General features: G+C 74.5%; 49 protein-coding genes and 1 pseudogene (2 of these 50 only partly in view). 21 read left to right on the top strand and 29 right to left on the bottom strand.

Features of this window, described 5'->3' with window-relative positions:
* The 6 genes from ACZ7LB_RS21495 to ACZ7LB_RS21470 form a co-directional block, all read right to left on the bottom strand.
* Positions 1–480: the start of a helix-turn-helix domain-containing protein gene (locus ACZ7LB_RS21495; RefSeq protein ID WP_471470338.1), read on the bottom strand. Its footprint begins 624 nt before the window's first position; only the first 480 of its 1,104 coding nucleotides appear in the window; it begins with the start codon at positions 478–480; the stop codon falls past the left edge of the window.
* Positions 366–647 (bottom strand): hypothetical protein, encoded by a 282-nt coding sequence (locus ACZ7LB_RS21490; RefSeq protein WP_471470337.1) that lies wholly within the window; start codon positions 645–647, stop codon positions 366–368. Before ACZ7LB_RS21490 ends, ACZ7LB_RS21495 begins: the two co-directional genes overlap by 115 nt.
* The gene (locus ACZ7LB_RS21485; RefSeq protein WP_471470336.1) at positions 644–1,156 is read right to left on the bottom strand and encodes an HNH endonuclease family protein; all 513 of its coding nucleotides are present in this window, start codon (positions 1,154–1,156) and stop codon (positions 644–646) included. Before ACZ7LB_RS21485 ends, ACZ7LB_RS21490 begins: the two co-directional genes overlap by 4 nt.
* A gap of 212 nt (positions 1,157–1,368) precedes the next feature.
* Complete coding sequence (locus ACZ7LB_RS21480) at positions 1,369–2,019, bottom strand: fasciclin domain-containing protein (RefSeq protein WP_471470335.1); 651 nt, start codon at positions 2,017–2,019, stop codon at positions 1,369–1,371.
* 89 nt (positions 2,020–2,108) lie between these two features.
* A complete protein-coding gene (locus tag ACZ7LB_RS21475) occupies positions 2,109–3,701 on the bottom strand; it encodes a sulfite oxidase (protein ID WP_471470399.1) in 1,593 nt (530 codons plus the stop codon).
* Positions 3,702–3,767: 66 nt separating this feature from the next.
* The gene (locus ACZ7LB_RS21470) at positions 3,768–5,828 is read right to left on the bottom strand and encodes an MMPL family transporter (RefSeq protein ID WP_471470333.1); all 2,061 of its coding nucleotides are present in this window, start codon (positions 5,826–5,828) and stop codon (positions 3,768–3,770) included.
* Positions 5,829–6,224: 396 nt separating this feature from the next.
* Here ACZ7LB_RS21470 and ACZ7LB_RS21465 point away from each other — a divergent pair, with 396 nt between their 5' ends.
* Positions 6,225–6,503 carry a hypothetical protein gene (locus tag ACZ7LB_RS21465; protein ID WP_471470331.1) on the top strand — a complete coding sequence of 93 codons (279 nt, stop codon included), beginning with the start codon at positions 6,225–6,227 and terminating at the stop codon, positions 6,501–6,503.
* A 108-nt stretch (positions 6,504–6,611) separates the two neighbouring features.
* Positions 6,612–7,028: an ATP-binding protein gene (locus ACZ7LB_RS21460; RefSeq protein WP_471470330.1), complete on the top strand. Its 417-nt coding sequence runs from the start codon at positions 6,612–6,614 to the stop codon at positions 7,026–7,028.
* A 175-nt stretch (positions 7,029–7,203) separates the two neighbouring features.
* Here the strand turns inward: ACZ7LB_RS21460 and ACZ7LB_RS21455 are convergent, their stop codons facing one another.
* On the bottom strand, positions 7,204–7,443 hold the full coding sequence (locus ACZ7LB_RS21455) for a chaplin (protein WP_471470329.1): 240 nt from the start codon (positions 7,441–7,443) through the stop codon (positions 7,204–7,206).
* A gap of 376 nt (positions 7,444–7,819) precedes the next feature.
* Between ACZ7LB_RS21455 and sigK the strand changes: the two genes are divergently transcribed.
* On the top strand, positions 7,820–8,413 hold the full coding sequence (gene sigK / locus ACZ7LB_RS21450; protein WP_471470327.1) for an ECF RNA polymerase sigma factor SigK: 594 nt from the start codon (positions 7,820–7,822) through the stop codon (positions 8,411–8,413).
* Positions 8,410–9,162, top strand: a complete 753-nt coding sequence (locus ACZ7LB_RS21445) for an anti-sigma factor (protein WP_471470325.1) — start codon at positions 8,410–8,412, stop codon at positions 9,160–9,162. The genes sigK and ACZ7LB_RS21445 overlap by 4 nt, the downstream gene beginning before the upstream one ends.
* Positions 9,163–9,434: 272 nt before the next feature.
* Here the strand turns inward: ACZ7LB_RS21445 and ACZ7LB_RS21440 are convergent, their stop codons facing one another.
* Entirely contained in the window at positions 9,435–10,781 is a 1,347-nt protein-coding gene (locus ACZ7LB_RS21440) for a hypothetical protein (protein ID WP_471470323.1), read from the bottom strand.
* Positions 10,782–11,666: 885 nt separating this feature from the next.
* Here ACZ7LB_RS21440 and ACZ7LB_RS21435 point away from each other — a divergent pair.
* The gene (locus tag ACZ7LB_RS21435) at positions 11,667–13,103 is read left to right on the top strand and encodes a TolB family protein (RefSeq protein ID WP_471470321.1); all 1,437 of its coding nucleotides are present in this window, start codon (positions 11,667–11,669) and stop codon (positions 13,101–13,103) included.
* A gap of 69 nt (positions 13,104–13,172) precedes the next feature.
* Positions 13,173–13,660: pseudogene (locus ACZ7LB_RS21430) on the top strand (transposase); the annotation flags it as partial.
* Between the two features lie 202 nt (positions 13,661–13,862).
* Here the strand turns inward: ACZ7LB_RS21430 and ACZ7LB_RS21425 are convergent.
* On the bottom strand, positions 13,863–14,738 hold the full coding sequence (locus ACZ7LB_RS21425; RefSeq protein WP_471470319.1) for an undecaprenyl-diphosphate phosphatase: 876 nt from the start codon (positions 14,736–14,738) through the stop codon (positions 13,863–13,865).
* Positions 14,739–14,934: 196 nt separating this feature from the next.
* On the bottom strand, positions 14,935–15,786 hold the full coding sequence (locus ACZ7LB_RS21420; RefSeq protein ID WP_471470317.1) for a TVP38/TMEM64 family protein: 852 nt from the start codon (positions 15,784–15,786) through the stop codon (positions 14,935–14,937).
* Between the two features lie 188 nt (positions 15,787–15,974).
* On the opposite strand from ACZ7LB_RS21420, the gene ACZ7LB_RS21415 reads away from it, so the two are divergent.
* Positions 15,975–16,820 (top strand): spermidine synthase, encoded by an 846-nt coding sequence (locus tag ACZ7LB_RS21415; protein ID WP_471470315.1) that lies wholly within the window; start codon positions 15,975–15,977, stop codon positions 16,818–16,820.
* Between the two features lie 113 nt (positions 16,821–16,933).
* Here the strand turns inward: ACZ7LB_RS21415 and ACZ7LB_RS21410 are convergent, their stop codons facing one another.
* Both ACZ7LB_RS21410 and ACZ7LB_RS21405 read right to left on the bottom strand, forming a co-directional pair.
* Complete coding sequence (locus ACZ7LB_RS21410; RefSeq protein ID WP_471470313.1) at positions 16,934–18,010, bottom strand: DUF8017 domain-containing protein; 1,077 nt, start codon at positions 18,008–18,010, stop codon at positions 16,934–16,936.
* A gap of 105 nt (positions 18,011–18,115) precedes the next feature.
* Positions 18,116–18,901, bottom strand: coding sequence for a DUF8017 domain-containing protein (locus tag ACZ7LB_RS21405; RefSeq protein WP_471470311.1), 786 nt, complete (start codon positions 18,899–18,901; stop codon positions 18,116–18,118).
* A gap of 289 nt (positions 18,902–19,190) precedes the next feature.
* Between ACZ7LB_RS21405 and ACZ7LB_RS21400 the strand changes: the two genes are divergently transcribed.
* Together ACZ7LB_RS21400 and ACZ7LB_RS21395 are read left to right on the top strand one after the other, a co-directional pair.
* Positions 19,191–19,646: a DUF4442 domain-containing protein gene (locus ACZ7LB_RS21400; protein ID WP_471470397.1), complete on the top strand. Its 456-nt coding sequence runs from the start codon at positions 19,191–19,193 to the stop codon at positions 19,644–19,646.
* A gap of 91 nt (positions 19,647–19,737) precedes the next feature.
* Positions 19,738–20,388, top strand: coding sequence for a DedA family protein (locus ACZ7LB_RS21395; protein ID WP_161226725.1), 651 nt, complete (start codon positions 19,738–19,740; stop codon positions 20,386–20,388).
* Between the two features lie 54 nt (positions 20,389–20,442).
* On the opposite strand, the gene ACZ7LB_RS21390 is transcribed toward ACZ7LB_RS21395, so the two are convergent.
* Positions 20,443–20,970, bottom strand: coding sequence for a gamma carbonic anhydrase family protein (locus ACZ7LB_RS21390; protein ID WP_471470309.1), 528 nt, complete (start codon positions 20,968–20,970; stop codon positions 20,443–20,445).
* Between the two features lie 107 nt (positions 20,971–21,077).
* On the opposite strand from ACZ7LB_RS21390, the gene ACZ7LB_RS21385 reads away from it, so the two are divergent.
* Positions 21,078–21,908, top strand: a complete 831-nt coding sequence (locus ACZ7LB_RS21385; RefSeq protein WP_471470307.1) for an acyltransferase — start codon at positions 21,078–21,080, stop codon at positions 21,906–21,908.
* A gap of 559 nt (positions 21,909–22,467) precedes the next feature.
* Positions 22,468–23,043 carry a YbaK/EbsC family protein gene (locus ACZ7LB_RS21380; RefSeq protein ID WP_471470305.1) on the top strand — a complete coding sequence of 192 codons (576 nt, stop codon included), beginning with the start codon at positions 22,468–22,470 and terminating at the stop codon, positions 23,041–23,043.
* Between the two features lie 96 nt (positions 23,044–23,139).
* Here the strand turns inward: ACZ7LB_RS21380 and ACZ7LB_RS21375 are convergent, their stop codons facing one another.
* The gene (locus tag ACZ7LB_RS21375) at positions 23,140–23,931 is read right to left on the bottom strand and encodes a DUF4232 domain-containing protein (RefSeq protein WP_471470303.1); all 792 of its coding nucleotides are present in this window, start codon (positions 23,929–23,931) and stop codon (positions 23,140–23,142) included.
* Between the two features lie 179 nt (positions 23,932–24,110).
* Here ACZ7LB_RS21375 and ACZ7LB_RS21370 point away from each other — a divergent pair, with 179 nt between their 5' ends.
* On the top strand, positions 24,111–26,399 hold the full coding sequence (locus tag ACZ7LB_RS21370) for an ATP-binding protein (RefSeq protein ID WP_471470302.1): 2,289 nt from the start codon (positions 24,111–24,113) through the stop codon (positions 26,397–26,399).
* 528 nt (positions 26,400–26,927) lie between these two features.
* Here the strand turns inward: ACZ7LB_RS21370 and ACZ7LB_RS21365 are convergent.
* Positions 26,928–27,338, bottom strand: coding sequence for a CoA-binding protein (locus tag ACZ7LB_RS21365; RefSeq protein ID WP_471470301.1), 411 nt, complete (start codon positions 27,336–27,338; stop codon positions 26,928–26,930).
* Between the two features lie 119 nt (positions 27,339–27,457).
* On the opposite strand from ACZ7LB_RS21365, the gene ACZ7LB_RS21360 reads away from it, so the two are divergent.
* The 4 genes from ACZ7LB_RS21360 (at position 27,458) to ACZ7LB_RS21345 (ending at position 33,228) form a co-directional block, all read left to right on the top strand.
* Positions 27,458–28,168, top strand: coding sequence for a hypothetical protein (locus ACZ7LB_RS21360; RefSeq protein WP_471470300.1), 711 nt, complete (start codon positions 27,458–27,460; stop codon positions 28,166–28,168).
* Between the two features lie 53 nt (positions 28,169–28,221).
* A complete protein-coding gene (locus ACZ7LB_RS21355; RefSeq protein WP_471470298.1) occupies positions 28,222–28,848 on the top strand; it encodes a YigZ family protein in 627 nt (208 codons plus the stop codon).
* A gap of 226 nt (positions 28,849–29,074) precedes the next feature.
* Complete coding sequence (locus ACZ7LB_RS21350; RefSeq protein ID WP_471470296.1) at positions 29,075–30,238, top strand: exonuclease SbcCD subunit D; 1,164 nt, start codon at positions 29,075–29,077, stop codon at positions 30,236–30,238.
* Positions 30,235–33,228, top strand: coding sequence for an AAA family ATPase (locus tag ACZ7LB_RS21345; protein ID WP_471470294.1), 2,994 nt, complete (start codon positions 30,235–30,237; stop codon positions 33,226–33,228). Before ACZ7LB_RS21350 ends, ACZ7LB_RS21345 begins: the two co-directional genes overlap by 4 nt.
* A gap of 207 nt (positions 33,229–33,435) precedes the next feature.
* Here ACZ7LB_RS21345 and ACZ7LB_RS21340 read toward each other — a convergent pair whose 3' ends face one another.
* On the bottom strand, positions 33,436–35,124 hold the full coding sequence (locus ACZ7LB_RS21340) for a DUF885 domain-containing protein (RefSeq protein ID WP_471470292.1): 1,689 nt from the start codon (positions 35,122–35,124) through the stop codon (positions 33,436–33,438).
* Positions 35,125–35,224: 100 nt separating this feature from the next.
* Positions 35,225–35,707 (bottom strand): Lrp/AsnC family transcriptional regulator, encoded by a 483-nt coding sequence (locus ACZ7LB_RS21335; protein ID WP_471470290.1) that lies wholly within the window; start codon positions 35,705–35,707, stop codon positions 35,225–35,227.
* A gap of 60 nt (positions 35,708–35,767) precedes the next feature.
* On the opposite strand from ACZ7LB_RS21335, the gene ACZ7LB_RS21330 reads away from it, so the two are divergent.
* A complete protein-coding gene (locus tag ACZ7LB_RS21330; RefSeq protein WP_471470288.1) occupies positions 35,768–37,036 on the top strand; it encodes a trans-sulfuration enzyme family protein in 1,269 nt (422 codons plus the stop codon).
* A gap of 286 nt (positions 37,037–37,322) precedes the next feature.
* Here the strand turns inward: ACZ7LB_RS21330 and ACZ7LB_RS21325 are convergent, their stop codons facing one another.
* From ACZ7LB_RS21325 to ACZ7LB_RS21310, 4 genes are all read right to left on the bottom strand, one after another.
* Positions 37,323–38,543 carry a GNAT family N-acetyltransferase gene (locus ACZ7LB_RS21325; RefSeq protein WP_471470396.1) on the bottom strand — a complete coding sequence of 407 codons (1,221 nt, stop codon included), beginning with the start codon at positions 38,541–38,543 and terminating at the stop codon, positions 37,323–37,325.
* Positions 38,544–39,125: 582 nt separating this feature from the next.
* A complete protein-coding gene (locus ACZ7LB_RS21320; protein ID WP_471470286.1) occupies positions 39,126–40,712 on the bottom strand; it encodes an alkaline phosphatase D family protein in 1,587 nt (528 codons plus the stop codon).
* A 473-nt stretch (positions 40,713–41,185) separates the two neighbouring features.
* Entirely contained in the window at positions 41,186–42,676 is a 1,491-nt protein-coding gene (gene pdxR / locus ACZ7LB_RS21315) for a MocR-like pyridoxine biosynthesis transcription factor PdxR (protein ID WP_471470284.1), read from the bottom strand.
* 518 nt (positions 42,677–43,194) lie between these two features.
* Positions 43,195–44,085, bottom strand: a complete 891-nt coding sequence (locus tag ACZ7LB_RS21310; protein WP_471470283.1) for an alpha/beta fold hydrolase — start codon at positions 44,083–44,085, stop codon at positions 43,195–43,197.
* A 314-nt stretch (positions 44,086–44,399) separates the two neighbouring features.
* Between ACZ7LB_RS21310 and ACZ7LB_RS21305 the strand changes: the two genes are divergently transcribed.
* Positions 44,400–45,161 (top strand): GntR family transcriptional regulator, encoded by a 762-nt coding sequence (locus tag ACZ7LB_RS21305; RefSeq protein WP_471470281.1) that lies wholly within the window; start codon positions 44,400–44,402, stop codon positions 45,159–45,161.
* Positions 45,162–46,677: 1,516 nt separating this feature from the next.
* Here ACZ7LB_RS21305 and ACZ7LB_RS21300 read toward each other — a convergent pair.
* From ACZ7LB_RS21300 to ACZ7LB_RS21290, 3 genes are all read right to left on the bottom strand, one after another.
* On the bottom strand, positions 46,678–47,832 hold the full coding sequence (locus ACZ7LB_RS21300; protein ID WP_161226742.1) for an ROK family transcriptional regulator: 1,155 nt from the start codon (positions 47,830–47,832) through the stop codon (positions 46,678–46,680).
* A gap of 101 nt (positions 47,833–47,933) precedes the next feature.
* Positions 47,934–48,596, bottom strand: coding sequence for a response regulator transcription factor (locus tag ACZ7LB_RS21295; RefSeq protein WP_161226743.1), 663 nt, complete (start codon positions 48,594–48,596; stop codon positions 47,934–47,936).
* A gap of 14 nt (positions 48,597–48,610) precedes the next feature.
* Positions 48,611–49,780 (bottom strand): sensor histidine kinase, encoded by a 1,170-nt coding sequence (locus ACZ7LB_RS21290; protein WP_471470279.1) that lies wholly within the window; start codon positions 49,778–49,780, stop codon positions 48,611–48,613.
* Positions 49,781–49,888: 108 nt separating this feature from the next.
* On the opposite strand from ACZ7LB_RS21290, the gene ACZ7LB_RS21285 reads away from it, so the two are divergent.
* The 3 genes from ACZ7LB_RS21285 to ACZ7LB_RS21275 all read left to right on the top strand — a co-directional run bounded on the left by ACZ7LB_RS21285 (position 49,889) and on the right by ACZ7LB_RS21275 (position 52,052).
* The gene (locus tag ACZ7LB_RS21285) at positions 49,889–50,809 is read left to right on the top strand and encodes an ABC transporter ATP-binding protein (RefSeq protein ID WP_471470277.1); all 921 of its coding nucleotides are present in this window, start codon (positions 49,889–49,891) and stop codon (positions 50,807–50,809) included.
* Between the two features lie 2 nt (positions 50,810–50,811).
* Positions 50,812–51,537 (top strand): ABC transporter permease, encoded by a 726-nt coding sequence (locus ACZ7LB_RS21280; protein ID WP_471470275.1) that lies wholly within the window; start codon positions 50,812–50,814, stop codon positions 51,535–51,537.
* A 68-nt stretch (positions 51,538–51,605) separates the two neighbouring features.
* Positions 51,606–52,052 (top strand): hypothetical protein, encoded by a 447-nt coding sequence (locus ACZ7LB_RS21275; RefSeq protein WP_471470394.1) that lies wholly within the window; start codon positions 51,606–51,608, stop codon positions 52,050–52,052.
* Between the two features lie 62 nt (positions 52,053–52,114).
* Here ACZ7LB_RS21275 and mug read toward each other — a convergent pair whose 3' ends face one another.
* The 5 genes from mug to ACZ7LB_RS21250 all read right to left on the bottom strand — a co-directional run.
* Positions 52,115–52,666, bottom strand: coding sequence for a G/U mismatch-specific DNA glycosylase (mug, locus tag ACZ7LB_RS21270; protein WP_471470392.1), 552 nt, complete (start codon positions 52,664–52,666; stop codon positions 52,115–52,117).
* On the bottom strand, positions 52,663–54,105 hold the full coding sequence (purB, locus tag ACZ7LB_RS21265) for an adenylosuccinate lyase (protein ID WP_471470273.1): 1,443 nt from the start codon (positions 54,103–54,105) through the stop codon (positions 52,663–52,665). The genes mug and purB overlap by 4 nt, the downstream gene beginning before the upstream one ends.
* 511 nt (positions 54,106–54,616) lie before the next feature.
* Entirely contained in the window at positions 54,617–55,399 is a 783-nt protein-coding gene (locus ACZ7LB_RS21260; protein ID WP_471470271.1) for an SGNH/GDSL hydrolase family protein, read from the bottom strand.
* 557 nt (positions 55,400–55,956) lie between these two features.
* Entirely contained in the window at positions 55,957–56,970 is a 1,014-nt protein-coding gene (locus ACZ7LB_RS21255) for a hemolysin family protein (RefSeq protein ID WP_471470269.1), read from the bottom strand.
* Positions 56,967–56,981 carry the final stretch of a hemolysin family protein gene (locus ACZ7LB_RS21250; RefSeq protein ID WP_471470267.1) on the bottom strand. Its footprint extends 1,515 nt past the window's final position, so the window shows 15 of its 1,530 coding nt (coding positions 1,516–1,530); its start codon lies off the right edge, out of view; its stop codon occupies positions 56,967–56,969. Before ACZ7LB_RS21250 ends, ACZ7LB_RS21255 begins: the two co-directional genes overlap by 4 nt.

Below are 56,981 nucleotides of genomic sequence, written 5' to 3'. Positions count from 1 at the left end.
CCCGGCGCCGTCCGCCGCGTTGGCCGCCCGCGGCGGGGGCAGGAGTTCCGCCGCCGCGCCGCCGCCGGGGGCGCCACCCGGCGCAGGGCGGCGGCCGCGGCCTCGTTCTGGGCGCGGAGGACTGCGTCGGGGGCGCCGACCGGCCACGCGTCGAGGATCGCCCGCCGCACCATGGCGGGTGGAAGTTGTGGACGGCGGCCTCCACGTCCCCCGGCCGCCGCCGCTCCGGGCGGCGCGGCGTGCCGCGAAGTACCTCGTCCAGAAGCCGCGCAGCCCGACCGCGCGGTTGGCCGCGACGCACTGGGGGACTTCCTGCCCGGGCGCGGGAACCAGGAGGACGGGGGAGGCCCCCGTGGGCTTGTGAATCAGCGGGGGGCTTCGGCTCCGCCGCCCTGGCGCACCAGGTCCAGGACGTGTGCGTGCAGGGCAGGCAGCCCCTCGGCGGGGACGGGCACGGGGCTGCCGGTGAGGCAATACCATTCGTCGGCTTCGGTGTACTGGATCGAAACGTCCGCCTGGCCGTCGGCGCGCAGGGTGGTGGCGAGGGTGAGGTCGCCGGTGATGACGCCGACGTCGTCGGTCATCGCTCCGCCGGGGCCCGCTGTGACCTCGTCCACCAGCCGCGCAGGGGTATCAGGGGTGCTCATGAGGCACAGGTTCTCAGCATGTCGCCGAGTGCGCTCTTCTCCTCCGGCGTCACCGACAGGCCGTAGCCGGCCTTCACGCCGGTCCAGGCCCGGGCGTAGACGCACCAGGTCTCCACGGCCGGCGGTTTCCAGGACTCGGTGCCCGGGTCCCCTCTGGAGCGATTCGTCGCCGCGGACACCGCCAGGAGCTGGGGACCTTCCAGGTCATTGGCGAACTTCTTCCGCTTCTCCTGGTCCCAGTCACCGGCCCCCGACCGCCAGGCATTCGCGAGGGGCACCATGTGATCGATGTCCAGGTCACCGGCCTTCGTGAACGTCTTCCCGTCGTAGAGGCTGACCCACTTCCCGGCCACGGCCCGGCACTCGGCATCCCGCTCCACATCCGTGCCCTCACGCCCCAGCACGGTCTCCCGCGTGTCACACCGCTCACCCTGCTGCGCCCAGTGCGGAAATCGGGCGTGGCTGTAGCCGGCCATCGACCGCTGCTGGGCGACCGTCAGACCGGCCAAGTCGGTGCGGGCCTGGTCTGCTGTGGGCAGGCCCGGCAGGGTCGCTCCACCGGCGGCGGGCTCACCGCCGGCGGCTCCGGGTGTCTGCGGGGCTGAAGCGGCCGGCTTGGCGTCTGGCGACCCGCCGGACTCCTCTTCCGCGGTGAGCTCGTCGCCCTTCAGGGAAGGGCGCGGGGCCACCGGCCGTTGCGGGATGACGTCCCTGGTGCGGGTTACTTGGGCATCAGGACGGTGTCGACGATGTAGACGTTGGCGTTGGCGGTCTTGACGTTGCCGCACACCACGTTGGACGTGTCGTTGACCTTGTACGCCTCGCCGGAGCCCTTCGTGGTGACCGTGCCCTTCTCCAGTGTCTCGAAGGAGCCGTTCTCCAACTGCTTGGGGGTGAGCTTCTGGCCCACGACGTGGTAGGTGAGGATCTTCGTCAGGGTGGCCTTGTCGGCGAGGACCTTGTCGAGGTCGGCCTTCGGGATCTTCGCGAAGGCGTCGTTGGTCGGGGCGAAGACGGTGATGTCCTTGGCGTTGTTCAGGGTGTCGACCAGGCCGGCCTGCTTGACCGCGGCGACCAGGGTGGACAGGGCCGGGTTGTTGGAGGCGGCGGTGGCGACCGGGTCCTTGGCCATGCCGTCGAAGGAACCGGCACCCTCCTTGGGCACCCCGGCACAGGCCGGGCCGAAGGGCTGGTCGCCGGTCATCGAGTCGCCCGCGGGGGTGCTCTCTCCGGTCTTGGCCTGGTCGCCAGCGGCTGCGGTGGGGGCGGCCTTGGTGTCGCTGCCGGAGTCGGAGCACGCGGCCAGGGAGAAGGGCAGCAGGGCGGCTGCGGCGACGGCGATCGCGGTACGGCGGATCTTCATGCTGTTCATGATCGATTGCTCCTTGGGGGCTTTTCCATAAAGGGATTGCAGGAAGCTGGTTGTGCTGCCGGAGTCGCCCTGGGGGCCGGTCCGGTGGTCTAGGGGACGGTGACGAAGACGCTGTGCCAGCCGCTCGCTCCGTCGGGGATGGTCCGTGTGCGCTGTTCGGTCTGGATCTGGCCGGTGCCGTCGGTGGCGCGGACGGTGATCGTGTGGCCGCCGGGGGCGGCATTCCAGGGGTAGGACCACTGGCGCCAGGTGTCGATGCCTGCCTGCGGGGCGAGGCCGGCGTCCTGCCACGGGCCGTCGTCGATACGGACTTCGACGCGGGTGATGCCGCGGTGTTGGGCCCAGGCGACACCTGCGATGGTGACGGTGCCGGCGGCGGGGCGGGCGAACGGCTTGGGGGTGTCGATCCGGGCCTGGGTCTTGATCGGTGCCTTCCGCGCCCACTTGCGCTTGACCCAGTACGGGTCGTAGGCGTCGAAGGTGGTGAGCTCGATGTCGGTGACCCATTTGCAGGCCGACACGTACCCGTACAGGCCGGGTACGAGCATGCGGACCGGGAAGCCGTGATCGAAGGGCAGGGGTTCGCCGTTCATGCCGACGGCGAGCATCGCGTCGCGGCCGTCCATGACCTCCTCGACCGGCGATCCGAGCGTCATCCCGTCGACCGAGCGCGCCACCAGCTGATCGGCCTTGCCTCCCTTGGACGGGGGCCGTACTCCGGCCTCCTTGAGGAGGTCGGCCAGCGGCACGCCGAGCCAGCGCGCGGTGCCGATGTAGGGGCCGCCGACCTCGTTGGAGACACAGGTCAGGGTGATGTCGCGTTCGATCAGGGGTCGTGCCAGGAGCTCATCGAGGCTGAAGGTGCGGGGCCGGGTGACGCCCTTGCCGTGGATGCGCAGTCGCCATGTCCCGGCGTCGATCTTGGGGACGGTCAGGGCGGTGTCGACGCGGTAGAAGTCGGCGTTGGGGGTGGTGAAGGGGCTGATGTCGGCGACCTTGAGCTGGACGCCTGCGGGGAGTGCGGGTGCCGGGGAGGCAGGGGCGGGCAGGAGCAGGCTGTTGCGCAAGGCGGCTGCACCTTGGCCTTGGCGGCCGGTGACGTACCGGCCCAGGGCCCCGGCAGATGCCGCCGCCACCGCGGTCACGCCGGCCGCGGCGAGGAAACCGCGCCTGTTCCAACCTTCAGTGGCTTCCTGCCAGTCCGCGACGGCAAGGACCGTGGCGGGCACGGCTTTCGACGCAAGGGCATAGAGGGCGATGGCCCCTGTAAGGGCTCCGGCGATCGAGGGCAGCGCGTCGCCGATGCCGGTGGAGTCGGGTCGGCTGAGTGCTGCAGCGGAGCCGACGATTCCGAACAGCAGCACGCCTGCGGCGCCGACCCACCGGTAGGACAGGGCGAGGATGCCGAGGCCGACGGCGATGAGGGCGAGGATGGCGAGGATTCCGAGCTGCAGGACGGTCTTGTCGTTCTCTCCGAAGGTGCGGATGGCGAAGTCCTTCACCGCGGCGGGCGTCCGGTCGATCACCGCACCACCGACAACCGTCACCGGGCCGGCCGCAGGCCGCACCAGGCCGGCGACCAGCTCGGCCACGGCCAGCGCCGTGAACGCCGCCAGAAGGCCGGCCAGTGCACCCCGTGCGGCGCGGGAGAGGATGGTTCGGAAACTGCTCACACCCCGGATTCGGCAGCCCCCGACCGGAGGATTGGTCCGACCTCCGAAAGAGTGAAGAGAGCGCGGGTGTTGCCGTCACGGCACCGGTGTCGAGGCGGTGGTGAGCCCGGGTTCGCCCGTGTGCGGGGACGGGCCGATCCGGGGGCGGGAGAGGTCTGCGGGCAGGTGGGTGGGCCACCAGATGCGGGGTCCGAGGTCGAGGATGAGGGCGGGGACGAGGAAGAGGCGTACGAGGAGGGTGTCGATCAGCACGCCGATGGCGACGATGCAGCCGATTTGTGCGAGGTAGAGCAGGGGCATCACGGTCAGGGCGGAGAAGGTGGCGGCGAGGATGAGTCCGGCGGCGCTGATGACGCCGCTGGTGGTTGCCAGTGCCTGGTGCACCCCGGCGGTGGTGCCGCGGTGGAGGGCTTCGGCGCGGATGCGGTGGACGAGGAAGATGTTGTAGTCCACGCCGAGGGCGACGAGGAAGACGAAGGAGAACAGCACTACGGCCGGCTCGGTGGCGGCACTGCCGATGACCAGCTGGAGAACGAGCGCGGCGGCCCCGAACGCGGTGAGCAGGCTGATCCACGCGGCCGCGACCAGGAGCAGGGGCAGCAGCAGGCAGCGCAGCAGAACGATCAGGACGGCCAGGACGACGGCCAGCACCAGCGGCATGATCAGACGGTGGCCGCCGACGGATGCCTCGTGGAAGTCGGTGAGCTGCGCGCTCTGCCCGCCGACCAGCGCCCCGGTTCCGGCCAGCGAACCGCGCAGCCGGAGCACCGTGGCACGGGCTTGGGCGCTGTCCGGGGCGTGCGCCAGCGTCGCCACTACTTGTGTCGTCTTCTCAGGTCCGCTTTGGACGGCGGTGGCCGCAACGCCGGGCGTCGCGGCAGCCTTCTCGCGTACTTCGGGCGTGTGGGTGGCGGGCGCGATGATGATCAGGGGGCTGGGAGTTCCGGCGGGGAAGTGGCGTGCGAGGACGTGCTGCCCGGTAACGGAGGGTGAACCGGCCGGCAGGGCCTGGTGCAGGGGGACGCCGCTCTGCGCGAGGAGCGGGGCGCAGGCCGCTCCCGCGGCGAGCAGCACCAGGCAGCCCGCCCACACCCTGCGGGGCCGGCACTCGATGGCACGTCCCGCTTTCGTCCGCCGACCGTCTTCTCCCGTCTGCGACGCGGCGGGACGCAGGGCTCGCCGTCCGCACACAAGGAGGAGGGCGGGGAGGAAGGTCAGGGATACGCTGGCGCAGCAGGCCATGGCGATCGCCAGGGCCGGTCCCAGCGTCTGCTCGGCGGGCAGGTCGCTGAAGGTGAGGGTCATCATGGCGCAGGCGATGGTTGCTGCGCTGGCCAGGATCGGGGGTGCGGTGGCGCGGCATGCGGCTTTCATCGCCTGCGCGGCGTCGGGCTGTTGGGCGAGTTCTTCGCGGTGGCGGGCGGCCAGCAGGAGGGCGTAATCGGTGCTCGCGCCGATCACGAGGACGAACACGATGCCCTGCGTCTGGCCGTCGATCGCCAGCCAGCCCGGCCGGGCCAGCGCATACAGGACCGCGCAGGCTGCGGCCAGCGCCACCAGGGAGCCGGCGATCACCAGCAGCGGCATCACCAGGCTGCGGTAGACGGCGAGCAGGATCAGCAGGACCCCGGCGAGGGTGACCGCCAGCAGCATGCTGTCGGTCTTCGCGAACGCGCCGTCGAGGTCGGCCTGCGCGGCGGCCGGGCCCGCCAGATGTACGTGTGTTCCGTCGACGGTGGTGGCCGCCTGCCGGATGGCCTTCAGCTGCGTGGCCAGGTCGGACGGCCCGGCGGCGATCACGGCCGTCAGTGCCCGGCCGTCCGCAGCCAGGACCGGGACGGCGGCGGAGCTGGCCAGGCGGGTGGTGACCTGACGGACCGCCTGCCGCTGGGCGGCGGTTATCTGCTCGCCGCCCTTGCGCGGGGTCCAGATCACCGCGAGGGGCAGCGGATTGTCCTGCGCGGTCGGGTTGAGCAGGCGGGCGACCCGGGCGGACTCGGCGCCGGCCGGCAGCTGGACCGCCTGGCTGGAGGGAGCCACCTCGCCCAGACGCATGGTGTACGGGCTGGCGGCTACGGCGAGGGCCAGCCACAGCAGGAGCACGGCCAACGGGCCTGCCCGATGGAACTTCCGCACCACGGGGGCGCCTTCCGATCGCGGCGGTCGAAGTCGCCCGGCGGCCCTGCGGAAGCCCGCAGACCCCCATCCGGGACGGGTGTACGGGGGTGGTTCGACACCACGCCGGGAGGGGGATGGGGTGGGCTGCCTGATGTCACCCGACCGGGCGACTCTCACTGTTTGCGCCAAAGGCGCAATCCTTGGCCGGTTCGTCCTGAATCCTTCGCGTGAGGCTCCTGAAGGGGCCCGCAGCACACCGATTCCGCGATCGACTGGATTCAAGGGAGGTGAGTGCGATGACCGTATCCGTGAACGTGCGCAGGCTGGTGGCAGGGGCCGCGTCGGCCGGTCTGCTGGCCGGCGCGGCCGTGCTGCGTGGCCGCAACGGCTAACGCGGCACCAGCGCCGTCCGCGGTGACGTCGGCGGTCACCGGTGACCGGGACCACCGGCACGACTCGTGGGACCGCCATGAGCGGTGCGACTGGGTTAAGGGCCACTGGGCTCAGAAATGGGTCAAGGGTCACTGGGAATGGAAGTGGCACCAGGGCACCTGGCACCACGGCTACCAGGACCACCACGGTAAGTGGCACGACGGATGGTGGGGCAAGGGCTACCGGAAGCAGCGCTGGGTGCCCGGCCACTACGTCAACCACTGGGTTCCCGGCCACTGGAACTGCCACGACAAGCGGTAGCCCGTGCAGGGCCGTCGTGGGGTTCCGGAACCACCGGAACCCCACTCTGTTGCCTCCCAGCTTTCCGGCCCGCCCAGGAGCGGGTGCGGGTGTCGCCGATCGTGAGGAATGATCACGGTCACCGCAATCGCGTCCTGCGGGTGCCCGTCCACCATGCATCTCCCGCTCCCGGCGGGTGCCCCGGCTGCCCGGCACGCCCGTCAGAACGTGGCACGGATGCTGGCCCTGGAGCCGGCTGTCTGCCCGCGTGCGGTGGCCGAGGATCTTCTCCTCATCGTCTCCGAGCTGGTCACCAACGCCGTACTGCACGCGCACGGCCCCTACGCGCTCACGGTGAGCCTGGAGCCGGGACGGGCGGGCATCGCCGTCGCCGTCGCCGACGGCTCCGGCGACATGGCGGCCCGATCCCCTGATGAGGGGACGCGGCGGATCGGGCCGGGCGGCCGCGGCCTGAAGATCGTCCGTGCTCTGGGTGCGGATCTGTTCGTCAGCCGTTCGGACCGGAGGAAATGGCAGGCCCAGTGAGAGAAGAGGTACTGCGGGTGGCTGTGCCGACAGCCACCCGCGGCCGACCCGCCCGGCAGCGGTTTCGCACGCGGCGCGTACCCAGGGCCGCGCTGCGCCCGCGCCGGGGCGGGTCACCGGCCGGTGTCTTCCCGTCTTGACGGCGCCTGACCGGAGCTGTGCCCGCGGCAGACGGTCAGGTGTTGATGCAGGTGTTGCCGAAGGACGGGTTCAGCAGCCCGAGGACGCTGACGGTGTTGCCGCAGGCGTTGACCGGGATGTGGATCGGTACCTGGACGAGGTTGCCCGAGAGCACGCCCGGCGAGCCCGCGGTCAGGCCCTGCGCGCCCGCGTCGGCGGATGCCACCGACGCGCCCGCCACCACGACCGCGCCGGCCGCCAGGGCCACTGCCAGGCCTCGTCGCACACGCAGCATGTCCATGTACCTCCCGTGAGGGTGTCCGGACGCGCGGAGGTCCCGCGCGTCCGGTGAGGAAGCCCGTGAACACCTTCGGGATCCCTCACGACCGGTCTTCGCCGCCGTAGCCCGACCGGCTTGCCCGAGGGGGCCGGGTTCCCTCCAACGGGTCACTCCCGGTGCGTGGAGGTGACGAAGTGGCCTCCCATCCGCAGGCCTGTCGGCTACGAAGAACAGGCGAATCACGCACAGGTTTCCAAGGCCGGACCGCCCCCTGGGCGGTCCGGTCCCGCACCAGCGACGACACAAGGACCGGCATGCGATGGATGCCCCGCCCCCCGACGGCCGCCCCAGGCCGCCGCTTCGCCTTCTCTCCACGGCCGGAGCCCCGCAGGTGAACCAACCGATCCCCTTCAACACCGGCCGTCCCTCCGACCCTGCCCGCCGCGACCTCACCGAGACCATGCAGAAGGTCGCCCACGGCGACAAACAGGCCTTCTCCGTCCTGTACGACGCTCTGGCACCGATGGTCTTCGGAATCGTGATCAAGGTCGTCCGCGACCGTGCGCAGTCCGAGGAGGTCGCCCAAGAGGTCATGATCGACCTGTGGCGCCAAGCCGCCCGCTACCGCCCCGACGCCGGCTCCGTCACCACGTGGGCGGCCACCATCGCCCACCGGCGGGCCGTGGACCGGGTCCGCTCCGCCCAGGCCGCCACCGACCGCGAGCACGCCCAGGCGGCCCGCGAACACACCACCGCCTTCGACGAGGTCGCCGAACAGGTCGAAACACGGCTCGACTCCGAGCAGGTACGCCGCTGTCTGCGCGGCCTGACCGAACTGCAGCGTCAGGCGGTGGCCCTGGCCTACTACCAGGGGCTGACCTACCGTGAAGTCGCCGAAGCCCTGCGCACACCGCTTCCGACCATCAAGACACGCATGCGCGACGGGCTCATCCGGCTCCGCGACTGCATGGGGGTGACCACATGAACCACCACGCCACCGACGCCCACACCCTCGCCGCCGCCTACGTCCTCGGCGCACTCGAAGACGACGAACGAGCCGCTTTCGACGCCCACCTTCAAGCCTGTGAGGCATGCCGGCAGGAAGCCGCCGAACTCGAAGCGACCGCGGCACGCCTGGCCGCAGCCGTCGCACAGCCGCCACCCGCCGTGATCAAGGCGCAGGTCATGGCCGCCATCGACGGGGTCCGCCAGCTTCCGCCGCGTGTTCCCACGCACACCGCCACGCCCTCTCCCGGTGATGGCATGCTGCGGCGCAAGGCTGTGCCGCTCGCCCTGGCGGCCAGCGTGGCTGCCGCCGCACTCGGCGGCATCGCCGTGTGGCAGACGCAGAACGGACAAGACCTCAAGGCCCAGGCCCGCCAGGCCCAGCAGCGACTCGACACGATCAGCACGGTTCTGGCCGCACCCGATGCGCGCACCGTCCACGGGCGGGCCGCCAACGGCGCGCTGACCACGGTGGTCGCTTCCGACCGGCAGAACAAGGCGGTTTTCACCGCCGCCAACCTCCCCACACCAGGGGCGGGCAAGACGTACCAGCTGTGGCTCGACCACGACGGCACCATGCGCCCCGCCGGGCTCATCGACCACGACGGCACCGTCATCCTCACCGGCAACCCCGCCGACGCCGGCGCCGTCGGCCTCACCCTCGAACCCGCCGGAGGTTCCCCCCAGCCCACCACCGACCCGCTACTCCTGATGCCCCTTCCCGCCTGATCCTCCCGACCGCCGCCGTCCGCGGGCGCCCGCACCGAGCAACGAATCGAGATACCACATGGCCCACCCCCCCCAAGATCGGGGACACCGTCGGCGACTTCCAGCTGCCAGGCCACTTCCTGGTGGGCGTGGACGGCTCCTGCGGGGCAGTGGGGCACCCCGGACGGCGGTGGGTGGAACTCACCCGTGCGGAGCCGGCCAGACCCGCCTGACCTGTCACCCGGGAGCGTGCCCGGGGCGGCCAGCGAGCGGCGCAGCTGCCCGGCCGCCCGTCAGCTGTTCTTCAGGGAGCGGATGTAGACCTGCCAGTCGGAGCTCCTCCTGCCGTCCGGGACCAGGTCGGAGTTGGTGTCGCTGAACAGCACCGTCCTGCCGTTGTCGGTCACGAAGAGGCTGGCCGCGGCGCCGGCCAGCGGCGTGCCGTCGGGGGCCCCGGTGACCAGTTCGGTGCGCCCGGTCCGGAGGTTCTGCCGGTACAGGTCGAAGCGCGCCTGGCCGGCCCGGATGATCGTGTCGGAGCAGCCGCCGGCGAAGTAGATCCACCGGTCGTCGGCCGTGATGGCCGCGTCGGGCTCCCCCCAGCAGATCGCGTCCGGGTTGGTGGAGGTCCGGATGCTCTGGACCCGGTTCGTCCGCAGGTCGTTGACGAAGAGCTCGGTACGGGCCTTGCCGCCCGGCAGCGGGATCGCACTGAGGGCGTAGGCGACGTAGCGGCCGTCGGGACTGAGACGGATGGTCGGGGCCGCCGCGCCGGGCGTCCCGTCGGGGTCGAGGCCCGCGACGACGGTGGTGCCGCTGTCGAGGTCGGTGGCGTAGAGGGTGGTGAAGCGCAGCCGGGCCAGGTCGGCGGTGGCGCCGTCCGTCGCCGGCAGGAGGTTCCTGGCCTTGGAAGTGAAGCCGACCGTCCGGCCGTCGGCGCTGATCGTCGGGTGCTCCGAGTCGCCGCTGGCGGCCTGCCCGTCGGCTCCGACGCTGACCAGGCGGGTGGCGCCGGTGACGCGGTCGATGACGTAGACGTTCCGCGTGTTCGGCGCGACGGGCGCCCCCGGCACGAGATCGGTGCGGGTCGACATGAAGACGATGCGCCGGCCGTCCGCGCTGATGGCCGGCTCGTAGGAGTGGCCCGTGCCGGACGCGGTGCCGTTGGTGACGGCGCTGGTGCGGCCCTTCACCCGGTCGCGGACGTAGACGTTGTACGCCCCGTTCACCTCGGCGGAGAACACGATGTAGCGGCCGTCGCCGCTGATGCCCGCCTCATCGGGGTCCGGGGGGAACGGGGCGCCGTCGGCAGTGCGGCTGACCAGCTCGGTGCGGCCGGTCCGCAGGTCGCGGACGTACAGCCCGCGGCCGGAGGTCGCGTCCGGCACCAGGTTCGTCGCGGCCGAGTGGAACAGCGCGTAGCGGCCGTTGCCGCTGATGCCCAGGCTCATGGACTGCTGGTTCGCCCCGGCGCCGTCCACGCCGAGGTCGACCTGGGTGATGCGGCCCCACGACGGAGCGGCCTGGGCCGGTGCGGCGGTGACGGTGACGGTGACGGCGGCGGCCACGGCGAGCAGGCAGGCGGCGCGCGCCAGTCGGCGGCTGCGGGTCGTACGGGCGGTTCGGTTCGTCGGTCGCACGGTGTGCGTCCTCCCCTGACGTCGATACGGCCCGCCGCTACTCCCCGTGGGTGGGCCCCGGGGAAGAGGTAAGCGTCGGACGCCGCCCACGGTCAACGGTTCGGATGGAAACCGGCCGGGAATATACCGTGGAGCCCTGGACGGATCATCCATCCAGGGCTCCACGACTACGGCCCCAACATCACCCTGACAAGCCGAAGTCAGTGGAGGCTCCCGGCTGCGGCCCCGTCCTGCTGGACCGGGAGCCTGGCGGGTCTTGGCCGCCGCGGTGAGTGAAGAACCGCCGAAGTAGGCCATTGGGCACGGTCTTCTCGCAGCCAGGACCAGACGCTGGCGCAGGCGGGGCCCCTGGGCGCTGGTTGCGAGGACCTGTTCCGTCAGCTCGGACGTGGTGGCCCCGCAGGCCCGCAGGCTTACAGCCCGCGGGCTGCGCACCACCACGCGACGGCGGATCCCTCAGCAACTGCGCCCAGCTCCTGGCCGTCGTTCATTCCGGAGAAGAGCGGTCTCGGGGCGGTGTGCCCGGCGGGGCCGACGGCCAGGTCCCGGTGGGGCTTCTCGGCGATCCGCCGGCCGGATGACTGAGCCTCACTGCAGCTGAGACGTCACCGATGGGTCTTGAACGTCCCGGCTGAACGGGCTGCTGTCGGCTCCACTGTCGTTACGAGCGCACGCCCGAGCGCCCTCACCCTCGCCGCCATCGTGACCGGCCCACCACCTACCGGCTTCTCGTCAAGTGGAGAATTACGTACGGCCGGTGATGTCCTTTCTGGCCACTTTCGTCACCTCCGTTGACCGCTGCCGCCGCTCGCGGCTTGGCTGTCCCCCGTGCCCGCCGCCGGGGAGAGGAAGCGGCGGGCCCTTCACGAGGGGGGAATGACTGTCATGCAACCGATCACTCGAGCCGGCAGGGCCAATGGGGGCCGTCGGCTGACCGCCGCCGGAGTCGGAGCCGTCCTGGCCACCGCCGCCGTGCTCGCCCTGGCCGCCGCTCCGGCCCAGGCCGCCCCGGCGCCGCGCGGCACCACCAGCCAGGCCGACGTCGGCCTCGACGGCGCCAAACCGAACGGCGGGGGCTCGAGTCTCGGCGTCAGCGCCGACGGCCATTACGCACTGTTCACCTCGGACGCCGACAATCTGGTCGCACAGCCCTCCACGGACGAACAGGTGTACGTCCGGGACCTGCGCCACGGCCGCACCGAACGGATCAGCGTGCTCACCGACGGCACCCCAATGGGGAGCCACGACGGAGTGATCAGCGCGAACGGCCGCTACGTCGCCTTCACCAGCCTCGACCTCACCCCGGTGGACGGCCACAAGCCCATCGGGGACGCCAACATCTACGTCCGTGACCGCCGGACCGGCCGCACCGAGCTGATCAGCGCCGGCAACGGCACGGTCGACCATTCCAAGTACACGGCCGACAGCCCGTCCATCAGCGCGAACGGCCGCTACGTGGCCTTCGCCTCCACCCGCACCGACCTGCTGCCCGCCAACAAGACCCCCTCACTGAAACCGCACCCCCAGCCCTACGACATCTACGTGACCGACCGCTGGACCCACACCACCCGGATGATCAGCACCACCGCGGACGGCTCGCCCTACAACGGCAAATCCACCAACCCGACCATCAGCGCCGACGGCCGCACGATCGGCTTCAGCTCCACCGCCACCGAACTGCTCCCGGTACCCGAGGGCCCGACCGACCCGGAGGACCCGACCGACCCGACCGACCCCGAGTCCGGGCAGGACCTCACGGTGGCGCGTCTCGCCGGGTACTACGTCCGCGACCTGGCGACCGGCACCACCCGCGTCGCCGCCACCAACCCGGCCGGCGTACCCGCCCGGGCCGCCCTCGACGCCGTCATCAGCCCGGACGGGCGGACCGCCCTCTACTCGCTGTCCACGCCCAGCGCGCCACCCCGCAAGACCAACCATCTGGAGCTCTACGCCCGCAACCTGCGCACCGGCACCGTGAAGCTGGTCAGCACCCCGCTCCCCGGAACCGGCACGACCGGCGACTCCCACCAGGGCGCCATCACCGCGGACAACCGCTGGGTCTACTTCGCCTCCCGCGCCGACAACCTGGTGGCCGGCCCGCAGCAGAGCACGGACGTCTACCGCCACGACCTGCGCACCGGGCGTACCGAACGGGTGGCCACCACCCCGCGCGGCTCGATCGGCAACGGCACATCGAGCACGCCGTTCGTCGATGCCCGCGGCACCACGGTGGTCTTCGAATCCTCCAGCGGCAACCTGCTGCCCGGCAGCGACGTGGAGAACGGCCGCTACCACGTCTTCGCCCGCAACATCCGGCACTAGAAGACTCATGAAGATCTTGGGTTCTGGCCCTGCCGCGTGAGCGGTGGGGCCAGACTCCTTCTTGTGGTGATGGGGGAATGGGCCGGGGAGGCGGTCGGGCCGGATGTGTGGGAGACCTGCCGGGAGTTGATCCCGGCGGGGAGTGTGTTCGCATTCCTGGCCGAGCATCGCGGTGCGCTGTTCCCGGCGGAGACGTTCGCGGACATGTACCCGTCGGCGAACGGGCGGCCCAGCATGCCACCGCAGATTCTGGCCGCGACGATCACGTTGCAGGCCCTGCACGGGCTGTCGGACTTCGAAACGGTCCAGGAACTGCGGTGTGACCCGCGGTGGAAGGCCGCGTGCGGGCTGGGCTTTTCTATGACATGGCGTTCGCCCCGTCCCTGCTGGCCTACTTCCGCCGCCGTCTTTCCCGCTCGGTGCGGCCCAACCGGGTCTTCGAGGCGGTGCGCGAGGTGGTGAAGGCCACCGGGGTCCTCAAGGGCAAGCACCGGCGGGCGCTGGACTCCACCGTGCTGGACGACACGGTCGCCACGCAGGACACCGTCACCAGATTGTCGCCCCTCTGTACGGGAGGGCCCGCGCTGCTGCACGGGCCCTCCTGCGTCATCCCCTGCTTTGCGGACGCACACGTCCTAGTGGGGCGTATCCCGGCTCCCCAGTGGGAGATGAGTGGGAGACAAGTGGGAGATGATCATGGCGTGGTGCTGCAATCAGGCGCCAGGAAATGCTCGACAGCGCTACCTGTACGGCCCTGGTTCAGCCGCCGGATTCGCCCGCGTGCGGGCTCAGCACACCGGCTCCCACCAGCACGAACAGCAGGATGCCGAGGGCGATCCGGTACCAGACGAACGGCATGAAGCTCTTGGTGGAGATGAACTTCATGAACCACGCGATGACCGCGTACCCGGAGGCGAAGGCGACGACCGTCGCGAACAGCGTCGGTCCCCAGGACACATGGCCGCTGCCCATGGCGTCCTTCAGCTCGAACAGCCCGGAGGCGAGCACCGCGGGGATCGCCAGCAGGAACGAGTACCGGGCGGCGGCCTCGCGGCGGTACCCCATGAACAGGCCGCCGCTGATGGTCGCCCCGGAGCGGGAGACACCCGGGATCAGCGCCATCGCCTGGCAGGCGCCGTAGATCAGGCCGTCGCGCACGCCGATGTCCGTCAGCTCCTTGCGCCGACGGGGCGCGCGGTGCCGGCCGCCCTGCTCGTCGCGGGCCGCGAGCCGGTCCGCGACGCCGATGACCACACCGACGACGATCAGCATGGTCGCGGTCAGCCGCAGATCGCGGAACGGGCCCTCGATCTGGTCCTTGAGGGTCAGGCCGAGCACCCCGATCGGGATGGAGCCGACGATCACCAGCCAGCCCATCCGGGCGTCCGGGTCGCGGCGCATCGAGCGGTCGGTGAGCGAGCGCGTCCAGGCGGCGAGGATGCGCCCGATGTCCTTGCGGAAGTAGATGAGGACGGCCGCCTCGGTGCCGATCTGGGTGATGGCCGTGAAGGCCGCCCCGGGGTCGTGCCAGCCGGAGAACGCCGCGGTCAGCCGCAGGTGCGCGCTGGAGGAGACGGGAAGGAACTCGGTCAGCCCCTGGACGAGTCCGAGGACGAGGGATTCAAACCAAGACATGGAGTTAAGGAGTCCAAGTGCCGATCGAGGAACGGACGACGGGCACACCCGGACGGCGCACAAGCGTGCGTCCAGGCGTGTCGAGGGGCAGCGTAGCGCCCGAAAGTAAAGACGGGGCCACGGGGGTGAACGGGTCCCGCGGCCCCCTGCCCGGCCGGGTCACCGGCCGCCGTCCGGGGTGTGCCGGGCGCCGCCGTCAGTGCCCACGCAGCCGGTGCCGCTTGCGCCAGGCCACCGCGGCGCCGGCGATGCCCGGCAGCGCGATGCAGGCCAGCGCGATCAGGAAGGCGGGGGAGGTCGGTGTCGAGGCGCGGGACCCGGCGACCACGTAGGCGGCGGTGTTCGGTACCGAGCCGAGGGCCGTGGCCAGCAGGAACGGCGGCAGGCCCATCCGCGAGACGGCCGCGCAGTAGTTGACCGCGACGAAGGGCACGCCCGGGAAGAGCCGCGCCGCCAGTACCGAACGGAAGCCGTGTTCGCTGAGCTGCCCGTCCGCCGCTCTCAGCCACCGCCCCCGCAGCAGCGGGCGCAGCGCCTCCTGGCCCAGTACCCGGCCCAGGCAGAAGGCGGTCCCGGCGCCGAGCACCGTGCCCGCGAGCGCGGCGGCGAGGCCCAGTTGCGAGGCGAACAGCGCCCCGGCGGCCAGGTTCAGCAGCGGGCGCGGCACGAAGGCCACGGTGCACAGCCCGTACGCCAGCGCGAAGGCGAGGGCGGCGGCGGCTCCGCCGAGGTGCGGCGGCCAGCCCCGGGTCAGCATGTCCTGCGGCTGGAACAGCACCACGGCGGTGGCGGCCGACGCGAGCAGGACGACCAGCAGCGACAGCCGGGACCAAGGGGAGAGCAGCGCTCTCGTCACTCGGGCGGCCGGACCGGCGGTGGCTCCGGCGCACGGCCCGGTGACGGCGGCGGGGCCGCCCGCGGTGGCGACGGGGCTTCCGGCGGTGCCGGTCATCGTCGCCGTGATGGTGGTGGTGACGGAGAACCCCGTCCCGGCGGTCCGGGGAGAGACCGCGGCGGTGCCCCCAGAGCGGGTGGTGGCATCGAGCATCCGGTGACAGTAACCGACATCCGTGTGTGATCGCCGTATGGTGCCGCGCCGGAACCGTTCCGCCGCCCCGCCCCGCGCCCCCGCCCGGCGTCGCCCCGCTGCCCCTGCCCGGCGTGGCCCCCGCTGCCCCTGCCCGGCCTCCCTCCCCTCCCCGCCGCGCTCCCGGCCCGTCCCGGCACAATGGCCCGGTGAACGAAGCCGTGCCCGTCTCCCTCGTCACCGGACAGGGGACCGTCAAACTGATGCCCGACGTCGACCGCGAGCGGGCCTGGCTGCTCACCGTCGACGGTGCCCCGCAGTCCTACGTGGACCTGGACGACCCGGAGCACCTGGAGTTCGAGTACACCCGCCGGATCGGGCACGCCCTGGACGTCCTCGCCGCACCGGGCCGCCCGCTGGACGTGCTGCACCTCGGCGGCGGCGCGCTCACCCTGCCCCGGTACGTGGCCGCCACCCGGCCCGGCTCCCGGCAGGACGTGGTCGAGGCCGACGGAGGACTGCTCGGCCTCGTCCTGGAGCACCTGCCGCTGCCGGAGGGCGCGGGCGTCACCGCGCACGCCGCCGACGCCCGCGCCTGGCTGGAGGCGGCCCCGGACGACTCGGCCGACGTGATCGTCGCCGACGTCTTCGGCGGCTCGCGGGTACCGGCGTCGCTCGCCTCGGCCGGATACGCCCGCGCGGCGGCACGGGTGCTGCGGACCGGCGGGGTGCACCTCGCCAACCTCGCGGACCAGGCGCCGTTCGGCTTCCTGCGGGCCCAACTCGCCGGTTTCGCCCAGCTCTTCGCGGAGGTGGCGGTCGTCGCGGAACCGGGGGTGCTGCGGGGCCGCCGGTTCGGCAACGCCGTGGTCCTGGCCTCCCGGCAGCCCCTGGACACGGACGCGCTGGCCCGGCGCTGCGCCGCCGACGCCTTCCCGGCCCGGGTCGTGCACGGACCGGCCCTGCGGGAGCTGGTCGGGGGCGCCCGGCCGGTGCGGGACGAGGACGCGCGGCCCTCGCCCCCGCCGCCGGACGGCGCGTTCGGCATCGGCTGACGGGGGCGGCGGGGCCGGACGGGCGCGGGGGCGGTCCTCGCCCCCGTCGCCGGCCGGCGGCGCCCGGAGCGCCGGCCCGTGCACGACCCGGGCCGGGAACGCGCCGGGGAGGGCTATCCCTCCGTCGGGGGCTCCTCGGTCAGCCGCACCGTGCTGAGGATCTTCCGGACCGTCTCGTCCGGCACCTCGTCGGTGACGCCCTTGGCGCCGTACAGGTTCCAGGTGACGAAGTCGCCCGCGCTGTTCTTGAAGGCGAAGGTGGTGGCCTTGCCCTCGCTGTCGCACTTCCCCTTCTGGGGGGTGCCCTCGGAGTGGGCCGTGATCACACTGCCCTCGATGCCGGAGGCGGTGGTGTAGGGCTTGGCCTTGCCGTACTTGACGCTCTTCTTGTCCGGCTGGGTGTAACCGCCGTAGATCCACCACGGCACCCGGGTTTCGGCGGCCATGTCGGTGTCCTTGGCGCCGTTCTCGCCGCGGGTGCCCGCGGTGGCGAGCGCGGTGTTCTCCTTGCGGCCGTCCTTGTCCTCGTCCGTCGAGCACCACTTGGACTTGAGGTAGGCGGGCGCGGTGACGCTGGTGCGCTCCGTCTTGCCCTTCTCCTCCCACTCGAAGCCGACGCTGGTGTCGGGCGTCTCGATCTCCCAGTCGGCGGGCACGTCGAAGAGGGTGCCGAAGCGCGGGTTGGCGACGACCTTCCAGCCGGGGACGGTCGCCTCCAGCTCGCCGTCCCCGCGCTCGCTGTCGCCGCCGCGCGGGTTGCCGCCGGAGACCGGCGCGCTCGGATCCCGCGACTCCTGCGACGGGGACGCCGAGCCGGTCGCCGATCCGCTCGCGACGGGCTTCGGGTCCTTGCCGTCGTCGGCCTTGTCGTCCTTGTCGCCGCCCAGCACCAGGAAACCGGTGACGCCCGCCGCCACGACCACGGCGAGGGAGGCCACGAGGGCCACCAGCCTGGTCCGGTTCTTCCCGCCGCCACCACCGCCGTCACCGCTCCCGCCGCCGACGACGGTGGGCGGCTGAGGGGTGCCCGGAGCCTGCGGAGCGCCCCACTGCGGCTGCTGCCCGTAGGGGTTCGGCTGCTGGTAACCGGGCTGCTGGTACGGATTCGGCTGCTGGTATCCCGGCTGTTGGTACGGGTTGTTCTGCTGCGGGTTCTGCTCGCCCCCGGGCGGCTGCTGTCCTGGCCACATGCCCAGCACCCTAGTGGGGCCCGGGAAACGATTCGGTCACCGGCCCTTGTCAGGGACGTACCGAAACGGGGGCCGTGCGGGTGTGCCCGGCGGCCCCCGGCGCGGTCAGGTCTCCGACGGCGTGTACTCCCGCACGGTGGCGGCGATCCGCCGGACCGTGCCGTCGGGCACCTCGTCGCGGATCCCGGCGGCGCCGGTGAAGGACCAGGACACCAGGGCGCCGTCGCCGCTCCGGAAGGCGAAGGTCGTGGCCTTGCCCTCGGTGCCGCACCGGCCCTTCCTGGGCGCGCCCGCGGAGCGCGAGGTGGCGATGCTTCCGGTGATGCCGGAGGCGGTGGTGAAGGAGGTGACCGGGCCGGTCGTGACGGCCCCGCGGTCGGGCTGGGCGTACGAGCCGAAGACCCATTCCGAGGAGTCGTGCCGCGCGATCTCCCCGGTGGTGCGGGCGCTCTTGTTGCCGCGGGTGCCCGCCGCGGCCAGCTCCGTGTGCTCGACGCGGCCGTCGCGGTCGGCGTCCTCGCCGCACCACTTCTCCTTGAGCACCGCCGGCGCCTTCATGCCGACGAGCATCTTCTCGTCGGGGTCCTGGTCGTCCGTGACCCAGCTGACCCAGGTGACCGGCTTGAGCGCCCAGGCGGACGGCACGTCGAAGGCGATGCCGAGACCGGGGTTGACCACCGTCCTCCAGCCGTCGACCGTCGGACGCGGCCCGTCGTCGCCGTCCCGGGGGTTGCCGGCGGCGGGCGACGCCGACGCCGGCGGCTCCGGCGTCACGGGGGAGGAGGCGGGCGGGGCCGGGTCGGCCCGGTCGTCCCCGCCACCGCCCAGCAGGACGATCCCGGTCACCGAGCCGGCGACCACGACGGCCGCCGCGGCGACGGTGGCGATCACCCCCGTCCGCCCGCCTCCCGGCCGGGAGGGTCCGCCGCCCGCCGGGGGAGCGGGGGTGGCCGCGGGGGCGGCGGTGACCGTGGGAGCGTTCCAGGGGGCGGGCCCCCCTCCGGCGTGGGGAGAGGGCTGCTGCTGGTATCCGGGCTGGTGGTACGGGTTGGGCCGTCCCGGCCCCCCGGCGGACGACTGCTCTCCCGGCCACATGGGCGGCAAGCATACGGCGAACACCGGACCGCTCCGGCCGCCGCGTACTACCGATGGGTAACATGTCGTCATGAGCGCAGACCAGATGTCGATCGGCGAGCTGCTCGCCGCCACGGTGCCCATGGTGCGGACCCTGAACCTGGAGTACCTGGAGACCACCCCGGAGCGGGCGGTCCTCGCCCTGCCCGACCGGAGCGAGTACCGCAACCACGTGGGCGGCCCGCACGCCGGGGCCATGTTCACCCTCGGCGAGTCCGCCAGCGGCGCCGTCGTGCTGGCCGCCTTCGGGGACCAGCTCTCCCGGGCCGTCCCGCTGCCGGTCAGCGCCGAGATCGCGTTCAGGAGGATCGCCCTGGGCCCCGTCACCGCGACCGCCACGCTCGGCCGCCCGGCGGCCGAGGTCGTCGCGGAGCTGGACGAGGGCCGCCGCCCGGAGTTCCCGGTGCGCGTCGCGATCCGCCGCGAGGACGGCACGGTCACCGGGGAGATGACGGTGACGTGGACCCTCCGGCCCAGCGGGCGGGCCGAGGCGACCCGGTAGGCTTTCGGGGGAGACGCCCCGACCAGGGCGCACCCCGGGAAGCGGCGAGCCGCGCCCGGAGCGGAAGGCACGCGAATCGGAGGGGGCTGCGTTGCACGTCCAGGAATGGCTCGACACGGTTCCCGCGGCGGCCGTCTACGCCGTCGTCGGCCTGGTCATCGGTCTGGAGAGCCTGGGCATCCCCCTGCCGGGCGAGATCATCCTGGTCTCGGCGGCCCTCCTCTCCTCCCAGCACGGCGGGATCGACCCGTTCGTCCTGGGCGCCTGCGCCACCGCCGGCGCGATCATCGGCGACTCCATCGGCTACGCCATCGGACGCAAGGGCGGCCGGCCCCTGCTGGCCTGGCTCGGCCGGAAGTTCCCGAAACACTTCAGCGAGGGGCACATCGCCACCGCCGAGCGGTCCTTCCAGAAGTGGGGCATGTGGGCCGTCTTCTTCGGTCGCTTCGTCGCCCTGCTGCGCATCTTCGCCGGTCCGCTGGCCGGTGTGCTGCGCATGCCCTACTGGAAGTTCCTGACCGCCAACATCCTGGGCGGCATCCTCTGGGCGGGCGGCACCACGGCCGTCATCTACTACCTCGGCGTCGTCGCGGAGTCCTGGCTCAAGCGCTTCTCCTGGCTGGGCCTGGTGGCCGCGGTCGCCATCGGCATCGGCTCCATGCTGATCGTCAAGCGCAAGGCGGCGAAGGCGCAGTCCGCCCAGCGGCAGCCGGAGACGGAGCCGGTCGCGGCCGGCGACTGAACCCGGCCGTCGGCCCCTCCCGCGGGGGCCGGGTCCGGCGCACCGGCCGGAGGCTCACCCGTGGAGCGCCCGGTGCTCCCGCGCCAGTTCCCCGTAGGCCGTGCCGTTGCGCGTGATCCCCTCGCGCTCCTCGGCGGTCAGCTCCCGGCGGACCTTGGCGGGCACCCCGGCCACCAGCGACCCCGGTGGCACCCGCATCCCCTGCGGCACCAGCGCCTGCGCCGCGACCAGCGAGCCCGCCCCGATCTCCGCGCCGTTGAGCACCGTGGCGCCCATGCCGATCAGGCAGTCGTCCCCGACGGACGCGCCGTGCACCACCGCGTTGTGCCCGATCGACACCCGCTCCCCGACCGTCACCGGGAAACCGGGATCGGCGTGCAGGGTGCAGTTGTCCTGCACGTTGCTGTCCGCGCCGACGGAGATCCGCTCCGTGTCGCCCCGCAGCACCGCCCCGTACCAGACGCTCGTCCCCGGGCCCAGCCTCACGTCGCCGAGGACGGACGAGGTCGGTGCCAGGAAGGCGGCCGCGGCCACCTCGGGCCGCTTGCCGCCGATCGCGCCGATCAACGCCTTGTGGGTCATGTGTGCCTCCCGCTCGGATGATGGACGGCACCGTACGCCACCCCGTGGGGTGAAGATCACAGGAGTCCGGCACCGCGCGCGGAGCGGGCCCTGAGTACGGTGAGCGGGTGCCCAAGCGGAAGAACGCGTTCTCGTCCTGGCCGAGCCGGCTCGCGCAGCGGGCCGTCCACGCGGGCTGGGACTGGGTGCGGCGCACCGGTTCCGTCACCGCCGAGCACCCCGGCCGCCTCCGCTTCGGCGCGCTCGGCACCGGCACCCGGCTCGCCTTCCCCCTCGGCACCGTCTTCGGCGAACCCTGGATCCACCTCGGCGCCCACTGCGTCATCGGGGAGCAGGTCACCCTGACCGCCGGTCTGATGCCCGACCTCGACCTCGGCCCCGAGCCGATCCTGCGCGTCGGCGACGGAGTCGTCCTGGGCCGGGGCAGCCATGTCATCGCGGACACCTCGGTCACCATCGGCAGCGACTGCTACATCGGCCCCTACGTCTACGTGACCTCCACCAACCACTCCTACGACGACCCCCACCAGCCCATCGGCAAGCAGTGGCCCCGGATGGAACCGGTGGAGATCGGCCCCGGCTGCTGGATCGGCACCGGCGCGGTCGTCCTGCCCGGCGCCCGGATCGGACGGAACGTGGTGGTCGCCGCCGGGGCCGTGGTGCGGGGCACGGTCCCCGACCACGCGGTGGTGGCGGGCGCCCCGGCCCGTGTCGTACGGCGCTGGACACCGGACGGGGGCTGGCGGCCGCCGCTGCGGACCCCGGCGCCGGTGCCACTGCCGGAGGGGATCACCCCGGAGCAGTTGCGGGCGCTGTCGGCGCTGGAGGAGGGGGCGCCGGCGACGGACGTGCCCGCCGCCAGCACCGCTCCCGCCGCGCCGGACGCCCGGGGCGGCGGGAGGACGGCGGGGCTCGCGGAGCCGGCGGCGGACGGCTGACCGGGGCCGCCGCGGGCCGACCGGGATCGTCTCGGGCCGGGCGGGCCCGCCTTGAGGTGACAGGGATCGTCTCGGGCCGACCCGGTCGTTTCGGGTCGGGCGGGTCCGCCTTGAGGTGACCGGTGTCGCCCCGGGGCGGGCGGGCCCGCCCTGAGCCGACCCGGAACCGCCCGGGCGGGGCCGCGTCCCCGTTCCCGCCCCGCGTCCCCGCCCTCGCCCCCGTTCCGGAGGGTCTCCGCGCTCGTCGTCGCTCCGGTGCGCCCGTGTCACCGGCCCGCTGCGGCGGGCCCCGGGCCTCCGCGTCCGGGTGGACTCGGTGTTCGCCGGGCCCCCGGTCCCGCGTTCCGCCCGCGCCGCAGGGCGCCTCGGCTCCCGGTCCGGCACCGGGTGCCGCCCGTGCCCGTGCCTCCCGTGCCCGTGCCGCTCGTGCCCGCCTCCGCGCCGCCCCTGCCCGCTCGGTCCGCTCACCGCTCCGGCGTCCGGGGCCGCGCGGTCGTCGTGGTGCCCGTCCCCTGAGACGGCGGGCCGGTCCGGGTGCGGCGGTTGCTAGCGTGCGGCCATGCGCGCACCCATCGGTGACTTCGACCACGCCACGCCCGTCCCGGACTGCCTCGACGAACTGACCGCCCCGGTCGCCGCCGCCGTGCGCGGCTGGAGCGGCGCCGTACCGGCGGAGCGGATCCTCTACGTCGACACCGACCCCCAGTGGGCCGACACCGCCGTCTTCGTCGAGCACTACGGACGCGACCTGCTGGAGCGGTCCGCGAACTGCGTGGTGGTGGCCGGCCGGCGCGGCGGCGGGACCACGCTCGCCGCCTGCGTGGTGCTCTCCACCACCCGGGTCGACGTCAACGGGGTGGCGCGCCGCACGCTCGGCGCCCGCAAGGCGTCCTTCGCCCCGATGGACACGGCCACCGGCGAGAGCGGCATGGAGTACGGCGGCATCACTCCCGTCGGCCTGCCCGACGGCTGGCCGGTGCTGGTGGACTCGGCCGTCGTCGACCTGCCCTACGTCCTCGTCGGCAGCGGCCGCCGCCGGGGCAAGCTCCTGGTGCCGGGCAAGGCCCTCGCGGAACTGCCGGGCGCGGAGGTGGTCGAAGGGCTCGGGGTGCCCCTCGCACCCGCGGCGGGCTGACCCCCGGTCCGCCCGCCGCGCCCCTGAGCGGGCGAGCGGCGGTGCCCCGGGCGGGGCGAACGGCCGTGCCCGTCCGGCGACGCACCCGGCGGGCCGCTACTGCTGCCGGGTGTCGGCCTGCCGCATCGAGGCGACGGCGCCGTCCACCGTCGAGTCGTACAGGCCGAGCTGGGGGACGGAGACGCGGACCCGGGAGCCGAGGGGGACGCTGCGGGTGTCGGCGGCGGCCATGTGCGCCGGGCTCAGCAGGATGTTCATCTCGTTGACGCGCTTCTGGGCGCCGCCGGTGCTCCCGCCGGGGGCGAGGTCGAGGACGGCGTACGCCTTCGCGCCCGCGGGCAGGGTGTGATCCGGGCCGCCGATGCCCCCGGGGACCAGGGGCCGGAGGTTGCGCTCCCGCCCGGAGCCGCCCCGGTTGCCGAGGCCGACGTCGGGGATCAGGTCCAGGACGCAGGCGGTGGTCCCGGTGTTGGCCACCTCGATGATCCGCCGCGACCCGTCCGGGCGGACGTTCAGGGCGAGTTGCTCCATGGTGCAGGAGCCCTCCAGGGCGCCCTCGGCCGCGTCGTCCGCCGGGGAGCCGTCCGACGCCTCGGGCGCCTCGGGGGCCCTCGTGCCGCGGAGCGCCTGCGGGGTCCGGCCGCCGCCGCTGTCGTCGGGAGTCTCCCCGGCGGAGGACGGGCCGTCCGGCTCCGGTGCCCCCGCCGGGGGCACGGAGGGAGCCGGCTCCGCCTCCGCCCTGCCGGCCGCGGAGGCGGAGGCGCTTCCCTCCGGCGGGACCGGGGCGGAGACCAACCCGTCGCCGCCACCGGAGCAGGCGGTGAGACCCAGGGCCAGAGCCGCGGCGGTGACGGCGAGCGGGACGCGGCGCTGAGGTCGGGTAGGCATGAGAGGTCCTCAAGGGGTGTGGGGGAAGACCGGATTCAGGTCAACTCCACCACCGGGCACCGCGCCGCCGCCAGGAAGTCGTACCGGCAGAAGTACGGTCCTGCATACTTCTGCCGGACCCGGAATCCGCCCGCGCGCCCGGGGACGCACCGGCCACGGCACGCACGGGGGACCGCACGATGAGCACCTGCACCGCCGACTCCGCCCGAGGAGAGTTCGCGTCGCTGCTGCGCGGCCTGCGCGGGCGGGCCGGGCTCAGCCAGGAGGAACTGGCCCACCGGGCCGGACTGAGCGTGCGGGCGGTCGCCGACATGGAACGCGGACGGACCCGGGGCCCGCAACGCCGCACGGTGGCCGCGCTGGTGGCGGCGCTCGCGCCCGGCGAGGCCGGGGCCGAGGCGCTGGAGCGCGCGGCCGCCGGGGGCCGGCCCCGCCCGAGGGCGACCCCCGCGGCACCCGCCGGGCTGCGACTGCCGCGCGACGTGCGGGACTTCACCGCCCGCGACACGGACCTCGCCCGGCTGCGCGCGCTGGCCGGGGACCCCGGCACCGGGGACCCGCCGGTGGTCCTGGTCACCGGCCAGCCGGGGCTGGGCAAGACGGCCTTCGCGGTGCGGGCGGCCCACGGCCTCGCGAAGCGCTACCCCGACGGACAGCTCGCCGTCGACCTGCACGGCACGCGGACGCCCCCGGTCGACCCGCGCGAGGTCCTGCTGCTGCTCCTGCGGGCGTGCGGGATCGCCGAGAACACCGTGCCGCAGGACACCGAGGGCCGCGCGGACCTGTTCAGGACCGTGGCCGCGGAGCGGCGGATGCTGCTGCTGCTCGACAACGCCGCCGACGAGGACCAGGTCCGGCCGCTGCTGCCCGCCGCCGGTCCGGTGCTGACCCTGGTCACCAGCCGCAACGCCCTCACCGGGCTGGAGGGCGCGCACCGCTTCTCGCTCGGGGTGCTGCGCCGCGAGGAGTCCGTCGCCCTGTTCAGCCGGGTCATCGGTCCGGAGCGGGTGGCCGCGGAGGCGCAGGCGGCGCGTGATCTGGCCGACCTGTGCGGGCAGTTGCCGCTGGCGGTGCGGATCGCCGCCCAGCGGCTGGCGGCCCGGCCGCAGGAGCGGCTCGCCCGGCTCGCGGCCCAACTCGCCGACGAGGGAAGGCGGCTGGACGCCCTGCGGGCCGGGGACCTCCAGGTGCGGGCGACGTTCGCCCTCTCCTACGGGCTGCTGGACCCCTTGGCGCGGCGGGTGCTGCGGCGCGCCACGCTGGCCGCCGGTCCCGACTTCTCCCCGCGGACCGCCGCGCTGCTCGCGGGGACGACGCTGCGGGAGGCCGAGCGGTGCGTGGAGGAACTGGCCGACCGGGGGCTGCTGCAACCGGACCCGGCCGCCGAGCGCTACCGCTTCCACGACCTGCTCCGCCTGTTCGCCGCCGAGCAGTTGGCCGAGGACGACCCCGCCGGGCTCGCCCGGGTCCGGGAGGCCACCGCCCTCTGGACCCTGGCCCGCGCCACCGCGGCGGCGCTCCACTTCGATCCCGAGCGCTCCCCGGCCGGCGACCCGGACCGGGCCACCGCGCCCCACGGGACCGAGGAGGCGCGAAGCTGGCTGGAGGCGGAGCGGGCCCAGTGGCTCGACGCCCTGGGCCGGGCGCTCGCGGACGGGCACCACCGGGAGGTCCTGGACACGGCGGAGGCCATGCACTGGTTCTCGGACCGCGCCCAGGAGTGGGAGCAGTGGGCGGAGGTGTTCCTCGACTCGGTGGCCGCCGCCCGCGCGCTGGGCAGCAGGAGCGACGAGGCCGTCCACCTCAACTACCTCGCCTGGGCGTACAACCTGTGCGTCCGCGACCCCGCCTCCGGGCTGGCCACGGCCCGTGCGGCGCTCGCCGTGGCGCGCGAGGTGGGCGACCTCCTCCAGGAGGGCTGGGCCCGCGGGTACGGGGCGGGCGCGCTGCACCGGCTCGGGCGGCCCGAGGAGGCGGTGGCGTGGCTGGAGAAGTCCGCCGACTGCCACCGCCGGAACCCCGCGCCGCAGGCCCGGCTGGCGGAGCTGTCCACGCTCAACGCGCTGGGCGCGCACCTGCGGTCCATGGGGCGGGCCGAGGAGGCGCTGGTCCTCCACCGGCGCAGCGAGGCACTGGGCCGGGCCGGGATCCCCGGCCAGTCCGCCGAACTCCTGGCGCTCTACCGGGACAGCACCTTTCACCACCTCGCCCGCGACCTCGGCGGGCTGGAGCGCTGGGCGGAGGCGGAACCGCTGCTGCGCCGCGCCCTGGAGGGCTTCGAGGCGGCCGGGATGGCCGCGTGGAGCGAGCCGGTCCGCCTCGACCTCGCCATCACCCTGCGCCGGCTGGGCCGGTCGGCGGAGGCCCGCGCGCTGCTGGAGGCCGCCCGCCGGGGGCTGGCCGAGCAGAGCCATCCCCGGCAGGCGGAGGCCGAGCTGGAGCTGGAGGCGATCAGATCCGGGTCCTGAGCCGGGGCTCGCCCCCCGCCGGGCCGCTCCCGGGTCCCGCCGCCGGCCCCGGCTCCGGAGGCCGTCGTCCTCCGCGGTGCCGGGCGTCGCGGAGGCGGGCGGGGCCGGAGCGCGGGCCCTCCCGGACCGCGCCGTGCGGTGCGGTCCCGTGGCGCGGGAGGGCGCGGCACGGCTCGCAGGGCGATCCGGACCGGGTCGGTGGTGGTGCGCACGCCCTGCGGGGCGGCCCTCCGCCGGGCGTGCGCCGCGTCGACGGACACCGGACGGCCGTGCCGCCCCGCCCGCCGGGCCGGTGCCCGTCACCGGGACGGCCCCGCCCGCCGGGCCGGTACCCGGGACCGGGACGGCTCCCGGCCGCCAACCCGCTTCGGCCGCCGGCCGCCCTCGCCCACCGGGTCGGACTGCACCGCCCACGCCTACGCTTCCGCGGCCGGGATCAGCGCTCCCGCGAGCCGCCGTCCGCCCGCGCACCCCCGCCCTCGGACAACGCCTGCGGACGCCCGCCTCCGGCCCCGGGGCCCCCGTGTGTCACCCGCCCAGGCGGGGGATCTCGATGGCGGGGCAGCGGTCCATGACCATCTCCAGCCCGGCCGTCCGGGTCCGCTCGTAGGCGGCCCCGTCGACCACCCCGAGCTGGAACCAGACCGCGCGGGCGCCCTTGGCCACCGCCTCGTCGGCCACCGCGCCGGCCTGCTCGCTGTTGACGAACACGTCCACCACGTCCACGTCGAACGGGATCTCCGTGAGCGAGGCGTACCCCCGCTCGCCGTGCACCGTCTCCGCCTTGGGATGCACGGGCACGACCCGCTTGCCGAAGCGCTGGAGCACCTCCGCGACGCCGTACGCCGCGCGCCGCCGGTTGGACGACAGGCCGACCACGGCCCAGGTGTCGCCCAGCCCGGTCAGAATCCTGCGGACGGTCGCCTCATCGCCGTACACCTGCGGCCTCCTCGTATGTCGCGGACGGCACCGGTTCGTCCCGTCCCCACCCCGGACAACCGGCGGCACGGTGCGGGGATTCCCGCGCGCCGCGCCCCCGGGGCGCCTACGCTCGGCACGTGCTGCGCATCATCGACGCCCGGAGCGGGGAGCCGGTCCCCGCCGCCCCCGCCCGACGTGCCCCGACCCGCGTCATGGCCCACGCGCCGGACCGCGACCCCACCGGCCTGCGTGTGCTGCTCGTGGCGGACCTCCTGGTCCGTGCCCTGGAGCTGGGCGGCACCCCCGTGTGGGCGGTGCTCCCGCCCGGCGCGCGGCCCCGCCCGGACGCGTCCCGCCTGGGCGTCCGGCCCTTCGAGGACGGCGCGGACGGCGCGCCCGACGGGATCCGCACGCTCCATGTCGCGGCGGAGGGCGCCGTACCCCCGGACGGCCCCGTCGTCGCGGTCGCCCCCGTCCGGGCGGCCGACCCGGACCCGGCGGCCGCCGCCGACCCGGACGCCCTGCGCGCGGCCCTGCTCCGACGGCACCACCACACGCCCCTGGAGCTCGGCGCTGCCGCCCTCGACACGGCCCGCGCCGCGCTGCTGGACCGGCGCCGGGCCGTCGCCGACTGGGCCCGCCACCCCTCGCGCCCCGTCCCGGACACCGTGCGCGAGCGGCTCCGCGCCGCCTGGAACGACGACCTGGACGCCCCCGGTGTCCTCGCCGTCCTGGCCGCGGCCGCCGCCGACCCCGGCCTCCCGGAGGGCGCCCGCTTCGAGATCCACGCCCACGCCGACCGCTTCCTCGGCCTCGGGCTGACCGCCGCCGTCGGCACCCCGCCGTGACCCCGCCCGACCGCGCCGTGGGGGGCCCGGCGGCGGACGCATAGGCTGGGCGGATGCAGGACGAGTACCGGACGGTCGCCCGCGCGGGCGTGCACGAGACCGAGATCAACCGCTCGCGCTTCCTCTGCGCCCTCGCCCCCGCGGCCACCGAGGAGGAGGCCCAGGCGTTCATCGCGGGAGTGCGCAGGGAGCACGCCACCGCCACCCACAACTGCTGGGCCTACGTCATCGGCGCCGACGCCTCGGTGCAGAGGGCCAGCGACGACGGCGAGCCCGGCGGCACCGCGGGTGTCCCCATGCTCCAGATGCTGCTCCGCCGCGACATGCGGTACGTCGTCGCCGTCGTCACCCGCTACTACGGGGGCGTCAAGCTCGGCGCGGGCGGTCTGATCCGCGCCTACGGCGGCGCCGTCGGGGAGGCCCTGGACGATCTGGGCACCCTCACCCGCCGCCGGTTCCGCCTGGCCACGGTGACCGTCGACCACCAGCGGGCCGGGAAGCTCCAGAACGACCTGCGCGCCACCGGACGCACCGTGCGGGACGTCCGCTACGCCGAGGACGTCACCCTGGAGATCGGGCTGCCCGACGCCGACGTGGACGCCTTCCGCAGCTGGCTGGCGGACGCCACGGCGGGCACCGCCGGGTTCGAGTTGGGCGGCGAGGCGTACGGCGACACCTGAGCCCGGCCGTCCCCGCGCCGCCCGCCTCCCGCCCGGGACATGCCGGGTCGGCACCGGAGAAGCCGCGAACCGGGATGGACCGGGGCGAATCACCCCCACGGGTGCAGGGAGGGGCCCGCGGAGGCACTAGCGTGGTCGGGGGCCGGCTCCCAGCCGGTCCGGCGGACGGACGCGGCCGGCGACGGCCGGGAGCGGTGGGGGCGGACATGCGGGGCGGAGCGTACCGGTGAGACTTCTGCACACGTCCGACTGGCATCTGGGCCGGTCGTTCCACAGGGTGAACATGCTGGACGCCCAGGCCGGGTTCATCGGCCATCTGATCGCCACCGCGCGCGAGCGCGAGGTGGACGCCGTCGTCGTCTCCGGCGACGTGTACGACCGCGCGGTGCCGCCGCTCGCCGCCGTCGAGCTGTTCGACGACGCCCTGCACCGGCTGGCCGCCCTCGGGGTGCCCACGGTGCTGATCTCCGGCAACCACGACTCCGCCCGCCGCCTCGGCGTCGGCGCCGGGCTCATCGACCGGGCCGGCATCCACCTGCGCACCGACCCCGCGGGCTGCGGCACCCCCGTCGTGCTGCGCGACACGCACGGCGACGTCGCCCTCTACGGGCTGCCCTACCTCGAACCCGCCCTGGTGAAGGACGAGTTCGGCGTCGAGCGGGCGGGGCACGAGGCCGTGCTCCGGGCCGCCATGGACCGGGTCCGCGCCGACCTCGCCACCCGGCCGCCCGGCACCCGCTCCGTCGTCCTCGCCCACGCCTTCGTCACCGGCGGCGAGACCAGCGACAGCGAACGGGACATCACCGCCGGAGGCGTCGCCTCCGTGCCCGCCTCCGTCTTCGACGGCGTCGACTACGCCGCCCTCGGCCATCTGCACGGCTCCCAGCGCGTCACCGACCGCGTCCGCTACTCCGGCTCCCCCCTGGCCTACTCCTTCTCCGAACACCGGCAGCGCAAGAGCGTGTGGATCGTCGACCTCGGCGCCGACGGCTCCGTCACCGCCGACCGGGTCGACTGCCCCGTCCCCCGGGGGCTGGCCCGGCTGCGCGGCACCCTGGAATCCCTGCTCACCGACCCCGCCCTGGAGCGGCACCGGCCGGACTGGGTCGAGGCCACCCTCACCGACCCGGTGCGCCCCGCCGAACCCATGGCCCGGCTCACCACCCGCTTCCCCCACACCCTCGCCCTCGTCTTCGACCCCGGACGCGCCGCCGACGACCCGGCCGTCAGCTACGCCCGGCGCCTCGCGGACCGCGACGACCAGCAGATCGCGGAGGACTTCGTGGCACATGTGCGCGGCACCGGACCCGACGACCGCGAACGCGCCGTGCTGCGCGACGCGTTCGACGCCGTACGCGCCGACGAGACCCTGAAGGAGACGGCCCGGTGAGACTGCACCGCCTGGACCTCACCGCCTTCGGGCCCTTCGGCGCCACGCAGAGCGTCGACTTCGGCGCCCTGTCCTCGGCCGGGCTGTTCCTGCTGCACGGCCCCACCGGCGCCGGCAAGACCTCCGTCCTGGACGCCGTCTGCTACGCGCTCTACGGGGCGGTGCCCGGCGCCCGCCAGAACGGCCAGGGCATGACCCTGCGCAGCGACCACGCCGCCCCCGGCAGCCGCACCGAGGTCCGCCTCGACCTCACCGTCGCCGGACGTCGCCTGGAGATCACCCGGCAGCCGCCCTGGGAGCGCCCCAAGAAGCGCGGCTCGGGCAGCACGGTCGACAAGGCCCAGACCTGGCTGCGCGAGTACGACGCGGCGGCCGGCGCCTGGCGCGACCTCAGCCGCTCCCACCAGGAGATCGGGGAGGAGATCACCCAGCTCCTCGGCATGAGCCGGGAGCAGTTCTGCCAGGTCGTCCTGCTGCCCCAGGGCGACTTCGCCCGGTTCCTGCGCGCCGGCGCCGAGGCCCGCGGCAAACTGCTCGGCAGGCTCTTCGACACCCGCCGATTCGCCGAGGTGGAGAAGCGGCTCGCCGAGCGCCGCCGGACCACCGAGGCCCGGGTCCGCGAGGGCGACGCCGGACTCCTGGCCGACGCCCACCGCATGCAGCAGGCCGCCGACGGGGCGATGGAACTCCCCGAACTGGCCGCCGGGGAGCCCGGACTGGCCGAAGCGGTGCTCGTCGCGGCCGCCGTCGCCCGCACCACCGTCGCCGAGCGGGTCACCCTCGCGCGGTGCCGGCTCACCGCCGCCGAGGCCGACGCGGCCGACGCCGGCCGGGAGACCACCGCCGTCCGCGAACTCGACCGGCTGCAACGGAGGTTCGCCGAGGCCGAGGAGCGCGCGGCGCGGCTCGCCGAACGGGCCGGTGAGCACGAGGCCGACCAACGGAGCCTGGAGCGGGGCCGCAAGGCCCAGGAGGTGGCCCCCGCACTCGACCTCAGGACCCGCGCCGAGGAGGAGCACCGGCGGGCCGCCGACGCCGAGACCGCGGCCCGCGCACCCCTCCCCGACGACCTCGCGGACGCCGGGGCCGACGGGCTGTCCGCCGCCGCCCGCCGGACCGCCGAGGAACTCGGCGGCCTGGAGTCCGCCCGCCGTGCCGAGGCCCGCCTCACCGAACTGGCCGCGGAACGCGCGGAACTGGACCGCCGGGAGCGCGCCGACGAGGAGGCCCTGCACGACGCGGACGCCTGGCTGGCCGACTGGGAGGAGACCCGCGCCGCGCTGCGCGCCCGCGTCGACGCCGCCCAGGAGGCGGTCGCCCGCGCCGGACGGCTCGACACCCAGCGGGAGCCCGCGAGGCGGCGGCTGACGGCCGCCCGGGAGCGCGACCGGCTCACCGCCGGGGCCGACGAGGCACGTGACCGGACCCTCGGCCTGGCCGAGGGCGCCACCCACGCCCGCGAGCACTGGCTCGACCTCAAGGAGCGGCGGCTGCGCGGCATAGCCGCCGAACTCGCCGCCCATCTCACCGACGGCGCCCCCTGCGCGGTCTGCGGGGCGACCGAACACCCCGCCCCCGCCCGCCGGGACACCGGACACGTCGGCCGGGAGGCCGAGGAGGCCGCCCTCGCCGCCCACCAGGCCGCCGAGCGCCTCCGCGACGAGGCCGAACGGCACCGCGGCACCCTCCGCGAGGCCCTCGCCGCCGCCACCGCCGAGGCCGGCGACGCCTCCGTCGCCCACCTGGCCGAGGAGGCGGACGCACTGGAGCGGGCCCACGCGCGGGCCCGCGCCGAGGCCTCCGGACTGCACCCCGCCCAGGAGGCGCTGGCCCGGGCCGAGGCGGAGCGGGAACGGCGGACCGGGGCACGCCAGTCGGCCGCCGTCCGCACCGCCACCCGGATCGGCACCCGCGACCGGATCGACCGCGAACAGGAGGCCCTGGAGAGCGAGTTGGCCGATGCCCGGGGCACCGCCGACAGCGTCGCCGCGCGCGCCGCGAGCCTGGAGCGGCGCGCCGCCCTGCTCACCGGCGCGGCCGACGCCGTCCGCGCCGCCGCCGACGCCGCCGCACGCCTCAAGGACGCCGACGCCCGCCTCGCGCACGCCGCCTACCGGGCCGGGTTCACCACCCCGGAGGAGGCCGCCGGGGCCCTCCTGGACGACGCCGCCCACCGCGAGACCCAGCACCGCCTGGACGCCTGGCGGACCGAGGAGGCCGCCGTCCGCGCGGTCCGCACCGACCCGGCCACGGCCGCCGCCGCGCTCCGCCCCCCGGCCGACCCCGCCGCCGCCGAGCGGACCGCGGCCGACGCGGGCCGCCGGCTGCGCGGGGCCGTCTCGGACCACGACGCCGCCGTCCGCTCCCACACCGAACTCCGCGCCCTGTCGGAGCGGGCCGCGACCGCCGCCCGGCGCCTCGCCCCGCTGCGCGAGGAGTACGACCGGGCGGCCCGGCTCGCCGCCCTCGCGGCCGGCACCTCGGCCGACAACGACCGCCGGATGCGCCTGGAGTCGTACGTCCTGGCCGCGCGGCTGGAGCAGGTCGCCACCGCCGCGACCGCGCGGCTGCGGCGCATGTCGGCCGGGCGCTACACCCTCGTCCACTCCGACGACCGCAGCGGACGCGGGCGCAGCGGCCTCGGACTGCACGTCGTGGACGCCTGGACCGGGCGCGAGCGGGACACGGCGACCCTGTCCGGCGGCGAGACCTTCTTCGCCTCCCTGGCCCTCGCCCTCGGCCTCGCCGACGTCGTCACCGACGAGGCGGGCGGGGTCCGGCTGGACACCCTCTTCATCGATGAGGGCTTCGGCAGCCTCGACGACCAGACCCTCGACGAGGTCCTCGACGTGCTGGACTCCCTGCGCGAACGGGACCGCAGCGTCGGCATCGTCAGCCATGTGGCCGATCTGCGGCGCCGGGTGCACGCCCGGCTGGAGGTGGTGAAGGGGCGGTCGGGCTCTACGCTGCGCCCGCACGGGACCGGCTGACCCGTGCCCGCCGGGCCCTCGGCGGCCCGGCCCGTGACGCGCCCCACGTGCGGCGCGCCCGTCGTCGCGGCGCGCCCGTCGTGCGGCGAGCGGACCCGTGGCGGCGGGAGCCGCAACCGCCGGGCCCGCCGCGGGTGCGGCCCGCGGCCGCCGGGCCCGGGGCGGTGTCCGCCGACACCGCCCCGGGACGGGGGAGCGGACGCCGGGTCAGAGACCGGCCAGCTCGTCCACCAGGTCGTCCAGGCCCAGCGACCCCAGCGACAGCGCCGCCATGTGCCAGGACTTCGCGTCGAACGCGTCCCCGTGCCGCGCCCGGGCCTTCTCCCGGCCCAGCAGCCACGCCCGCTCGCCCAGCTTGTAGCCGATCGCCTGGCCCGGGATGGTCAGGTACCGGGTCATCTCGCTCTCCACGAAGTCCGCCGGGCGGCTGCTGTGCGCGCCGAAGAACTCCTGCGCCAGCTCCGGCGTCCAGCGCTCGCCCGGGTGGAACGGCGAGTCCGCCGGGATCTCCAGCCCCACGTGCATGCCGATGTCCACGATGACCCGGGCCGCCCGCATCATCTGCGCGTCCAGGTAGCCGAGCCGCTGCTCCGCGTCGGTCAGGAAGCCCAGCTCGTCCATCAGCCGTTCCGCGTACAGCGCCCAGCCCTCCGCGTTGGCGCTGACCATGCCGACCGACGCCTGGTAGCGCGAGAGGTCCTCGGCCACGTGGGCCCACTGCGCGAGCTGGAGGTGGTGGCCCGGCACGCCCTCGTGGTACCAGGTGGAGACCAGGTCGTAGACCGGGAAGCGGGTCTGGCCCATCGTCGGCAGCCAGGTGCGGCCCGGACGGGAGAAGTCCTCCGACGGCGCCGTGTAGTAGGGCGCGGCGGCGCCCCCGGGCGGGGCGATCCGCGACTCCACCCGGCGCACCCGCTCCGCCAGCTCGAAGTGGGTGCCGTCGAGCGCCTCGATGGCCTGGTCCATGAGGCCCTGAAGCCACTCGCGGACCTCCTCGACCCCCTCGATGTGCCGGCCGTGCTCGTCCAGGTGCGCCAGCGCCACCCACGGGGTCTCGGCACCGGGCAGGATCTTCTCCGCCTCCTGCCGCATCTCGCCCAGCAGCCGGTGGTACTCGGCCCAGCCGTACGCGTACGCCTCGTCCAGGTCCAGGTCGGTGCCGTTGTAGTAGCGCGACCAGCGGGCGTACCGCTCGCGGCCCACCGTGTCGGGGGCGTCCCGGACGGCGGGCGCGTACCCGTCCCGCATCCAGTCCCGCAACTCGGCCACGGCGGCGCCGGCGCCCCGCGCCGCCCCGTCCAGCTCCGCGCGCAGCGCCTCGGGGCCGTCGGCCGCGAAGTCCTCGAACCAGCTCCGGCCCCCGCCCGTGTCGGCCCATTCGCCGAGCTGCTCGACGAAGGTCGCGGTCGGGCGCGGGCCCGCGTACAGGCCGCGCTCCAGGCCCAGGGCCAGCGACTCGCGGTAGCCCGCCAGCGCCGCAGGCACGCCCCGCAGGCGCTCCGCGATCCGCGCCCAGTCCTCGTCGGTCCCGGCCGGCGTCACCGTGAACACCTCGCGGACGTAGTGCGCGGCGGTGCCCATGTTGCCGACCGACCGCAGCCCCTCGCCCGCCTCGTGGACCGCGATCTCGGCGGTCAGCCGCTCCCGCAGCAGCCGGGCGCAGCGGCGCTCCACGTCGCTGTCGCCGCCGGGGCGCCGCTCCGCCTCGGCGAGCCGGGCCAGCGTGTCCCGGGCGAGCCGGGCGACGGCCTCCTGGCCGGCGGGGGAGAGGTCGGGCAGACGGCTGGAACTCTCGGCCACACCGAGGTACGTACCGGTGACCGGGTCGAGGGCGATGAGTTCGTCGACATAGGCGTCGGCGACCTCGCGGGGCAGCGGGGTCTTGGTCTCTGACATGCGGACATCCTCGTACGGATACCGGTGCCGCGTCAGCCCGCAATCCCCCGCGCCGGGGCGGGCGCGGCCGGATTTCGCTACGGGCGTGGCCGCCCCGGACTCAGCAGGCGGCCCCGGGCGGCAGCAGCGGGCCGCACTCCCACTGCTGGAAGATCAGCCGCGTCTCGACCCGGGCCACCTCCCGCCGGGAGGTGAACTCGTCCAGCACCAGCCGCTGGAGGTCCGCCATGTCCGCCACCGCGACATGGACCAGGTAGTCGTCCGGACCGGTGAGGTGGAAGACCGTGCGGGACTCGGGCAGCGCCCGGATGCGGTCCACGAACGGCCCGACCAGCTCCCGCCGGTGCGGACGCACCTGCACCGACAGCAGTGCCTGGAGCCCGCGCCCCAGCCTCGCCGGGTCCAGCTCCAGCCGGTGGCCGAGGATCACCCCGGCCCGCCGCAGCCGCGCCACCCGGTCCAGACAGGTCGACGGGGCGACCCCGACCCGGGCGGCGAGATCCCGGTAGGTGGTCCGGGCGTCGTTCTGCAGCAGCCGCAGCAGATGCAGGTCCACCGGGTCCAGTACGACGGATTCGGCCATCCGCCGAACGTAGCACGGCCCAGGGGCCCGACAGCCCGTTCGGTGTTCACCCTTCGGGCCATGGACTCTGCGAGCATGCCCACGTCACCATCCGACGACGTACGCGCCCCCGCTCCCGGGAGCAGGGCGCTGGCCACCGAGGCGGTGCACGCCGGCCGCGACGACCTCGCGCGCCAGGGGCTGCACGCCCCGCCCATCGACCTGTCCACCACCTACCCCTCCCACGACAGCCGCGGCGAGGCCGCCCGCATCGACGCCTTCGCCGCAACCGGCGCCGACCCGGACGGCCCGCCCGTCTACGGACGCCTGGGCAACCCCACGGTCGCCCGCTTCGAGACCGCGCTCGCCCGGCTGGAGGGCACCGAGGCCTCGGTCGCCTTCGCCAGCGGCATGGCCGCGCTCAGCGCCGTCCTGCTGGTCCGCGCCTCGATGGGACTGCGGCACGTCGTCGCCGTGCGCCCGCTGTACGGATGCAGCGACCACCTGCTCACCGCCGGGCTGCTCGGCTCCGAGGTCACCTGGACGGACCCGGCGGGCATCGAGGAGGCGCTGCGCCCGGACACCGGGCTGGTGATCGTCGAGTCCCCGGCCAACCCCACGCTGGCCGAGGTGGACCTGAAGGCCGTCGCCCACGCCTGCGGCTCGGTGCCGCTGCTCGTGGACAACACCTTCGCCACCCCCGTGCTCCAGCGGCCCGCCGGGGACGGTGCCCGGCTGGTCCTGCACAGCGCCACCAAGTACCTCGGCGGCCACGGCGACGTGCTCGCCGGGGTCGTGGCCTGCGACGAGGAGTTCGCCGGGCGGCTGCGGCTGGTCCGCTTCGCCACCGGCGGCGTCCTGCACCCGCTGGCGGGATACCTGCTGCTGCGCGGCCTGTCCACGCTGCCGGTACGGGTCCGGGCCGCCTCCGCCAACGCCGCCGAACTCGTCCGGCGGCTCACCGGCGACCCGCGCGTCACCCGCGTGCACTACCCGCGCGTCGGCGGCGCCATGGTCTCCTTCGAGGTGCGCGGCGACCCGCACGAGGTCATCGCCCGGGTCCGGCTGATCACCCCGGCCGTGAGCCTCGGCAGCGTCGACACCCTCATCCAGCACCCGGCGTCCATCAGCCACCGCATCGTGGACGCCGACGACCGCCGGGGGGCCGGGGTGAGCGACCGGCTGCTGCGGATGTCGGTCGGGCTGGAGGACGTCGACGACCTGTGGGCCGATCTCGACCGCGCCCTGGGTGACGGGCCGGGCGCCGGGACGACGTCGGGCGCGGCGGCCGGGCGCGACGCCGGGGCGCCCGGGGCGGTGGCGAGCGGAGCCCCGGGCGGCAGGGGCTGACGGAGGCGGGCGGGCCGGTCCCCGGACGGGACCCGGCCCGGCGGCGGGGACAGCGGCCCCGCCGCCCCTGTGCCCATGTGGAGGCCGTCACCACGCGACCGGCTGCCGGTGACGCGGCGGGTCGCGGGGCCGGTGGCCGGCGGCTGGTGGTGAGTGGCTGTGGGGGTGCTTGCCGACGGTCCGGCGGACGGGCCGCCGAGCGCCGGGGATGCCGTGGGTTCCCCGGGCGGACGGTCCGGGGGGCGGCGGCCGGGGCTCCGACGGCACGGCCGCCGCCATGGATCGGTCAGGGCAGCGTCCAGGCGCTGTCGGCCCGTTCCTCCGCCCTCACCGCCGGTGCGCCGTCCAGACGGGCGGTGATCACCAGGGTTCCCTCCTCCAACTGGTAGTCCAGGGGGAGGCCCAGCCCGCGCATCGCCGCGACCATGCCGGTGTTGGTCGCCCGCGTCACCGCGTACACCGCGCCGCAGCCCGACTCGACGGCCAACGCCACCAGCCGGCGCAGCAGTTCGCCCCCGACGCCCCGCCGCTGCCAGTCGTCCTCGACGAGCAGGGCGATCTCCGTCTCGTCGCCGTCCCACAGCAGGTGGCCGAGGGCGACGATCCGTCCGGAGGCGGTCTGCGCGGCCAGGGCGCGGCCGTGGCGCGGGCCCAGCAGATGATCCAGGTACCGGTCGGCGTCCCCGGCCGGACCGTGGTAGCGGCCGCGCAGCGTCTCCGGCGAGCACCGCTCGTGCAGCGCCCGGGCCGCCCGCAGATCGCGGCTGTCGGCGTGCCGGACGGTGACGCCGCCGTCCTCGGGCTGCGCCGGCACCTCCCGGCCGTGTCCGCCGCGCGGGCCGGGCCGGGCGCCCAGCCCGACCAGCGCCCTCGCCCGCGCGAACTCGGTCGGCGTGAACGGGGGACGGGGCCGTTCGACGCTGATCACCCCGCCCCCGGGCGCCCGCAACCGCATCAGTGTGTCCTCCAAGGTCCCCTCCTCCGGAATGCCGCCGTCCTGCCCGGCCCCGGGCTCCGACCGGACGGTGCAGCGGCCGAGCAACTGCCTCAGGGCGACGGGGAGTTCCGCCCCGTCCAGGGCGGTGCGCGCCGCCAGGCCCAGGACCCGGGTCGGGGCGTCCACCAGATCGTGGGTGTCAGCGCGCTCCGTCCAGGTGTCCCGACCGCCGGCCGCCGTGACCGCCGTGGTCAGCTCGGCGCCCGAGAGCGCGGCCGGGGCTCGGAGCAGGAACTCGTCGACGGTGCCCTCGGCCAGCGGGTGCGTCTGGAGGCCGAGGATGTCGACCTCCCGCTCGGCCAGTACGGCGCACAGGGCGGCGAGGGACCCCGGGGCGTCCTCGACCGTCGTCCGCACCCGCCACAGCACCCGGTCACCGGGCGGTACGGGCGCGGAGGGCGTGAACTCCTCGTGGGGGGCCGGGGCGCCGGGGGCGGAGGTGTCCCGTACGGCGTGCGTCGCGTGGGGCGCGGAGGTGCGTGCGGGGGAGGGGGCGTGCGGGGGCGTCACGGAGGACGCGGGCGGGAACGTGTGTGCGGCCGGGGCGGGGCGCCCGGACGTGCCCGGGCCCGGTTCCCGCCCTCGGCCCCGGCCGGTGACCAGGCCGGGCGCAGACTCCGGCGCGATGCCCGGGGCCGTGCGGGGAAGCCCGGCCCCATGGGTTCCGGCGGTGCCCCCGGGGGTGCTTCTCCGGACGGCTCCGGGGGCGCCCTCCGCGGCGCGCGCCGCCGGGGTGCCGCCCGCCGCCGTGCCGGGCGGTACGCCCCGGTGGCCGGCGGCCGGTGGGCGGAGTTCCGGCTCGCTCACTGGGGGCGCGTTCCCGGAGCGGCGTGTCCGCCGTGTGCGCAGACCCGCCGTGGCGACCAGGGCGATCACGGAGGCGGCGAGCATGGCGGGCACCCCGGGGCCGTGCTCGAACAACTGGGCCACGGCGTTCGTCACGTCGGACATGTCTCGACTCATGCACCTACTGTGCGGGAGGCGTGTTGCGCGATCACTAAGCCTCTGTGACCGATGGGTAAAAACCGGCCGACCCAGCGCGCACCGGAGGATGACGCCGGTGCGCGGCACTTCCCCCAGCGTACGCGAGCCCTACTGGCCGACCCGGCCCGGCCGCAGGACCCGGGAGAACAGGACGGTGCCGTCCTGCTCGCGCAGCCGCACCGTCAACTCCCCGCTGTCACCGTCGATCCGCACCTCGCCGAAGAACTGGTAGCCCTCCGAGGGCGGGACGTTGGCCGCGGCGGGCGCCTTGACGAACACCCGCTCCGGCCCGAAAGTGCCGTCCAGGGCGCTCGCCGGGAACGCGCCCGCGTTGAGCGGCCCGGAGACGAACTCCCAGAAAGGCTCGAAGTCGGTGAAGGCCGCGCGAGACGGCTGATAATGCTGCGCCGAGGTGTGGTGCACGTCCGTCGTCAGCCACACCGTGCCCGTGATCCGCCGGTGCTTGATGAACCGCAGCAGCTCCGCGATCTGCAGCTCCCGCCCCAGGGGCGCCCCCGGATCGCCCTGGGCGACCGCCTCCACGTGCGCCCCGCCCTCGGTGGCGTCGGGCACCACCAGACCGAGCGGCAGGTCCGCCGCGATCACCTTCCACACGGCCCGCGACCGTGCCAACTCGGCCTTCAGCCACCGCAACTGCTCGCGTCCCAGGATGCCCTGCGGATCGGTCCGCTGGTCCCCCGGAGAGTTGGCGTTGCGGTAGGTGCGCATGTCCAGCACGAAGACGTCCAGCAACGGCCCCTGGCGCAGCACCCGGTACATCCGCCCCTGCCGCGCGCCGGAGCGGAGCGCCGGCAGCGGGAAGTACTCCCCGAACGCCCGCCGGGCCCGGGCCGCCAGCAGGTCCACGCTCCTGACCGTGTACCGGTCGTCCGTGTCCGCGATCCGCTGGCCCGGGTACCAGTTGTTCCGCACCTCGTGGTCGTCCCACTGGACGATCGACGGCACCTGGGCGTTGAAGGCCCTCAGATGCGTGTCCAGCAGGTTGTAGCGGAAGGCGCCCCGGTACTCGGCCAGGGTCTCGGCGACCTTGGACTTCTCCTCGGTGGTGATGTTCCGCCAGACACCGCCGCCGGGCAGCGCCTGTGTCGCCGCGAGCGGGCCGTCGGCGTACACGGTGTCGCCGCTGAACAGGAAGAAGTCCGGGTCCAGCGCGCGCATCGACGCGAAGATGCGGTATCCGCCGTGGTCCGGGCTGATGCCCCAGCCCTGCCCGGCCAGGTCGCCGGACCACACGAACCGCACCCCGTCGCGCCGCCGGGCCGGCGCCGTGCGGAAGGTGCCGGTGACCGGCTCGCCGGTACGGCGCGGGTCGTCCGGGTCGGCCAGCACCACGCGGTAGTGGATCTGCTCGCCGGGCGGCAGCCCGTGCAGCGGGGTGGTGCCGGTGAGGTCCGTGCCGGGGCCGAGCAGCGGACCGTACCAGCGGCGCGGGTGGCGGAACGACTCGGTCGCGGACGTCTCCACGATCATGCGGGCGGGGCGGTCGGAGCGCACCCACACCAGCCCGGAGTGCGCCGTCACATCACCGGCCTGCACGCCCCAGGCGGCGACGGGCCGCCCGGATCGGGCGAACGCCGGTGCCGCGCCGAGCGCACCGGGCACGGCCAGGGCCGCCGAGGCGGCCAGTGAGCCGCGCAGCACACTGCGGCGGGCGGGGAGCGGACGTGAGGACATGGGCGCGCCTCCGGGGGAAGGGTTCGGGCCGGCCCGCCCAGACCTACGGGGGCGCCACGACGCGCACGCGAACCCCCGGTGAACGGGGGGAGGACGCGGTAGGGACGTGATGCGGTCCGGCACCAGCCGCGTGTGGGGATCGCCCGCCCGGCGCCGTCGGGTGCCGTGCCCGGCGTCAGGACGGGGCGCCCGCCCTGACGGTGACCGGCACCTTCCCCGGCGGGGAACGAGGGTGAGCCGGTCCGGAGGGCAACGGACCACATGGACGCGGCTGTGGGGAGGCGCGAGTGCTGCCGCCTGCCTCCCCAGGGAGCGGAACGAACCGTTGCGGCGGTGCGCGGCGTGGTGGTGTGCCGGGAGCGGCGACCGGTGCGTGCGCGGTGGTGGCGTCGGGTCGCCGGTGCCGGCGGGGGCCAGGGCCGGGAGGGGGGAGAGCGCCGGGTCGGCCCCGGGCGGGCCGCGTCGCGGCCTCGTCAGGCGTCCCCGCCGCGCACGGCCCGCGCCATCTCCCGTACGCCGGAGCGGATGAGCGCCGGGGACCGGTGCGCGTACCCCAGCACCAGCCGCGTCCGTCCGTCGGAGCCGCCCGGGTCGTTCGGGCCGCCGGGGGCCGGCGCTCCGGCCGAGTCGGGGTGGGCGTACGACGACAGAGGGCGGACCGCGATCCCGGCGGCGGCCACCCGCGTCAGGAACCGCTCCTCGGGTCCCCAGCGCTCCGGAAACGTCGCGATGGCGTGCAGCCCCGCGGCGATCCCGGAGACCTCCGTGCCGGGGAAGTGCTCCTCCAGCGCCCCGGCCAGCGCGTCGCGCCGCTCCCGGTAGGCGCGCTGACAGCGGCGCAACTGCCGGTCGTAGTCCCCGCGTTCCACGAACCGCGCGAACACCGCCTGGTCCAGCGAGGGATGACCGAGGTCCGTGGTCCGCTTGCGTTCCACGACGGCCTCCGCCAGCGACTCCGGAACCAGCAGCCAGCCGAGACGCAGGCCGGGTGCCAGGGACTTGCTGACCGAACCGGTGTAGGCGACGTGCTCCGGGTCGAGCCCCTGGAGGGCGCCCACCGGGGAACGGTCGTACCGGAAGTCGCCGTCGTAGTCGTCCTCCAGTACGACGCCGTCCACCGACCGGGCCCAGCCGAGGAGTTGGGCCCGTCGCCGGGCGGAGTAGGCGATGCCGGTGGGAAACTGGTGGGCGGGTGTCGTCACCACGGCCCGTACCCCCGAGTCCCGCAGCGGGCCGAGCGCGAGCCCCTCCGCGTCCAGCGGCAGCGGCACGGCGCGCACCCCCGCCGCCGCGTAGAGCGAGACGTGCTGCGGGCTGCCGGGGTCCTCCACCCCCACGACGGTCGTCCCGCGCCCGTACAGCACGCTGCCCAGCAGGGCCGACGCCTGGGCCACCCCGGACACCACCACGACGCGTTCCGGGTCCGTCACCACGCCCCGGCGTCGCGAGAGGAGCCCGGCCAGGGCGGCGCGCAGCCGGGGCAGCCCCCGGGGATCGGGATAGCCGAGGTCGTCGTGCGGCAGCTCCGCGAGCACGTCGCGCTGCGCCGCGGCCCACGCCGAGCGGGGGAACAGCGACAGGTCCGGGGTCCCCGGCACGAAGTCGGCCGCGGTGCCCGGGGTCCGCGGGGCGAGGTCGCGCACCGGCGGCGGGGCGGCGGCGCGCACCGCGTCGCCCACCCAGGTGCCGGCGCCCCGCCCGCTGCGCAGATACCCCTCGGCGGTCAACTGCTCGTACGCCTCCGTCACCAGCCCGCGCGAGACGCCCAGGTCGGCGGCGAGGTCCCGGCTGGACGGCAGCCGGGTGCCGGACGCCAGCCGGCCCGCGCGCACCGCCTCCCGCAGCGCCTCCCTGAGCGCGCGGCCCCGCGAGCGCGCGGGCGCCAGGGCGGCCGGCAGCAGCAGTTCCCAGGCGGGGGCGGGGCCGGGGGGAGGCGCGGCAGCCGTCGGTGCCGGGGGCGTCATCGGTGCCGGGGACGCCGGGGACGCCGGGGGTTCCGGGGGCGTCAGGGGTGCCGGGGGCTCCTCGGGAGCCCGGGGCTCGCTGGGCTCCGGCATCGTTCGCGAGGTCCCCCGAAGGTCGGAGCGGCACGATTCCACCGCACCACCCTAGTGATCTGAGTCAGAGATTCTTCGTCAGATCGCGGCCATCAGCCGGATGCCGTGAGGCCGGCAGGTTCGGCCCGGCCTGCTGACATTCGGCCTCCGGCACGCCGGGCAGCTCGCGAGAACTACCCGAATATCTCTGACTCAGGTCACTAGGGACCCTGAGCCGAGCCACGGCCCCACGGCCGGCTGGTGGAAGCCTGCCGGGCGCGGCGGGGCCGTCGTCCGGCGGGTCGGCCGCCCTCGGTCCCTGCCGCGTGCCGGGAAGGCGCCGGGTCTTGGGCCGTCCCCTGGGACCGCGTGGATCACCCCCGGTCCGTCCCCTCGCGCGGGACCGCTCCGCGGCAGGACCCCGACGTTCTCGTCCCGGACACCCCCTACGGGGATCCGGCCGGACGGAGCGCGCCGTCCGCCGGGGTCGCGGCGTTCTGTGCCCGGCTACCGTCCAGGATGACGCGGGAGACCAGCGCCGGGTCGTCGCTCATCGGGACATGGCCGCAGCCGGGCAGCCGCACCAGCCGGGCGCGCGGCATGATCCGCTTGGCGCGCACCCCCTGCCGGGGCGGCAGCACCCGGTCCCGGGCACCCCACGCCACCGTGACCGGCACGTCCCGCAGGTCGTCGGTGAACAGCGTGTGCCGACCCGCCCGCAGCGTCTCGAAGAACCCCTCGGTGTGGGCCAGCGCCAGCGTGTCCGCCACCACCGCGTCGGCGGAACGGCGGCCCGGCCGGGCGTGGACGGTGGCGGTGAGGACCACCCGCCCGGCCGCCGTCCGGGACAGTTTCTCGACCAGGGGGAGCGGCACCCGCTCGGCGATCCTCCGCATCCCGGTCAGGAGGCCCGCTGCGTAGCGCCACTCGGCGGGTGTCCAGAATCCGCCCGGGGACAGGGCCGTGACGGACCGGGCGGCACCGTCCCGGCCGAGCGTCAGGGCCAGCAGCCCGCCCAGTGAATTGCCGGCCACATGGGGGCGGTCCAGTTCCAGCGCGTCGCAGAACGCCCGGAGCACGGCGACCGTCGTCGGCAGGTCGTACGCCAGTCCCTGCGGCAGGGCGGGCGACCCGCCGCATCCCGGCAGGTCAACCGCGATCACCTCGCGCTCGGTGGCGAGGATGCCGGCCACCGGGTCCCACGCCTGGCGGTGGTGGCCTATGCCGTGCAGCAGGAGCAGCGGCTCACCGGCGCCACGGCGGGTGTACGCCAGTGCGACGTCGCGCGGGCCGTGTCGGGTCGGAACCACGAACGAAACAGTGGTGGAATAGGGCATGGCGCTCCTTGCCGGTACGCGCTGACGCTGACGACTGCTGTGCGGAACAGGGTGTCAGCAGGGGCTACCGATCGGTAGCCCTCATGTCCCGCGTCACCGGTTCCGGGGGCCCGTCCGAGGTGGTGACACCCGGGCGGCCTCGTGCGAACAGCCCGTGAACGCTTCATCGCATGGCGCCGATATGGAGCCGAACCGGTCCAGGATTGGTCTTGACCAAGGGTGTGGTGCGCTTTATCGTCGCAGATAAGTGCAACAACCTTTAATAAAGAAGGGCGCCAAATGGGCGCCGAAGCAGGGCGATTGCGGAGGACAGGGTGGGGACCACGCAGTTGGAAGCGGTCGCGGAGCCGAAGTACTGGCATCTGCGAACCGTGCTGACAGAGGCATTGGAGTCGGAGTTCTCGGTGGGCGAGATCCTGCCCAACGAACGCGATCTCGCCGCACGCTACGGTGTCGCTCGCGCCACCCTCCGCCAGGCTCTGGAGCAGCTCGAACTCGAGGGCAGACTCCAGCGCCGCCGCGGTGTCGGCACGACCGTCGCCCCGCCGCGCGTGGGCGTGGCGGTCGGCAGCGAGCAGCACGCCTGGCCGGGCATGCCCGGTGACGGCTGGGAACCGGCGGACTCCGAACGCGCGGTGCCGCCCGCCCACGTCGCCGCCGCGCTGGACATCGACGGGAGCGCGCCCGTCCACACCGTCCGCCGCTTCCGGGTCTCGCACGGCCAGCCCGTCGCCGTGGAGGTGCTCTACATCCCGTCGCCGTCCGTCTCGGAGCTCTCGGCCATCGACGCGCCGTCCGGACCGGTCCGTGCCCGGGCCGTCCTGCGCGAACTGCACCGCCTGGCCCTGGAACGCCAGGAGAACGCGGTCGAGTTGGGCTCCGCAGGCGCCGACGACGCGAAGGCCCTGGACCGGCTGCCGGGTGCACCCGTCCTCATGGTCACCACCCGGTACCTGGCCGACGGCCGCACCGCGGCACTCTCCGTCGCCACCTACCGCGCCGACACCTGCCGGCTGACCTTCGGGGAATCGGGCGGCCTGGAGATCCACCACGGCCCGGAGGCCCGCGCGTCCTGAGCTCGCGCGGACCGACACCCGCCCGGATCGGCCCCTCGGGGAATCGCACGGCCCGGAGAACACCACGGCCCACGTCCACGCGTCCTGAGCTCGCGCGGACCGCACGGCCCGGTAGCCCTCCGGCCCCCTCGAATCACCCGGCCCCCGGCCCCGGAACCCCGGGCCGGGGAACCCGACCGGTCCGGTGACCAGCCCCGGCCCGTACGGATGTCGCACTCCGGCGAGGCGTACTCCCGGCCCCTGTGCGGGGGCACCCCCCTTCCAAGGGGTGTCCCCGCACAGGTGTGCCCGCCCGTCCCCGGACCTGCTCCGCCTTCCTCCACCGCTCGGCGCGTCCCGTGCCGTGCCCGTCGTCCCGTGGCCCACGATCGGGGCCGTTCTGCGTCGGCCGCTCCTTCCGTACCGGGCCGCGCCCGCCGGGGGAGGGGCGGGAGAATCCCGGGAGGCGGGAGAAGCCCGGGGAGGGGCGGGAGAAGTCTGGGGAATGGGCGGGTGGGACGACCCCGTGCCGCCGTCCGCTCCGGGCACCCTGTTCGCTTCCGACGACCCCACAGGCGTGTCGGGGGCGCCGTACGCCGACCTCCTCCCAGGGTGGGCCGCTCCGGCCCGGCGAGAGGGCGGGGGCGAACGGCGACGTGCCGTCGGTTCGCCCCCCGGCTCCCCTCGGTGGCCCCGCACAGGCCCGGCAAGGGCCCCTACGCCGTTCCGTCCGCACCGTTGGGTGTTCCGGGACCCGGGATCCCCCACGGCGGCTCCGTGGCCCTTCTGCGCGATTCCCGGACGGGCCCCGGTCCGGCCCGGGACCACGCCTGTGCCGCGCGTTCCGCCTCATCCCGGCGGGGGGTGCCGCGGGGCAACTACCCTCCGCGCCGACGGCCTCTCGGCCTGAGGCGGCTTACCGGGCCAGGGCGTTCGCTCTCGGTTCCTGAACCGCCCCGGAGCTTGCACCGGTCCCGCACCGGTCCCGCACCGGTTCAGCTTTGCTTCTGGGCGACGGTGCGCCCGGCCGGCAACCAGCCGAGCGTCCGCTCCCGGAACGAGCCCACTCAGGCTGTGAGGCTCGGTTTCCGTGTGGCGAGCCCGGGAGAGGCCGGCGGAGCGGCCGTGACGGTCCCGGTGCGGTGGTCATGGCCCTGGCCCTGGCCAGTTTCCGCCTCGTCCCGTACAGAATCCCTCCGCGTGCCCATGCCGGGCCTGCAGCGGTCCTGCTGGCACTCCCCGAAGCGGGTCCTCGCAAGGCTGGGGGCCAGACCGCGCACCAGCTCCTCCACAGGTGGGCCGGCCCCGTCATGGACCGGCGGACCCTCGACACCCACCCGCCCCGTCCCGACGGGACATGGCTCCGCCTCAGCAGCGGTCCCGCCGTGGTCCCGTCACGGCTCGGCGCGGATGTCGTGTCCCCGGTGACATGAGCGGTGAGTGGTGAGCGGCGTGCACCGGGCCACCGGCCCGGCAGCGGTGCCGGGCTTGGCAGCGTGTCCGTCCGGCACCTCTCCCTCGGTCCGTCCTCCGTCGCTCAGCGCCGGGCCGTCGCTCCTCCCACCGCGAACAACTGCTCCTCGACATGGTCCAGGGCCAGCCGCAGCGCCCCGGTCGCCACGGCCGCCTCCCCGAGCATCGACAGGGTGACCCGTGGCGGTCGCAGGCAGAATCGCGCCAGCTCCTCCCGCAGCGGCCCCAGCACCCCGTCCAGACCCGCCGCCCAGCCGCCCACGACGACCAGCTCGGGATCGAGGGCCAGCACCAGCGCCGCCACATCGTGCACCAGACGCTGCAGGAAGCGCTCCACGGCCGCCTGAGCCCTCTGGTCGCCCCCACGGGCGTCCTTGAACACCTGGGCCACCGCCTGCTCGTCCAGCGGATGCAAGGGCTCGTCCGTGGTGGACAGCAGCGTCTCCGGCGTCACCCCCCGGCCCAGCAGGTGCAGCGCCCCGATCTCACCGGCCGCCCCGCCGTACCCCCGGTGCAGCCGTCCGCCGATCAGCGCTCCGGCGCCCGGGCTCAGCCCGGCCAGCACGAACACCACGTCGTTGGACTCGGTGGCAGCGCCCTTCCAGTGCTCGGCGACCGCCGCCGCGTTGGCGTCGTTCTCCACCAGCACCGGGCACTTGAAGGAACGGCTCAGCCGCTCACCCAGGGGCAGCCCCGACCACTCGGGCAGCGCGGTACTCAACCGCACCATGCCGTCCGCCTCGACGATGCCGGGCGTCGCCGCCCCCACCGCGCGTAGCGAACCCCTCGGCACACCCGCCCGGCGCAGCAGCTCCGCGACCGCCGTGCGCAGCCGCTCCAGCCGCTCGTCGGCCGTGGCCGTCACGTCGACCTCCTTGGCCTGGGCGCCGATCACCCGCCCGTCCAGCCCGGACAGCAGCGCGGCCACCCGGTGCGGGCCGATCTCCAGACCCAGCAGATGCCCCGCCTCCGCCCGGAAGCGGAATCGCCGTGCGGGCCGTCCCTGCCTCCGGGCCGTGCCCTCGTCGGGTGCCGTCTCCACCACGAGGCCGGATTCGATCAGCCCCTCGACGACTCCCTCGACGGTCGGCCGCGACAGACCCGTCACCCGGGTGATCTCGGTGAGCGTCGCACAGTCCGTGGTCCGCAAGGCGTGCAGCACCACGGCGGAATTGATCCTTCGCAGCAACGACGGATCTCCGCCGGTCAGCCCTCCCAACGTCCGTCCTCCCAGCTCGTGCGCGTGTTGGCCGGATGGTACTCGTCCCGCACCACCCCGGCGAGTGCCGGACCGGCCGTGCTGCGGGTACCCCGCCTGGCTCATCCCGGTGAAACGAATCCCGACTCGTAGGCGGCGATGACCGCCTGGGTGCGGTCCCGGGCACCCAACTTGGCCAGAACCGAACTCACATGGGACTTCACCGTCTCCGCGCCGACCACCAGCCGGGAGGCGATCTCCGCGTTCGACAACCCGCGTGCCATCAGCCGCAGAACCTCACCCTCCCGCTCCGTCAGACGTGCCCGCTCCAACCGGGCACGGGCCGCCCGATTGCCCCCTCCTTCGCCGTACTCCGCGGCCAGTCGCCGCACCGAGGCGGGAAACAGCAGCGACTCGCCCTCCGCGACCAGCCGCACCGCGTGCACGATCTCGGTGGGCCGGGCACGCTTCAGCAGAAACCCGTCGGCCCCCGCGCGCAGCGCCTCGTACACATACTCGTCGTTCTCGAAGGTCGTCACCACAAGAATTTTCGGCGGCTCGGGAACCGTCCGCAGCAGCGCGCGGGTCGCCTCGATCCCGTCCATCAGGGGCATGCGCACATCCATGGCCACCACATCGGGCCGCTTCTGCCGCACCAGCGGAATGACCGCCGCTCCGTCCGCCGCCTCTCCGACGACCTCCATGTCCGGCTGTGCCTCCAGCACCGCTCGCAGACCAGCGCGGACGAGGGGCTCGTCGTCGACGAGAAGTACGGTGACCGGCATCCGGCCAGCGTAGATCAGCCGAGCGGCAGCTCCACACGGACTTGCCATTCCCCGTCCTCGTCAGGTCCCGCCAGCGCCTCTCCTCCCAGCATCGCGGCCCGCTCGCGTATGCCCCGCAGCCCGCTGCCGCCCCGTCCCGAGCCCGGCCGGCCCGCCGGCAGCGGATTGCGCACCTCCAGACGGACCCGGTCGTGGTCCGCCCGCACCCGGACCCGCACGGGTACCGGACCCGCGTGCCGCAGCACATTGGTCAGCGCCTCCTGGAGGATGCGGTACCCCTCGCGGGAGACCGGCCCCGGGACCCTCTCCAGAACGCCCGTCACCTCGGCGTCGACCGAGGCCCCCGAGGAGCGGGCCGACTGGAGGAGACGGTCCGCGTCCGCGAGCGTCGGTCTCCCGGTCGGCGGCCGCTCCACCTCCCTCAGCACGGCGAGGACCCGCTCCAGATCCTCCAGCGCCGCCCGGCCCGTCTCCTCGATGGCGACCAGAGCCCGCTCGGTGAACTCCCGGCTGTTCGCCGCGCGGGCCGCCCCGGCCTGCACCACGGCGACGGTCAGCGCGTGGCCGATGGAATCGTGCAGTTCGCGCGCGATGCGATTGCGTTCGAGGAGTTGCTCGGTGCGTGCCTCCAGGGCGGTGAGCCGCTCGACCGGGGAAGGGCCGAGGAGCCGGAGGGCCAGTTCGGTGATCAGCCGGCCCGAACCGACGACCGCCGCGCCGAGCGCCACCAGCGGCAGCGGAGAGAGCAGCGCGTACCACCCGTGATGGCCCGGGACGGGGACGAGGGAGCCCTCGGCCTGCCCTCCGCCCCGTGCCGCGGTCAGCAGATCGACCGTGAGCATGGGCAACTGGACGGTGAGCAGCGCGACGAAGAAGCCCAGGAACAGCCGGACTTCCAGCCAGACGACGGTCCGCCCCCGATCGCCCCAGGTGAGGGACGGCATGGCCACTATCCTTCCGCCGGCGCCGTCGGGCCGGTGCCCGGTCAGCAGCAGTCGTGCCTGCATTCCCTCGACCATCCGCGCGGCCGGGACGAGCCCCGCCAGCGCCAGCACCGCCACGGAGGCCAGCGCCCAGCCGTCGGACACGTACATCCACATGGCGGGCCACACGACGGCCAGGAACAGATGCAGCCATCGTGTGTACGTCACCGCCCGGCGAAACGGGCGCAGCAAGTCGGACATGGCCACATCGTTCCAGCCGCCGCCGGGGCCGGTCCTCCCCCGCCGGGGGGAGACGAACCCCTCCGGCGGGGGAGGACCCGGTCGGCCCGGGACGTCCACGCTGGAGCCATGAAAGACATCGATGTGCGGCACCTCAGCAAGGACTACGGCGGCCGGCGAGCCGTCGACGACCTCACCTTCACCGTGCGGCCCGGCCGTGTCACCGGATTCCTCGGACCCAACGGCGCGGGGAAGTCCACCACGATGCGGCTGGTGCTGGGCCTCGACCGCCCCACCTCCGGCAGCGCCACCGTCGGAGGCCGCCCCTACACCGCGCTCCGCGAGCCCCTGCGGCATGTGGGCGCCCTGCTGGACGCGGGCGCCGCGCACGGTTCCCGCACGGGACGGGACCATCTGCGTGTCCTGGCGGCAAGCAACCGCCTTTCCGTACGCCGGGTGGACGAGGTCATGGAGGAGACCGGGATCGCCCCGGTGGCCGGCCGCCGGATACGGACGTACTCGCTGGGCATGCGCCAGCGGCTGGGCATGGCCGCCGCCCTGCTCGGGGATCCGGAAGTGGTGATGCTGGACGAGCCCTCCAACGGACTCGATCCCGAGGGCATCGTCTGGATCCGGGAGCTGCTGCGTCGGCTCGCCGCCGAGGGCCGCACGGTCCTGGTCTCCAGCCACCTCATGAACGAGACCGCGTCGTTCGCCGACCATCTGGTGATCCTCGGCCGGGGCAGCCTGCTGGCCGACATACCGTTGCGGGACTTCATCGACTCACGGGTGCGCCCCAGCGTCCGTGTCCGCACCTCCGACGCACCGGCCCTGAAGGACGTCCTCGCCCGCCATGGCCACGATGCCGTGGAACACCCAGACGGGTACTGGACCGTGCCCGACGCCCGAGCGGCCGACATCGGCCCGGCCGTGTCGGCCGCTCGGGTGCCGATCCTCGAACTGATTTCGGACGGCGGGACCTTGGAACAGGCGTATCTCGACCTGACGGCCGCCGAAGCAGAGTTCACCGCACATCCACGGAAGGCCTGACCATGGAATTCACGCCTGTCCTCCGCTCCGAGGGGCTCAAGCTCCTCACCCTGCGCTCCCTGAGAGGGAACCTGCTGGCCCTGTTCGTCGTCACCGTCGCCTTCTCCGCCCTGGCCGCCTCCTCGGACACCTCCGCACCGGACTTCGATCCGCTGTTCACCGCTCTGTCCGGAGTCCTGCCCGGCCAGATGGCGGCCATGGCCTTCGGGACCGTGGCGGTGTCCTCCGAGTACCAAGGCAACGGCATACGGACCTCTCTGGCCGCCGTTCCCCGTCGTGGCCGGTGGCTCGCGGCGAAGCTGCTGGTCGTCGCCGCGCCGGTCTTGGTGGTGGGGCTGCTCACGGCGCTCGCCGCCCTGCTCGTGGCCCGGTCCGTCCTCGGCCCGGCGGCGTCGACGCTCACGGCGGGGGAGCAGATGCGCGGAGTCGCGGGCTGCGGTGTCTACTTCACCCTGATGGCCCTGCTCGCGGCCGGACTCACGGTGCTGTTCCGCAGCGGTGTGGCCACGCTGTCCGTTCTGATCCCCTTCATCCTCATCGTCTCCTTCGTGGTCGGGGACGTGGCCGGCGGTGTCGTCGGATACCTGCCCGACCGGGCGGGACAGGGCGTCACCCACCAGACGCCCGTGGGCACTCCGGGTCCCTGGACGGGCCTCGCCGTGACGGCGTCGTGGGCCGCAGCGGCACTGGCCGCCGGGGCCTGGAGGCTGCACCGGCGGGATGCGTGAGGGGGTGGGAGAGGAGCGGGGCACTGATGATCCGCCACTTGTCAGTGCCGGGCGGTTTACTGGAGGACATGGACATCGCGCGGCACCTCGCCCTCATCGACGAGTTGTGCTTCCGCCCCTTCCCGGCGGAACACGGCCCGGGGGTCGGGGGCGAGGGGGAGCGCGTGCCCGGCGGGTTCGTCGTCGTGCTGGCGAGCAGCCAGGGCCTGCGTACGCGGGATCCGGCGGAGCGCGCACCGACGGTGGGGGAGTACGAGACGTACACGGAAGCCCTGCGGGAGCGCCTGGCCGAGCGATGGGGGGAGACGGACCCGTGGAACCTGCAGACGGTCCTGCTGCGGACCGAGCGGGAGGAGATCCCGGAGCCCTGGGCCGGTCTCTGCGCCCACGCCCGCATGGCCCATCTGTGGGCGGCGGAGGGCACCGGCCGCTGGGTCGCGCTGGCCGTGGCCGACCGGGATCCGGCGGACGAGGTGCGGCTGCTGGCCGTGGTCACGGAGATCGACCCGCCCTGACCCGGCCGGTCGGGGAGACAGGAGAGCCGGGCGGCCGGGCGGTGGGCGAGTGGACCGGAGGGTCAGGACGCGGTCTCTGCCGCGACGCGCAGCCCGGAGTACTCCTCCGCCATCGTCTCGGCCGTCCAGTGGGCGTTCAGACCGCTGGGGTTGGGCAGCACCCACACCCGGGTCCCACCGATCGTCCGGGTCTGCGGGCCGATCCTGGCGTGACGGTCGTCGAAGGCCACCCGGTACGCGGTCACGCCCACCACGGCCAGCCAGCGGGGCCGCAGCCGCGTCACCCTCAGAGTCAGCGACCGGCCGCCCTCGCGATACTCCTCGGCGGTCAGTTCGTCGGCCCGTGCGCTCGCCCGCGCCACGACGTTGGTGATGCCGAGCCCGTACGACAGCAGTTCGCCCTGCTCGGAGGGTTGGAGCAGCCGGGGAGTGAATCCGGACCGGTGGAGGACCGGCCAGAAGCGGTTGCCGGGGCGGGCGAAGTGGTGGCCTGTCGCGGCGGTCATCAGCCCGGGGTTGATGCCGCAGAAGAGCACATGGAGGCCGTCCGCGACGACGTCCGGCACGAGACGGTCGCGGGCGGCCTCCAGTTCGGCGCGGGTGAACCGGGTCAGAGGATCGCCCCGGGGGTGTATCCGGCGGCTTCGGGGCGCTGCTTGACGATCTCCTCGATCCGTCGGACGACGGTGTCGACCTGGGCGGCGGCGGCGCCGGTGAACGAGAGCTTGTCGGCCATCAGGGAGTCCAGCGCGGCGCGGTCCAGGGGGAGACGCTCATCGGCGGCCAGTTTGTCCAGCAGTTCGTTGCGCTCGGCGCCCTGCTCCCGCATGGCGAGCGCGCAGGCGACGGCGTTCTCCTTGATCGCCTCGTGTGCCACCTCGCGGCCGACCCCCGCGCGCACCGCGCCCATAAGGACCTTGGTGGTGGCGAGGAAGGGCAGGTAGCGGTCCAGCTCACGGGCGACGACGGCGGGGAAGGCGCCGAACTCGTCGAGCACGGTCAGGAAGGTCTCCAGGAGGCCGTCCAGGGCGAAGAAGGCGTCCGGCAGGGCGACGCGGCGCACCACGGAGCAGGAGACGTCGCCCTCGTTCCACTGGTCGCCCGCCAGCTCGCCGGTCATCGAGGCGTAGCCGCGCAGGATCACCATGAGGCCGTTGACGCGCTCGCAGGAACGGGTGTTCATCTTGTGCGGCATCGCGGAGGAGCCGACCTGGCCGGGCTTGAAGCCCTCGGTGACCAGCTCGTGCCCGGCCATCAGCCGGATGGTCTTCGCCAGCGAGGACGGCGCCGCCGCGAGCTGCACCAGCGCGGTGACGACCTCGTAGTCCAGCGAGCGGGGGTAGACCTGGCCGACCGAGGTGAAGGCCTGGGAGAAGCCGAGGTGCGCGGCGATCCGCTGCTCCAGCTCCGCCAGCTTGCCGGCGTCGCCGCCGAGCAGGTCCAGCATGTCCTGGGCGGTGCCGACGGGGCCCTTGATACCGCGCAGCGGGTAGCGGCCGAGCAGTTCCTCCACCCGGCCGTGGGCGACGAGCAGCTCGTCGGCGGCGGTGGCGAAGCGCTTGCCGAGGGTCGTGGCCTGGGCGGCCACGTTGTGCGAGCGCCCGGCCATGACCAGCTCGGCGTACTCGCCCGCCAGCTTTCCGAGCCGCGCCAGGACGGCGACGGAGCGGTCGCGGATCAGCTCGAGGGAGAGCCGGATCTGCAGCTGCTCGACGTTCTCCGTCAGGTCGCGGGAGGTCATGCCCTTGTGGACGTGCTCGTGCCCGGCGAGGTCGTTGAACTCCTCGATGCGGGCCTTCACATCGTGCCGCGTGACCTTCTCGCGCTCCGCGATGGAGGCCAGGTCGACCTGGTCGAGGACGCGCTCGTAGTCGGCGAGGGCGGCGTCGGGCACCTCGATGCCCAGGTCCTTCTGGGCCCGCAGCACGGCGAGCCAGAGCTGGCGCTCCAGCCTCACCTTCTGCTCGGGGGACCAGAGCGTGGCGAGCTCGGTGGAGGCGTAGCGTCCGGCGAGGACGTTCGGGATGCGGGGCTTGGCGGGAGCGGAAGTCACGGGTACGGAGTTTACCCGGCGCCCCTGGCGACGCCGAACCGTCCACCCGGTCCGGAAAGCCCAGGTCGGGCGCCTTGCGGACGAGGCTCCCCTGGGCTTGCGTGATGTGTGGCGAGGACGGGTCGCTGTCCCGGCCGGGGGCCGGTGCGCGGGACTCCGCGAGGACCGGAGTCCAGGGCGTGAACGCGCGGCGGGGGAGCCCGCCCGTCGGAGCGGTGCGTCGGTGGCGACGACCGTTCGCGCGGCCGGGGCGGCGGGCGGCGGGAATCGGTTCCACCGGCGGAGCCGGCCGGGGGACAGGGCACGGTGGGCTCCGGGCTACGGGCCACCGCCGGGGGTGGAGCGCGGTCGATCCGGTTCGGTTTCGGCGTGCGGCCGGGGGCGACGTGGTGGTGCGGGCCCGTATTCGTCGCCCACCTGCCCAGAGGCGGCGGACGGTCCGGCCGCCGGGTCCGTTGGCCATTGGCAGGAGGTTGGGGCGTGTGCTTCGGGTCGGGGGGCGCGAGTGGGATCAGAGTGCCTGGTCCTCGTAGGGCAGCAGGTCCGGGCGTTTGGGCGGGAGGCCGTCGCCCGAGGAGCGGCCGGTCAGCCGTCGGCCTATCCACGGCAGCAGGTGCTGCCGGGCGAACCGGGCGTCGGAGGTGCGGCGGTCGAGCCAGCCGGGCGGCGGGGACGGGGGCATCGGGGTGTGCCATCCGTCGTCCTCCGACGGGTAGCCGAGCGTCTGCCACACGGCCTCCGCGACCCGGCGGTGCCCCTCGGCGGTCAGATGGAGCCGGTCCACGTCCCAGAGCCGGGGGTCGGCCAGGGAGGGGGCCCCGTAGAGGTCGACGACCAGGGCGCCGTGTCGCGCGGACAGCTCGTCGATGATCGTGAAGAGGGCCTCCATGCGCGGCCGGAAGCGTTCCAGCACCGGTCCCCGGCGGCCGGGGCTGCGCATCAGCACCAGGTGCCCGCAGCTCGGCGCCAGCCGCTCCACGGCCTCGGTGAGGAGGTCACGTACCCGGACCATGTCGCACTTGGGGCGCAGGGTGTCGTTCAGCCCGCCGACCAGGGTGACGACGTCGGCGCGCATCGCCGCCGCCGTGTCCACCTGCTCGTCGACGATCTGCCCGATGAGCTTGCCGCGCACCGCGAGGTTGGCGTACCGGAAGCCGGGGGCGCGGGCGGCCATCCGCGCGGCCAGGAGATCGGCCCAGCCCCGGTAGGAGCCGTCGGGCAGCAGGTCCGACATGCCCTCGGTGAAGGAGTCGCCCACGGCGACCAGGCTGGTGTGGGAGGGGTTCGTCTGCATCGCGTCAGCGATGGTAACCCGATGGCGTACCCGCTGGTAGGTCGCCCTGGTCCGGCTCCGTTACGACTCCCTCCGGCCCTGGTCGGGCCTGGGAGCGGCCGTCCCGAGGTCCGGTCCCGCGGCCCCGCGGTCCGTTCGGGGCCGGAGCGGCGCAGGTCCGTTTTCGGGCCGGTCGCCGGTTCGGTTGCGGTCCTGTTCCGGTCCGCCCCCGTTCCGTTCCGGCCTCGATCGTCGACCTTGACCACCGGTCTCGCCCCCAGGCCGGGCCAGGGGACAGGGCCGGCTGTCACCCTGTCCCCCACGGCCCGCGTCCGGAGTGAACACTCGGCCGCATTCTGTTCACGGATTCCGCCAGACAGGGGGTGCACCCCTCGGTCCCAGGGGATGTCTGTCGCCCGGGTGTGCGGCGAGAGCTTGGCATGTTCCGCCCGTCCGTACCCGGACCCGGTGCGGCCACAGGGTCGACCGGGCGACCGGGCACCCGTTCCGAATCCCGCGTGCGCCGACGGGGACCGCTCCGAAGCCGGAACCCTCGTCCCCCCTCCGGCTCGCCCGGGTCACACGGGGCGGCCGAACAGTTCGCGGAGCACGTCCTCCATGGTCACCAGCCCGGCCAGCCGGCCGTCCGCGCCCTGTACCGCAGCCAGATGGGTGCGGCTGCCCCGCATCGCCGTGAGGACGTCGTCCAGCGGGGTGTTCTCCCGGACCCGGGCGATGGGCCGCATGTCCTGCGGGCGGAAGGGCCGATCGCGCGGTGCCGCGTCCAGGGCGTCCTTCACATGCAGATAGCCGACGATCCGGCGCCCCTCGTCCACCACCGGGAACCGGGAGAACCCGGTCTCCGCCGACAGCCGCTCCAGCCGCTCCGGGGTGATGCCCACCCGTGCCTGTACCACCCGTTCCAGGGGCAGCACCACGTCGCGCACCGGGCGACGACCCAGTTCCAGGGCGTCGTACAGCCGCTCGCGGGCACGGTCGTCGATCAGCCCGGCCTCGCCCGCGTCCTTGACGATCTCGGCCAGTTCGGCGTCCGTGAAGGTGGCCGAGACCTCGCTCTTCGCCTCGACGCGCAACAGCCGGAGCAGTCCGTTGGCGAAGGAGTTCACCGTGAAGATGACCGGGCGCAGAGCCCGGGACAGGGCCACCAGTGGCGGGCCGAGCAGCAGGGCGCTGCGCACCGGTTCGGCCAGGGCGATGTTCTTCGGCACCATCTCGCCGAACAGCATGTGCAGATAGGTCGCCAGGGTCAGCGCGATCACGAACGACACCGCGTGTCCCGCGCCCGGGGACACGCCCATCGCGTGGAAGACCGGTTCCAGCAGCCGCGCGATCGCCGGTTCGGCCACGATGCCTAGGACGAGGGTGCACAGGGTGATGCCGAGCTGGGCCGCCGCCAGCAGCGCGGAGACGTGCTCCAGCCCCCACAGCACCCGTACGGCCCGCCGGTCGCCCTCCTCGGCGTACGGCTCGACCTGGCTGCGCCGCACGGAGATCAGGGCGAACTCGGCGCCCACGAAGAAGGCGTTGACCACGAGGGTCGCCAGTCCGATCAGCAGTTGTACGGCCGTCACCGTTTCCCCTC

This window comes from Streptomyces sp. NPDC107521 (genome assembly GCF_055598485.1).
This window is presented reverse-complemented; position numbering and strand designations above follow the sequence as displayed.

Bases quoted from the DNA above. Each gene is read 5' to 3' on its own strand.
- ACZ7LB_RS21480 (WP_471470335.1), bottom strand. From the start codon at position 2,019: ATGAACAGCATGAAGATCCGCCGTACCGCGATCGCCGTCGCCGCAGCC.
- ACZ7LB_RS21295 (WP_161226743.1), bottom strand. From the start codon at position 48,596: ATGCCGGTCACCGTACTTCTCGTCGACGACGAGCCCCTCGTCCGCGCT.
- pdxR (WP_471470284.1), bottom strand. From the start codon at position 42,676: ATGACGCCCCCGGCACCGACGGCTGCCGCGCCTCCCCCCGGCCCCGCC.
- ACZ7LB_RS21290 (WP_471470279.1), bottom strand. From the start codon at position 49,780: ATGTCCGACTTGCTGCGCCCGTTTCGCCGGGCGGTGACGTACACACGA.
- ACZ7LB_RS21330 (WP_471470288.1), top strand. From the start codon at position 35,768: ATGGACTCTGCGAGCATGCCCACGTCACCATCCGACGACGTACGCGCC.
- ACZ7LB_RS21380 (WP_471470305.1), top strand. From the start codon at position 22,468: ATGCGCGCACCCATCGGTGACTTCGACCACGCCACGCCCGTCCCGGAC.
- ACZ7LB_RS21335 (WP_471470290.1), bottom strand. From the start codon at position 35,707: ATGGCCGAATCCGTCGTACTGGACCCGGTGGACCTGCATCTGCTGCGG.
- ACZ7LB_RS21355 (WP_471470298.1), top strand. From the start codon at position 28,222: ATGCAGGACGAGTACCGGACGGTCGCCCGCGCGGGCGTGCACGAGACC.
- ACZ7LB_RS21490 (WP_471470337.1), bottom strand. From the start codon at position 647: ATGAGCACCCCTGATACCCCTGCGCGGCTGGTGGACGAGGTCACAGCG.
- ACZ7LB_RS21260 (WP_471470271.1), bottom strand. From the start codon at position 55,399: ATGCAGACGAACCCCTCCCACACCAGCCTGGTCGCCGTGGGCGACTCC.
- ACZ7LB_RS21455 (WP_471470329.1), bottom strand. From the start codon at position 7,443: ATGCTGCGTGTGCGACGAGGCCTGGCAGTGGCCCTGGCGGCCGGCGCG.
- ACZ7LB_RS21400 (WP_471470397.1), top strand. From the start codon at position 19,191: ATGTCGATCGGCGAGCTGCTCGCCGCCACGGTGCCCATGGTGCGGACC.
- ACZ7LB_RS21435 (WP_471470321.1), top strand. From the start codon at position 11,667: ATGCAACCGATCACTCGAGCCGGCAGGGCCAATGGGGGCCGTCGGCTG.
- ACZ7LB_RS21425 (WP_471470319.1), bottom strand. From the start codon at position 14,738: ATGTCTTGGTTTGAATCCCTCGTCCTCGGACTCGTCCAGGGGCTGACC.
- ACZ7LB_RS21390 (WP_471470309.1), bottom strand. From the start codon at position 20,970: ATGACCCACAAGGCGTTGATCGGCGCGATCGGCGGCAAGCGGCCCGAG.
- ACZ7LB_RS21420 (WP_471470317.1), bottom strand. From the start codon at position 15,786: ATGCTCGATGCCACCACCCGCTCTGGGGGCACCGCCGCGGTCTCTCCC.
- ACZ7LB_RS21285 (WP_471470277.1), top strand. From the start codon at position 49,889: ATGAAAGACATCGATGTGCGGCACCTCAGCAAGGACTACGGCGGCCGG.
- ACZ7LB_RS21445 (WP_471470325.1), top strand. From the start codon at position 8,410: ATGAACCACCACGCCACCGACGCCCACACCCTCGCCGCCGCCTACGTC.
- ACZ7LB_RS21275 (WP_471470394.1), top strand. From the start codon at position 51,606: ATGGACATCGCGCGGCACCTCGCCCTCATCGACGAGTTGTGCTTCCGC.
- ACZ7LB_RS21320 (WP_471470286.1), bottom strand. From the start codon at position 40,712: ATGTCCTCACGTCCGCTCCCCGCCCGCCGCAGTGTGCTGCGCGGCTCA.
- ACZ7LB_RS21375 (WP_471470303.1), bottom strand. From the start codon at position 23,931: ATGCCTACCCGACCTCAGCGCCGCGTCCCGCTCGCCGTCACCGCCGCG.
- ACZ7LB_RS21460 (WP_471470330.1), top strand. From the start codon at position 6,612: ATGATCACGGTCACCGCAATCGCGTCCTGCGGGTGCCCGTCCACCATG.
- ACZ7LB_RS21340 (WP_471470292.1), bottom strand. From the start codon at position 35,124: ATGTCAGAGACCAAGACCCCGCTGCCCCGCGAGGTCGCCGACGCCTAT.
- ACZ7LB_RS21280 (WP_471470275.1), top strand. From the start codon at position 50,812: ATGGAATTCACGCCTGTCCTCCGCTCCGAGGGGCTCAAGCTCCTCACC.
- ACZ7LB_RS21410 (WP_471470313.1), bottom strand. From the start codon at position 18,010: ATGTGGCCAGGACAGCAGCCGCCCGGGGGCGAGCAGAACCCGCAGCAG.
- ACZ7LB_RS21310 (WP_471470283.1), bottom strand. From the start codon at position 44,085: ATGCCCTATTCCACCACTGTTTCGTTCGTGGTTCCGACCCGACACGGC.
- ACZ7LB_RS21370 (WP_471470302.1), top strand. From the start codon at position 24,111: ATGAGCACCTGCACCGCCGACTCCGCCCGAGGAGAGTTCGCGTCGCTG.